Origin of the sequence: Methylobacterium sp. Leaf469, assembly GCF_001424745.1 — a bacterium.
Classification (GTDB): Bacteria; Pseudomonadota; Alphaproteobacteria; order Rhizobiales; family Beijerinckiaceae; genus Methylobacterium.
In genome coordinates, this window is sequence record NZ_LMRE01000006.1 from 1 (window position 1) to 57,671 (window position 57,671).

At 65.4% G+C, this 57,671-nt stretch carries 40 protein-coding genes and 1 pseudogene (1 of these 41 running past the window's edge); 21 read left to right on the forward strand and 20 right to left on the reverse strand.

Annotated features, from left to right (window positions below; genetic code table 11):
* The first annotated feature begins 268 nt into the window (after positions 1-268).
* On the forward strand, positions 269-946 hold the full coding sequence (locus tag ASG60_RS22545) for a hypothetical protein (protein WP_156398815.1): 678 nt from the start codon (positions 269-271) through the stop codon (positions 944-946).
* Positions 947-1,245: 299 nt separating this feature from the next.
* On the opposite strand, the pseudogene ASG60_RS06190 reads toward ASG60_RS22545, so the two are convergent.
* The 3 genes and pseudogenes from ASG60_RS06190 to ASG60_RS06195 form a co-directional block, all read right to left on the reverse strand.
* A pseudogene (locus ASG60_RS06190) lies at positions 1,246-1,815 on the reverse strand (response regulator); the annotation flags it as partial.
* Positions 1,791-1,922, reverse strand: coding sequence for a hypothetical protein (locus ASG60_RS23720; protein WP_277996227.1), 132 nt, complete (start codon positions 1,920-1,922; stop codon positions 1,791-1,793). The gene ASG60_RS23720 and the pseudogene ASG60_RS06190, both read right to left, overlap by 25 nt.
* A 568-nt stretch (positions 1,923-2,490) precedes the next feature.
* Complete coding sequence (locus ASG60_RS06195) at positions 2,491-4,419, reverse strand: hypothetical protein (protein WP_082531632.1); 1,929 nt, start codon at positions 4,417-4,419, stop codon at positions 2,491-2,493.
* A gap of 262 nt (positions 4,420-4,681) precedes the next feature.
* On the opposite strand from ASG60_RS06195, the gene ASG60_RS06205 reads away from it, so the two are divergent.
* The 5 genes from ASG60_RS06205 to ASG60_RS06225 all read left to right on the forward strand — a co-directional run bounded on the left by ASG60_RS06205 (position 4,682) and on the right by ASG60_RS06225 (position 11,037).
* Positions 4,682-6,625, forward strand: a complete 1,944-nt coding sequence (locus tag ASG60_RS06205) for a hypothetical protein (RefSeq protein WP_156398816.1) — start codon at positions 4,682-4,684, stop codon at positions 6,623-6,625.
* A complete protein-coding gene (locus tag ASG60_RS06210) occupies positions 6,622-7,962 on the forward strand; it encodes a hypothetical protein (protein WP_056384517.1) in 1,341 nt (446 codons plus the stop codon). Before ASG60_RS06205 ends, ASG60_RS06210 begins: the two co-directional genes overlap by 4 nt.
* A gap of 296 nt (positions 7,963-8,258) precedes the next feature.
* Positions 8,259-9,542: a hypothetical protein gene (locus ASG60_RS21825; RefSeq protein ID WP_244476585.1), complete on the forward strand. Its 1,284-nt coding sequence runs from the start codon at positions 8,259-8,261 to the stop codon at positions 9,540-9,542.
* 155 nt (positions 9,543-9,697) lie between these two features.
* Entirely contained in the window at positions 9,698-9,940 is a 243-nt protein-coding gene (locus ASG60_RS06220; protein ID WP_056384519.1) for a hypothetical protein, read from the forward strand.
* 599 nt (positions 9,941-10,539) lie between these two features.
* Entirely contained in the window at positions 10,540-11,037 is a 498-nt protein-coding gene (locus ASG60_RS06225) for a hypothetical protein (protein WP_210168487.1), read from the forward strand.
* A gap of 717 nt (positions 11,038-11,754) precedes the next feature.
* Here the strand turns inward: ASG60_RS06225 and ASG60_RS06230 are convergent.
* The 5 genes from ASG60_RS06230 to ASG60_RS06250 form a co-directional block, all read right to left on the reverse strand.
* A complete protein-coding gene (locus tag ASG60_RS06230; RefSeq protein ID WP_056384521.1) occupies positions 11,755-13,530 on the reverse strand; it encodes an AIPR family protein in 1,776 nt (591 codons plus the stop codon).
* A gap of 3 nt (positions 13,531-13,533) precedes the next feature.
* Positions 13,534-14,544, reverse strand: a complete 1,011-nt coding sequence (locus tag ASG60_RS06235; RefSeq protein ID WP_056384522.1) for a PD-(D/E)XK motif protein — start codon at positions 14,542-14,544, stop codon at positions 13,534-13,536.
* A complete protein-coding gene (locus ASG60_RS06240) occupies positions 14,528-17,374 on the reverse strand; it encodes a Z1 domain-containing protein (protein ID WP_056384523.1) in 2,847 nt (948 codons plus the stop codon). The genes ASG60_RS06235 and ASG60_RS06240 overlap by 17 nt, the downstream gene beginning before the upstream one ends.
* Before the next feature lie 12 nt (positions 17,375-17,386).
* Complete coding sequence (locus tag ASG60_RS06245) at positions 17,387-18,829, reverse strand: ATP-binding protein (RefSeq protein ID WP_056384557.1); 1,443 nt, start codon at positions 18,827-18,829, stop codon at positions 17,387-17,389.
* 62 nt (positions 18,830-18,891) lie between these two features.
* Positions 18,892-21,060, reverse strand: a complete 2,169-nt coding sequence (locus ASG60_RS06250; RefSeq protein WP_056384524.1) for a sigma-70 family RNA polymerase sigma factor — start codon at positions 21,058-21,060, stop codon at positions 18,892-18,894.
* An 817-nt stretch (positions 21,061-21,877) separates the two neighbouring features.
* Between ASG60_RS06250 and ASG60_RS06255 the strand changes: the two genes are divergently transcribed.
* Positions 21,878-22,327, forward strand: coding sequence for a very short patch repair endonuclease (locus ASG60_RS06255; RefSeq protein WP_082531638.1), 450 nt, complete (start codon positions 21,878-21,880; stop codon positions 22,325-22,327).
* Between the two features lie 61 nt (positions 22,328-22,388).
* On the forward strand, positions 22,389-24,797 hold the full coding sequence (locus tag ASG60_RS06260) for a DNA cytosine methyltransferase (RefSeq protein WP_162244775.1): 2,409 nt from the start codon (positions 22,389-22,391) through the stop codon (positions 24,795-24,797).
* A 63-nt stretch (positions 24,798-24,860) separates the two neighbouring features.
* Here ASG60_RS06260 and ASG60_RS06265 read toward each other — a convergent pair whose 3' ends face one another.
* Both ASG60_RS06265 and ASG60_RS06270 read right to left on the reverse strand, forming a co-directional pair.
* Entirely contained in the window at positions 24,861-26,015 is a 1,155-nt protein-coding gene (locus tag ASG60_RS06265; protein ID WP_162244776.1) for a hypothetical protein, read from the reverse strand.
* A 158-nt stretch (positions 26,016-26,173) separates the two neighbouring features.
* A complete protein-coding gene (locus ASG60_RS06270; protein WP_056384527.1) occupies positions 26,174-27,577 on the reverse strand; it encodes an AAA family ATPase in 1,404 nt (467 codons plus the stop codon).
* A 410-nt stretch (positions 27,578-27,987) separates the two neighbouring features.
* On the opposite strand from ASG60_RS06270, the gene ASG60_RS06275 reads away from it, so the two are divergent.
* From ASG60_RS06275 to ASG60_RS06290, 4 genes are all read left to right on the forward strand, one after another.
* The gene (locus ASG60_RS06275; protein WP_082531633.1) at positions 27,988-28,920 is read left to right on the forward strand and encodes a zincin-like metallopeptidase domain-containing protein; all 933 of its coding nucleotides are present in this window, start codon (positions 27,988-27,990) and stop codon (positions 28,918-28,920) included.
* A gap of 14 nt (positions 28,921-28,934) precedes the next feature.
* The gene (locus ASG60_RS06280; protein ID WP_056384528.1) at positions 28,935-29,351 is read left to right on the forward strand and encodes a hypothetical protein; all 417 of its coding nucleotides are present in this window, start codon (positions 28,935-28,937) and stop codon (positions 29,349-29,351) included.
* Between the two features lie 139 nt (positions 29,352-29,490).
* Entirely contained in the window at positions 29,491-33,282 is a 3,792-nt protein-coding gene (locus ASG60_RS06285; RefSeq protein WP_056384529.1) for an SIR2 family protein, read from the forward strand.
* Between the two features lie 144 nt (positions 33,283-33,426).
* A complete protein-coding gene (locus tag ASG60_RS06290) occupies positions 33,427-34,047 on the forward strand; it encodes a tyrosine-type recombinase/integrase (protein ID WP_056384530.1) in 621 nt (206 codons plus the stop codon).
* Positions 34,048-34,197: 150 nt separating this feature from the next.
* Here ASG60_RS06290 and ASG60_RS06295 read toward each other — a convergent pair whose 3' ends face one another.
* Together ASG60_RS06295 and ASG60_RS06300 are read right to left on the reverse strand one after the other, a co-directional pair.
* Positions 34,198-34,884 carry a zinc metallopeptidase gene (locus ASG60_RS06295; RefSeq protein ID WP_056384531.1) on the reverse strand — a complete coding sequence of 229 codons (687 nt, stop codon included), beginning with the start codon at positions 34,882-34,884 and terminating at the stop codon, positions 34,198-34,200.
* Positions 34,885-35,298: 414 nt separating this feature from the next.
* The gene (locus ASG60_RS06300; protein ID WP_056384532.1) at positions 35,299-36,357 is read right to left on the reverse strand and encodes a hypothetical protein; all 1,059 of its coding nucleotides are present in this window, start codon (positions 36,355-36,357) and stop codon (positions 35,299-35,301) included.
* A gap of 550 nt (positions 36,358-36,907) precedes the next feature.
* Here ASG60_RS06300 and ASG60_RS06305 point away from each other — a divergent pair.
* The gene (locus ASG60_RS06305; RefSeq protein WP_156398819.1) at positions 36,908-37,267 is read left to right on the forward strand and encodes a hypothetical protein; all 360 of its coding nucleotides are present in this window, start codon (positions 36,908-36,910) and stop codon (positions 37,265-37,267) included.
* 7 nt (positions 37,268-37,274) lie between these two features.
* Here the strand turns inward: ASG60_RS06305 and ASG60_RS21830 are convergent, their stop codons facing one another.
* The gene (locus ASG60_RS21830; protein ID WP_082531634.1) at positions 37,275-37,532 is read right to left on the reverse strand and encodes a helix-turn-helix transcriptional regulator; all 258 of its coding nucleotides are present in this window, start codon (positions 37,530-37,532) and stop codon (positions 37,275-37,277) included.
* Positions 37,533-37,583: 51 nt separating this feature from the next.
* Here ASG60_RS21830 and ASG60_RS06310 point away from each other — a divergent pair, with 51 nt between their 5' ends.
* From ASG60_RS06310 to ASG60_RS06330, 5 genes are all read left to right on the forward strand, one after another.
* The gene (locus ASG60_RS06310) at positions 37,584-38,210 is read left to right on the forward strand and encodes a hypothetical protein (protein ID WP_056384534.1); all 627 of its coding nucleotides are present in this window, start codon (positions 37,584-37,586) and stop codon (positions 38,208-38,210) included.
* Between the two features lie 171 nt (positions 38,211-38,381).
* Positions 38,382-39,671: an MBL fold metallo-hydrolase gene (locus ASG60_RS06315; protein WP_056384535.1), complete on the forward strand. Its 1,290-nt coding sequence runs from the start codon at positions 38,382-38,384 to the stop codon at positions 39,669-39,671.
* On the forward strand, positions 39,671-40,696 hold the full coding sequence (locus ASG60_RS06320; RefSeq protein WP_244476586.1) for a hypothetical protein: 1,026 nt from the start codon (positions 39,671-39,673) through the stop codon (positions 40,694-40,696). Before ASG60_RS06315 ends, ASG60_RS06320 begins: the two co-directional genes overlap by 1 nt.
* A gap of 91 nt (positions 40,697-40,787) precedes the next feature.
* A complete protein-coding gene (locus tag ASG60_RS06325; RefSeq protein WP_056384537.1) occupies positions 40,788-41,849 on the forward strand; it encodes a recombinase family protein in 1,062 nt (353 codons plus the stop codon).
* Positions 41,846-43,312: an ADP-ribosylglycohydrolase family protein gene (locus tag ASG60_RS06330; RefSeq protein ID WP_244476587.1), complete on the forward strand. Its 1,467-nt coding sequence runs from the start codon at positions 41,846-41,848 to the stop codon at positions 43,310-43,312. The genes ASG60_RS06325 and ASG60_RS06330 overlap by 4 nt, the downstream gene beginning before the upstream one ends.
* Positions 43,313-43,864: 552 nt before the next feature.
* Here ASG60_RS06330 and ASG60_RS06335 read toward each other — a convergent pair.
* The 7 genes from ASG60_RS06335 to ASG60_RS06365 all read right to left on the reverse strand — a co-directional run bounded on the left by ASG60_RS06335 (position 43,865) and on the right by ASG60_RS06365 (position 55,523).
* Positions 43,865-45,103, reverse strand: coding sequence for a phospholipase D family protein (locus ASG60_RS06335; RefSeq protein ID WP_056384538.1), 1,239 nt, complete (start codon positions 45,101-45,103; stop codon positions 43,865-43,867).
* 107 nt (positions 45,104-45,210) lie between these two features.
* The gene (locus ASG60_RS06340) at positions 45,211-46,503 is read right to left on the reverse strand and encodes a restriction endonuclease (protein ID WP_056384539.1); all 1,293 of its coding nucleotides are present in this window, start codon (positions 46,501-46,503) and stop codon (positions 45,211-45,213) included.
* A complete protein-coding gene (locus tag ASG60_RS06345) occupies positions 46,500-48,353 on the reverse strand; it encodes an AAA family ATPase (RefSeq protein WP_244476588.1) in 1,854 nt (617 codons plus the stop codon). The genes ASG60_RS06340 and ASG60_RS06345 overlap by 4 nt, the downstream gene beginning before the upstream one ends.
* 216 nt (positions 48,354-48,569) lie before the next feature.
* Positions 48,570-49,715, reverse strand: a complete 1,146-nt coding sequence (locus ASG60_RS06350) for a hypothetical protein (protein WP_056384541.1) — start codon at positions 49,713-49,715, stop codon at positions 48,570-48,572.
* A complete protein-coding gene (locus ASG60_RS06355) occupies positions 49,712-50,335 on the reverse strand; it encodes a hypothetical protein (protein WP_056384542.1) in 624 nt (207 codons plus the stop codon). The genes ASG60_RS06350 and ASG60_RS06355 overlap by 4 nt, the downstream gene beginning before the upstream one ends.
* Positions 50,332-53,805, reverse strand: a complete 3,474-nt coding sequence (locus ASG60_RS06360; RefSeq protein ID WP_082531636.1) for a TM0106 family RecB-like putative nuclease — start codon at positions 53,803-53,805, stop codon at positions 50,332-50,334. Before ASG60_RS06360 ends, ASG60_RS06355 begins: the two co-directional genes overlap by 4 nt.
* A gap of 1,040 nt (positions 53,806-54,845) precedes the next feature.
* Positions 54,846-55,523, reverse strand: a complete 678-nt coding sequence (locus tag ASG60_RS06365; protein ID WP_056171206.1) for a hypothetical protein — start codon at positions 55,521-55,523, stop codon at positions 54,846-54,848.
* A 339-nt stretch (positions 55,524-55,862) separates the two neighbouring features.
* Here ASG60_RS06365 and ASG60_RS06370 point away from each other — a divergent pair, with 339 nt between their 5' ends.
* The 3 genes from ASG60_RS06370 to ASG60_RS06380 form a co-directional block, all read left to right on the forward strand.
* Positions 55,863-56,507, forward strand: a complete 645-nt coding sequence (locus ASG60_RS06370) for a 2,3-bisphosphoglycerate-dependent phosphoglycerate mutase (RefSeq protein WP_056384544.1) — start codon at positions 55,863-55,865, stop codon at positions 56,505-56,507.
* A gap of 71 nt (positions 56,508-56,578) precedes the next feature.
* Positions 56,579-56,992: a group III truncated hemoglobin gene (locus tag ASG60_RS06375; protein WP_056304793.1), complete on the forward strand. Its 414-nt coding sequence runs from the start codon at positions 56,579-56,581 to the stop codon at positions 56,990-56,992.
* A 148-nt stretch (positions 56,993-57,140) separates the two neighbouring features.
* Positions 57,141-57,671, forward strand: partial view of a methyltransferase domain-containing protein gene (locus tag ASG60_RS06380; protein ID WP_056384545.1) — the 5' portion only. The gene runs 102 nt beyond the window's last position; the window shows 531 of its 633 coding nt (coding positions 1-531); the start codon lies at positions 57,141-57,143; its stop codon lies off the right edge, out of view.

Below are 57,671 nucleotides of genomic sequence, written 5' to 3' on the forward strand. Positions count from 1 at the left end.
GATCAGCCCATTGCGCGTTGCTCAGCATCGTCCCTCCTCCATCAGAGAGACGAAAACGCAAGCCCAGCCAATCTGTTCAGGCGACGACAGGCCCTAGAAGCTCTTGTCCTGAAACACAAAGACGGTAAGTGCCTTCAGACGTTCCGCTCGAGGCCCAGCAGAAACGGTACCGTTCTTCATCAATCCCGCAACGATCAGCCCACGACTCGCTCGGAACAGCGAAAAAATTCCTATGAGTTTGAGAACATTCATTTCGGCGCCAGGGCGCATGACCGAGCGCGAGCGACTCTTGCACCTGAGTGCCGCTCAGGAACTGAAGCTGCATGCTGCCAAGCATGATGCGAGACTGATGATTACAGAGCCTGAGATCGATATCGAAGGATTCGACTTCACGATTTCGAGCGAATTCGAGTCTTTGTACGTGCAAAGTAAAGGTACGCTGAAAAAAGGCGGCAAAAAAAGTTGGAACATACGGGCGGCTCTTCTGAAGCCGTCTTTTTACAATCGAGATCTGATGCCAGACCTCGATGGACTTAAGGTTGGTGGCTATGCCATAGGCGCGACTGGTGGCGTTCTTCTTCACATTATCGACGAAGCAGCTGCAGAGGCAGGTTGCTTACAAATTAGCTATCGATACTTAGACATATATTGGTTAGTCGGCGTAGCCTCTGGTGTCGCTGGTCTGCCTCTTATTGCTCGGCAACGAGCCCTTGAACTCCTCCGCATTATTCGCGAGGCAGATGACGAAGAAAGTGTAAAATTAAATATCACTGATTTTGCAAAACTAAGATCCCTCTCAGCCCTCGCGAATTTTCGCCTGCATATTGGTGGGCTGTCAAATTGGGCAAGTGGGTGTCATACACACTGCGATTTAGCTGAACTACGAGATCCCGACGACCATTTCCTTTTTTGGCAGGGAGTGCGTGATCTTCTCCACCTTTCTTGAGCTGGCCGCTGTCAAGTGCAGTCTCCTGCACTGTCAAGGATGGACGGTCGTCGAGCATCGAGCAGGCCGGCATAGAATGTCGCTCGATCAAAGCTCGGGCGGCGAAGCTGCTTACCTGGGCCGCTCGGGTTAATTGATTGCTAGGAAGCCGACTTTTCGTGAGTCCGAGATGGGTCGAGAACGGGCGGAACCGCTATGTCCGCTTCGATACCTGCGTCGCATGGAAGCGGACCGGAAGAAATCCACCCGTCCCGGTCGTAGAGCGGAAGAACAAGTCCCGACCTATAGCGGACTTGGCGCTACGCACGGCGAGCCTGTTCCTTGCCGCCCTCGATCATCGAACGGATGCGCGCGGCCATGTTGTCCATCGCGAACGGTTTGGTCAGCACCGCCATTCCCGGCGGAAGCGTCCCGTTCCCGAGGATCGCGTTCTCCGCGTAGCCAGTGATGAAAAGCACCTTCAGGTCGGTGCGGTGCGACCGCGCCGCGTCCGCCATCTGCCGCCCATTCATGCCGCCGGGCAGCCCCACATCGGTCACCAAGAGGTCGATGCGCACGTCCGATTGCAGCACTTTGAGGCAGGTCGCGCTGTCCCCCGCCTCGATGGCCCTGTAGCCGAGGTTTTCTAGGATGTCTGTGATAAGCATGCGCACGGTCGGCTCGTTATCGACCACCAGCACCGTTTCGCCCTGCTCGGAGCGAGGCAGCTCGGAGACCGCCTCGTCCGACGTCTCATCCTCCACCGTGCTGTAGTGGCGCGGCAGGTAGATGCACACGGTCGTGCCCTGACCGATCTCCGAGTAGATCCGCACCTGCCCACCCGATTGCTGGGCGAATCCGTAAATCATCGACAGGCCCAAACCGTCCCCTCGCCGATGGGCTTCCAGGCCACGATGTAGCGTGAGAAGTCGTCCAGCACCGTCGACAGGTAGTACCAGCCCCACGCGGAGCGCCGACAGGCAAGAAGCGCAATCATCGGCTTAAGCCCCGAGACCGGCAGGCGTTAATCGGCCGCCCCAACCCAGCGGACCTGCCAACGCGAAAGCGCGCGGTGGCTAGACGGGGCGTCCGCCCATGGCCGCCCTCTGAAGAGCTCGAATCCGAGAATGCCGCACTTAGCCTATCGCAGGCCAGCGCAGCCCAACATGGGACCTCCGTACGTGATTTGGAAACCATAAATGCATTGATTGCGAAAGTTTTAGCCTCCCGAATCGACCGACCCCCGAGGTCTCTAGATAAAATTTATCTTTTTACAACAGCAACTTAATGGTCGTCTAGGTACTGCCCTTGCCTTTGAAGCAGTCTGTCATAGCTAATTTGGAAACTTAGGAACGACTAGGATCTCGCTGGTTTGAGGAGCAGCCCATCCCGGGCGGGCCTCGCACCGCAGCGGTGCCGACTGCTCCCATTCGGTCTCGAACCGGTCGAGTTCGGCGTGGCGGCGGGCCTGCGCCAGAGTATCGTCGCTCTGCGGCCACTCTTGATCGAGGCGCGTTCGATGCGCTTCGTACGTGGCGGCGACCTCGCGCCCGTAGGCGTGCTCGTTAAATTCCCAGCCGCTCGCAAGCGCGTCCCCGGACCCATCGTCGAAGACGGAAAGGGGGAGAAGGCCATGATGAGCCTCTCGGCGCGCCCGGACCGATGAGGCGCGACGCCCCGCAACGCTGGGTGCACGGACTTCGTCCGATCGGCCCGCGCATGCGTGGCGAGACACCTAGGTCCGCAACGAGTCGGCTCGGCCAGGCCCGCCCCGGCGAGGAGATCTCGGGGTCGCAGCTTCGGCACAGGAGCGCCATCAGGCGGAGATGGCGCCGGTACGGTTCAGACCCGCCGGTGGCCGGCCAGTGGCGTAAGCGGATGCCGGTCCGGGCGTCGGCGAAGCGTCGGGCCAGCCAGGGACGCAAAGCTCCTGTGCCGGGCGGGACATGCGCGGCGACGTGGGTGCGCCCCCCGAGCGAGCCGGTCTCGTGCACGTAAATGTAATGCAGTACGCTCGGGGATCCGGCGGCCTGCGTGCGATCGGCCACCCGCATGCCGAGCTCGTGCAGCAGGCTTGAGACGAACGGGCCGATCGCCTCGGGGGCGCAGGCGAGATCCGCGTGACGCAGGCTGATCCGGGCGTTTAGGCAGACGCCGTGGCGCTGGATCAGAAACGATCCCGCCTCCCAGATCGCCCGAACCTGCGTCGGACGGAGGCGGTCGATTCCCCCGGACCGCCTCGGTCCGCCCCCTACCGCCTCGTGCGCGCGGACCGCCGGCGCCCGACGGCGGTGCCGGACCGGCAGCTCGAGCCCCTTCTCGGTCCGCGCCCGCCCGCCGGGGCCGTTGAGATGCTCGTCGAACGCGCTGGTTCGCGCGAGCAGCTGGCCCGCGTCGGCCGAGGGCAGGGGGCGCCAGAACTCTAGGATCGCCGCGAAGAGGGCCCGGGGGGTCAGCCCCAGGGTGCGGGCGCGCTTGTCCAGCGCCGCACGTGTCGAGGCGCTTCCGTCGACCCCTTGCAGAAAAGCCGCTTGGGGGAAGACCGCTCCGCGCCCGTCCTGGGCGTCCACGCCGAGATAGGCGGCAAAGAGCGCGGCGAAGGCAGCCGCGACGCCGGCGATTTTCTCGGCTGGTTCAGCCTCCCATTTGTCGAGAGGTTCGAGCTGCTCGAGGAACGGACGTCGCTCGAGTATGCGGGCGACGTAGAGCGCGGCCGGTCCTACCACGGAGCGATCGTAGAACGCGTCGATCGCCTCCACCGTGATCCGATCGTCGGCGGTGAGTGTCTCCAGGTCGCGCAGCAGGCGGCGGGGCCGTCCGCCAGCGAGCGCCGCCAGACGATCGACGGCCGGCGTTTCGGCGGCGATCCCCTCGCGGGCGCAGACGCGGGCGATGAGTTCGGCGCGTTCGTCCCGGCCGAGCGGGCGCACGGGCAGCGGAAGAAGGAGGTCCTGCACCCGCTCGTGAAGCGCTTCGGGACGGGCGCTCGTCAGGATGAAGGTCACGCCCGCAGGATGCCGCTCCAGGCGATGGTGGAGCGCGTCGAGGGCGCGTGCCGAAAGGCGATCGGCGTCCTCGACCAGCACCACGAGCCACCCGCCCCAGACCTGGCTCGCGACGGCGTCGCTGACAGCACGTACCAGCGCCGCCTCGTCCTCCTGCGGGGAGCGCCAGATGCGCCAGTTTGGATGGTGGTGGGACGCGGTCTGCTCGCAATCCGGACAGGTGCCGCACGCCTCTCCTGATCCGGCCGCCCCGTGCTCATGGCAGAGGAGGGCGCGCGAGTAGAGTTCCGCCAGAGCCGTCTTCCCGCATCCTTCGGGGCCACGGACGAGCACGCTACGCCCGCGCCGCAGGCGCGCTTGCTCCCGCAGGCGGGTCACCACACCGGCCTGGCCGAGGACATCACCGTAGCGGACCGGTCGGACCCGTTCGGCGAGGCTGGCAGGAAGACACGCGGCAGGACTTGCTGAGAACAGGCCGGGGTCGTTCATTCGAGGTTTGCCCCCCGAGCGGGAACGTCCGCTCACTCGTTTTGACCTGTGGACGGGATGGTCCACCCGATACGCCGTCGATTGGCCGGCGGCTATATCACGGCTGGGCGCCGCGCGCGTGAGCCCGCTAGGACCCTAAGCCTCCTTTCCGCCGAAGCGGACGCTGCTTCGGCGCGAGAGAGCGGCAAAACATAGGTCTAGAGCTGTTCCCCGTTGCGACGCGATAGGGAACAGCTCTTCACGGTCTTGGGTGGAGGGTGAGGTGACGGGCGATCAAGCGGACACGCCACCCTTCGAACCGGTGGTGACTCCTGACATGCCCGTGCAGGCCGGCGCGGACGCGGGCGAGGCCTCGGGCATGTGTGAGACCGCTGCGACGGACGACGGCCCCGCCGCCGCTGCAGAGTTCAGCTTCGACGACCTTGTGGTCTCGCCGGCGGTTGACGGGGACGCTGATCTTGACGCGATCTGGGTGGCGAACGCTCTACCCGATGTTGGTCTGGCTGCGTTTGGCCCACTCGTCGTCGACGGGTCGTCGCTCGGCAGCCGGACGCTGCGCGCCGTTGTCGACGCCGATCTCCTAACGCGGCTGACCCAGCTCCTTGCACCGGCAGTCCGACGGGAGCGGCACCACGATCTGATCCGCCTCTGCCTTTCGACGGACCTTCTCGCGGCCTATGCCTACGACCCACCCTGCTGCGTTCAGACCTGCGTGCCGCTCGCCCAGACCTGCACGGACCTGGAGCGCGCGGAACCGGTCGCCGTCGTCGTCGGGTTCATTGCGCTCAAAGCCGCCCTGGACGACGCCGCGGGTCCGGTGGAACTCGTCTTCGACGGTCCCGGGAAGCGCCTTCGGGTGCATGCGGGTGGGCTTCGGGTTCCACTCGTCCTTTACACGAATCGCAGCCCGTTGCCGCTTACGCAGCGGCACCTCAGGGCGGTCATGGATGAGACACCGCTGCCCGTCGAGGCTCTGAGTCGGGCGCTCGCCTACGTCGGATCGGTCAGCGAGACCGACGACGTGCAGCCGGGCCACGAGACGATCACGGTGGGGGAGGGACGTGCCTATGCCGGCACGGCCCGCTGCATCGCCCAGGTGAGCGATCCGGCGCTCAAGACGATCGCGATCGCGGTCAACAACCGCGTCCTGCCCGCGCTGCGCGAGCTCGCGCGTCCTCATGTTTTGGGCACGGACGCAACGCTGACGCGGCGCACCGGTATGCTCGTGCTCGCCGACCGCTACACCGCGGTGGCGGTGGAGCGGGCCGCGCACGCCTTCCCAGGTCTCTCCCCGCCGGGTCCGATCCCCGCCGAGGCCGATCGTCTCATCTTCTCCCAAGAAGCGCTGGCGCGCACGCTCGCCCTTCTGCGACACGGACTGCACGCGGTTGGGACCGGAGCCGCGGAAGACGAGGGCACGCATGATCACGTGCGGCTGCTCCACCCGGTACCCGGGACGAAGGACGCTGCGCGCTTGCGCGCCGGCGGAAGGCACGGGCGGACGGTGACGACGTATCTCGCTGTCCAGCGCAGGGGTATCTCGGATCGGCTCATCGACCTGCGGCTGCCGCTGCGAGCCCTCGCCAACGCCGTCCGCAGCGATGGGTCCACAGGGGTATTCCTCGTTGTCGACGCGCAGAACCGCTGCGTCACGGTGGTGCACGACGACGAGCGAAGAATGGCCCGCACGATGATCGCCGCGCTGCAGCACAAGCCGCCCCCAAAAAAAGCGGGCAAGACCGCGGGTGGGGCGGTGTTGCCTCTCCTAGACGCGTGGTTTGCAAGTTTGGACGGGACCACGGGCGTGATCTTGGCGGGCGCTTTGGGTGCCGAAGAGACCGATGTCGGAACGATCTCCGCCAACGAAACCTTTGCCGACGGGAGCCACGCCGTTGACAGCCAAGCCGACGAGCCTGCGTCCCAGAGGGGCACCGACGGCATGAACCCCGAGGCGCCCGATCCGCAGCCGCCGGGGGCCGCCGGGGCGGTGTCGTCGGGCCCCGTGTCGGCCTCCACCACCAATTCGAGCGCAAACCTGGAGGAAGCGGCGGGCAATCAGCCGGTCCACGACCTCGACGCGCCGGTTGCGCCCTCGATCGAGAACGGGGCCGCGCTGCCGACGTACGAACCCTCCGTCGTTCACGGGCCCCTGCCGTTGGACCCAGATGAAATTCCCGACCCACAGGACGGGGAGAGTGGCACGTGAGCACCAGCCCTTCCATGCCGCCCACGGGGGTCGTCCAGACGGGCCCGGTTCGCTTCGGCCTCAATCGTACGACCCTGGCACCGGTGTTCGAGTGGACCCGGCTGCCCCGCGTTCAGGACGTCGTGCTGACCGTTGCATCCTCCGCGCTCGTCGTCACGATGCGAACCGCTCAGCTCCGGCTGCAGGCATCGTTGCCGTACGCGCGCGCGCCGGACCTCGGGACGGACGAGAGATTTGCGTACAGGCTCGACGTCGATCTCCTAGTTCTGCTCGCTCAGGCCCGACTGTTTCCCGAACCGGCGCCAACGGACACGGGCGTCGATTATGCCGTGAGCATGACGCGCGTGGATGACGCCGGTGCGTTGGCCTGCCTTGTCCGTGCTGGCCGAACCGAGATCGACTGGGCCATCGCACCGGCCGAGCCGCTTGAGCTCGAAGTCGCCCCTGATGCGATCGGGGATCCTATCGATCCGGTGGGCCTGCGCGACGTGTTGGGATGGCTTGCGGACGGGCGCGAAGCCGTGATGCCGACCGGCGGCGGCGTTCACATCAATCCGGGTGAGTCGTGCGCGCGCACCGGCTCTGTCTGGCGATTCGTGGACGGCGGAACCGCCCTTCCGGACCTCGGCAGGCTCAGCCACGCAGAGGCGCGCGATCTCTCCCGAGCCCTGCGCGCGTTCCCGGCCGACGCGACACGCGCGATCTCCACGCCGACCGAACGCGTGCTCGCGGCCGCCGGCCTAAGCTGCCGCCTCAATGCCGGACCGAAGGGGACGCCGATCCATCGACCCGCTCTAACGGGTCCACGCGTGGCCATCGACACTGCCTCCCTCACACCTCGGCTCACCCAGTTGCAGGGGCTGGCGCGCGACGCCGGGGGCTTGCTGCGCCTGGAGCTTGATGCGGCGGACGCGCCGACGCTTACCTGCTCGGTGGAGGGCGAGGGAGGACGTGTCGAGTGGTGCTGGCCCGTTGCCCGCGTTTCGGCTTCCGGTGCGGTCGAGGTTAAACCGGATGACCGGGCCCGCTCGGTGTTCCTGCAGCTCGGCCACATCTCACACTTGGGTGCCGTCGTTCGAGCCAAAACGCTCGAACTTGAATTTTTGGCACAGGGCCTCAAAGTCATCGAGGTCGCCGACACGCAGCGTATCGAGACGTATGTCGCCGCCGCTCACGGCCCGAAAACTTGGAACGGAACACCTGTGGTGCTGCTGTCCGCCGCACCTGATCAAACTCAGAACGGCTCGTCCGATCAAGCTTCGGCGTCGACGACCGAGTTGCCGCAGGCGGTGCCTCGGTTGGACGACGCCGCGAAACCTAACACGCCCTCGCCGTAGCGGTTCATCGGCTGCCGGGCAGCAGCCCCAATCCCTCCGGGTGTGAGCGCAAATTCACCTTTCCGCGGGCTGCGGTCAGCGCTTTATTTGGATAGACCCTTCCTCCCCGCGCAACTTCCAGTCCATGCCAATCAGCGCCCGAACCTTGGAAGGTGCACCCGATCCACTGCGCACGCCCGCTCAATCGAAACTCTTTCGGCGCAGTTTCCGGCACCAATTGCCGCCCGACCCCCGCAACTTCCTCGCCCCTTGCCTGAAGCTTTCGCTGCCACCCACTCCCGCGCGAGACACGCTTCATGGACCGGACGACCAATTCCCGACCCGGCGCAGCCGATGGCCCCACCCCTGCCGATCACCTCACGCGGGACCGCGTTCCCCTCATCCCCGAGACGCTGCTGCACCAGCACGCCTGCTTCGTCGCAGGCGACACGCGATTCCGGGCAGCCAGCCGTCTGCGCCAGTCGCTCCTGCGGCAGGATCTCAATCTCGAACCCGGCCTTCATCGTCCCGGCGGCACCTCCTCCCTACCGAACACGCCGCTGGGCTCGATGCTGACTCCAGTCGACGCCGCCAGGGGCTTCAATTTCCTCAGTCCAGCGGTTCATGCCTTCGTCCATCGCTCCCTCGCGCTCCGGGAGGAAGGCGCCTGCGTGAATATCGACCGACTGTTCCGGAACATGCTTTCTTCCGAACCCCTGGTCCGGAACGCCTTCGTCCCCCTGGCTCTCGATCTAGGTCTCGCCACCCGGGTCTTCGCTCGTCTGCTGCCCGACTTCGTCCATCAGGTTGAGGACATCCGCTTCGAGACGGCGCCGTCGCGCGACCGGACTGATCCGCGTTACCTCACCGACGGTACGGCCTTCGATGCCGCCCTATCCGTCATCACCCCCGACGGCGAGCCCGCAACCCTCTTCATCGAGATGAAATACACCGAGGTCCCGGGGCCTGCTGCCCGTCATCGGTCTCGTTACGACGAAGCCAGTCGTCAGGTTGCCCTCCATCGCGACCCCGACGCGCCGGCGCTGCGTTCCGTGATGCTGGAGCAGTTCTGGCGGCTTCATCTCCTTGCCGATCTCTCGGTCCGGCATGGGCAAACTCCCCGAGCCCACCTCCTTGTCCTCGCACCCCACCTCAACCGGCATGTTCGAACGGCCACCCGCCTCTACGCCGCGGAACTCCTTCCCCCGGAGGCAGGGCGCACCGGCTTCTCAGCGCTGACATTAGAAACTTTCGTCGCGGCGCTCCGTGAGGCGGGGGCTCAGTCTCAGGCTACCTACTTCCACCACCGTTACCTCGATCTTTCCACGGTTCTTGACCTCGTACTGGGGGGTACGGCGGCCGCTGAAGCCGCGACTGCACCCGTGAAGCCGTTTCCCGTGCTTCCAAGCTCTGTGACTGATCCGAATGCGCCCGCATCAAAATCAGCACCGAGCAACAGGGCCGCGCCCCTTCGTCGTCGGAAAGCGGCCAACCCGTCCGTTAGTCCATCTCTCCCCAAGCCGCGTCGGCGAAAAAGGACGGAAGCTGCCGCGCCGACGGTTGAGGCTTCTCCATCGAAAGCAAAACGGCGGGAGCGGTAAGGCGCTCCTTCATACTCGTCCTCGAGCGAGCGGAGCTGCCCGTGAGCAATTGGCCTTGGAGACCCCGCCTCCCGGTCAACAGCTCCTACGCTTCACTGGCGTCGGGGCGGCCTCTTTCAACGTCACCGTCACCTATCAATTGGAGGGATCCTGCCATGATCAGGACGGCGCCCCAGCCCTTCGTCATTCCCGACGACGAACCGCTTCCACACATCACTCACGACCTTGATACCGGACTGCCTTGGCCGGAGCCGGCGGTGCCCGAACCCGACTTCATCACGCTCGCCGGTTTCCTGTTCGAAGCTGTCGCAGCCGCCACTGACGGGTGCCCTGTTGAGCCGGACGGCATCTGTCGTCACGGCCATCCCTCCTGGCTCCTGCGCCTCGGGGTGGTCTGATCTTCAGGGCTCGCTCTGCTCCAAGATCGATCGCGGTCACCGGCTCATCTGGCAGGTGACCGCGATCGCTATGGGTCTAAGGCGACAATTCCGTCCGAAAGCGCAAAATGGCCTACGGGTTGGCTGCACAACGATCGATATTCGCGATACCCCCTCCAAGCCCGCCGATACCTACCGGGCCAGCCGGGCCAGCCAGCCGGGCCAGCCGGGCCAGCCAGCCGAGCCAGCCAGCCAGCCAGCCGGCCGGGCCAGCCGTCGCTGCCTCCGACTGATCCTACAACCTGTGCCCACGCGCCTTTCAGTCGTTCGATCGGCGATACTGCCGCCCAGCCAATGGATCAGGTCCAACACCGCTATCCGAGCCAGCGGTTTCATCGCAAGGCCGACCCGCCCATGCCGCCGCCCTCCGCAACGCTCCCCCCTCCGACCACGTCCCCCTGCGCGATGCCCTGGTGATCTCGCCATATGGCTGTGCCCCCGTCTCCCGGACCTTCGTCTCGCCGGCGACACCCAGCCCAGCCCCCAAGCCTTCAATGCCCAACCGCACTTCGTCGCCAGTCCAAGCCCTCGCCCCTGCAGGCTCCCGCTTCATCGCCACGTTGATCCTGCCGAGCTCCGACGGTCCCGGCGCGCTGGCCATCCTCGATTACGCGGGCGACCTTACCCTTCGCGCCCCTCTGCCGGCCGACCTTCATCGCGACGCCCATGACCCCGAGGGCTTGCTCGCCCATCTGACGCACTTCGTCCCCAGCCTCTTCGCGATTACGGACGTCTTCGTCAGCCGGCTGGCAACCGCCGCCGACCCCTGCACGCCTTTCCATCAGGCCTCTGCTCCAGCTTCCTGCCCTTCGTTAGCCCGCCTCCTGCGCTTCATCGCCTGGCTCGGACCCGTCCCCCACTTCGTCGCCCAGGCGACCTGGCTAAGCCATCACGGGGTGCCTCCCGGCTCAAACGAAACGCTTCGTCAGACCTGCGCCCGCTGCCTGCCTGGGCTCCTGTTGAACGATTTCGGCCCCTGCATCGCCGACGACGTCCGAGCCGCGGTGCTTCTCGCGCATTACGCTTTGCCCGTCTCAGCTCACCAACGGGATACATAGCCGATCCTGCCCGTCAGCCTGATCGACTAGACGGGCTGCATCCTGTGCTGGACAGCCGAGCCCACAGAACGGCGCTGGACAGCAGCTTCGTATAAGTCACTCTAAAACATAACCAATTTTATGTGTATGGGTCAGCCGTTTCCGGTTTGTCGGGCGTCGGTTTCCTGTCGACGGTGAGGATGATGCAGGGGCTGCGTAGCGTATGGCAGTGGCGTGGGGAAAGATTTCTCCGACGCCTTCGCGGACACGATCGCAGCCCGTCTCCTGGCACTCATCGAGCGAGCCTGTGACCTTCATCTCAAGCGAATGGTGCTGATCGCGGTATGCAAGCTGCATCCCGATAACACGCACGTTTTCCCGGGCCTATACCCACGCGCTACTGGAAGACTTGCGGAGCCGTCCGTTCAGCATCGGGAGGGGCGTCTTCGGTTGTGATTAACGCGATGCGAGTTTGTGATCCTTAGCGGGCCTCCAGAACGTTCGCTTGTAGGCGGGAACGTCAGGCAGGAGAGATTCCGCATGTCGGATCCGCAGCCCTGCGGACACCGAACTGGCCTGACCCCGCTGTAGTGCTCGCCTCACTCACCGGGTGCCTTGAAGGATATGACGATGCTCAGCGGATCCGGGGCCGGGGACAATAGCCGCGATCATCAGATGGGCCCGTGAATGCCAGCACCTTTCATCGGGGCTGGCTCTTGCGACGGCGCCGCTCCGAAATCAGCTTACCGCCTCCGGGGCTCCAGCCAGGGGACGGGAATATTGTACCTCCCGGACTGCATTCCAGCACTCCGGTCTCTTAGCCCATTCCGAAATCATGCGGCCGCCGGAGGTCTCGTTCAGCACCCTTGCCACCTCCCCGGACCAGATCGTGATCTGCCGCTCAAGGCTCGCCGGTATTGCCTGCTGCTGCCAGATGCGGTCGAGGTCAATGTGGGGCCCGAGGCGCCTGGCAACCAAGGAGACGGTGTAGGTGGTGATATTAGCCTGGAAGGCAGGGAAGAGGGGACGAATCAGCTTCTGCGCAGCTTTGTAGATGATCGCCTTCGCGATGATCCGTTTGAAGGCGGTTGCGTCTGGTGGAGTGCCATCATCGGCATTGCCCGTCGTCGCCTCCATGAAGCGCTCGAAGTTCTTCTGGGATCCGGCGCTCACATTAGCAGGCTGCTCGTTCCAGGCATTAAGGTACTTGGCTAGATCGGTCTTCGTGATCTTCCTCGAGTTCGGGATCGCCGCCTTTAGCGCCTTAAGCTTAGCGGGTGTGGTCCCCTCCCGTGCGAGCATGGTGTTGTAGCTGCCCGCGGCGCGCTCGTAGAACCAGCGACCGACCCCATCCGGGCAGTATGTGGTGTTCGAGAGGCGCTCCAGCTCGATGTGATAGGGCTTGTTCGCGTGAAGGTCCGACTGCTTCACAGCGTTCTGGCTGTTGGCGTACTTCGAGATGTCGGCGATCAGGGCCTCCTCCGTCGCCTCATCGACACCGTGCAGCACGATGATCTTAGCCGGTATCCGCACCTTCCGGAGATCAACCTCGGGATAGCGCTTCATCGTGAAGTAGATTGAGGCCGTGGTTTGCCCCCCGTTCACGATCTGCATGCCTTTGAGCCAAATTAGGCGCGTGCCGCCATCGGGGGTGCCCCTGATGTGGGCTTCGTCAGCCACAAGCACGATGCCGTTGTTGAACGCCATAAACTTTTCCGGATCCGCCCTGAGCGTATCCCGGATCCCGCGGTTCACCTTTCCCGTGGCGGTAAGGAAGGAGCGCACGTTCGCCTCCAAGAGCCGGGCGCCATACCGCTCGTAGATATGGCGGAGCACCTCGCCCGGGATCACGGTGAGGGCGTAATCGTAGTCGGCCGCCTCGCCTGGCACGTAGACGCAGGGCAGTGCCGCACCAGCGATGTCCTCGAAGTTGACGGCCAGCTCATCCCTCGGCTTCCCCTCCGACCAGTGCCGATGGAGCCGCTCGATGTCCATGACCTCGAGCTTGATTGTCTTACCGGCAACCTCACGAGGCTTGAAGTTCTTCGCCTTCGCCACACGATCCGTCAGGACGTAGATGCGGATTTCCTGAATGGTCGGGTAGCCCTCTTGGATCATGAAGGCCAGCATGTACGCGTCGTTGGACTCGTCCATCGTGGCCGCCAGCTTGCCCTCGGCGCACTTCCTGACGAACTGGAGGCAGACCTCCGCAGCCCGCTCCGTCTCTCCGTCCGGGACAGCCTGCAGCGTGTCCGCCCCGGAGTAGAGTGTGACGAAGAGGTCGAGCTCCTCGCCGTCATCCGAGGCGGCGTACCCACTGATCTTCACCTTCGCCCGTGAGACCACGGCCGTGTAGTGACAGACCGCCGGATCTGCCGTCATGCCGATGTCGGCCATGTGCTGCATGACGAGCTCGGTGAAGACGGATTCCTCGAAAGGTTGACTGCCGTTGGGATCCGCGAGGTCGGCGCGGACGCGCGCGTGATTGTCGGCGAGGAATTCCTCAAGGGTCATGGGTCAGGCGTTCCTGAGAAGTTCGAGCGCCGCGGCGGGGGTCGTCGCCTCGGGGGTGAGCTGATCGAGATCTATCGTGTAACGGGCTGCGATCACCGCCGCCGGCGTCGTGGCGGGCGTCAGGCGGGGGAAACCCTCCTTCACGGAGTGGACGCGGATCGAGTCGACCACGAACCGGCGCCTGTAGTGCTCGTGATCACTGGGCTGCAGCCCCGCCGCCAGCAGCCTATCCCCAAATAGGATCCCGGCGTCCGCGTCACGGATGATATCGAATCGGATCTCCTCGGCCAGATCACCCAGGGTGGCTCCGATTTCAGCCTGGACCAGCCTTACCGCGACGAGGAAGAGCGGGCTCGTCACGGCGGTGTCCAGTTGCCAGAGACCGGCGATCCGTGCGTGGGCATCCGTCCCGAGTACGGTTGTCTTGACCTCCATCGCACCGGATCCGAACCGGAAGTCGTGGAGCGCGCCGAGCGGGCCCGTCCAGCAGGCGCAGAGCCCGGCCGGGTCGGCCTCCCCGTCGAGCAGCGCGCGCAGCATCGCAAGCTCACCGAACAACCCGACTTCCTCCTCGGGCGAGAGGAGGTCGTCTCCGCCCCGCTCCATGAAACGCTGCCAGGACGCCACGCGTGCGATCACCCGCTGAAGGGTCTTACCGGTGGTGCCTGCCGATTCATAAAGTAGCGAGAGGACGTCTGAGGCCATGGACGCGAACAGGTCCAGGCTGCCGCCTTGGTTCCGCACCACCGCGAACCAGGCGCAACCGGATCCCCCAGATGCAAGGCGCATCGAGCGGAAGCCCCTGGCCTGAGGCAGGCTGTGCTCGCCGGGCACGGCGGCGCCTGAGCGGCCAACGAGGAAGGCCTCGTCACCGTCCGGGAAGACCCGGGCGGCCCTGATCTCCAGGCCGCCCTCCGCACCGAGCGGGATGGACTGCCAACCGCCCGAGGTTCCGTCGGCGGTCAGGCCGCGCCACGCGGCAAGCAACGCGTCGCGCTCACTCAGAGGAGCCATAGTCGGACTCCCATTCGCGAACCATCACGCTGTTGACCTTGTACTCCACCTTAACTCCGGCATCGCTGCCTGGGAAGCTGATGCCGAAGGCGACGACCGGATCATCCCTCGTCAACCCGATCTCCTTCGGAGGGTCGAGCGCGTAGATCAGGAGCAGACCCGTATCCCTCCGAGCGGGGACACCCGGTGCCCCGAAGCCCCTGATGCGTCGGATTGCGGGGCCGGATGGCACGTCCGGCTCCCGTCCATCCTGAAGCCTGGCGGGATCGGACCTCCACATCTCGCGTGTGAGAGCAAGCGCAGCGTCCCAGCCGGCCCCGTCTAGATCCATGGCCTCATCAGGGGGCGAAAGGAGGCGGCCGATGGAGTAGCGATTTCCGGATGAGGACCTCGGACTTCTCGTCAGCATCGACAAAGTTACGTCCGGGCGGAGCGTCAGCGAACCACCAGCCCCGCCGCCGATCAGGGCGATGGTCCATCGCGTCAGCTCCCCACGGCTTACCATGGACTGAATAAACTCGGCGATGTGCGGGCTGCTCACCTTGTACGCATCCGGGTGCGTCCGGTAGCGACCGAGGAAGTCCAAAATCGCGCCGTGCTCCACACCCCGCCACACGCAGCGCGACGAAGATTGGGCACCACCGTTCCCCTGCCGCTCGGGTTCGCCGAGGGAGACCACTAGATCTCGCGTCGCGTCGAGGTTCTTCCCAAGGATGGCGGGATCCCTAAACAGTGCTGTCGTCTCGAGAACCTGGCCGCTGAAGGACAGCATTAGGCTCCTGGCAGCACGCATCTTAATGCGAGATGTGACCATTAGGACGGGATGGGACTGGACCTTCAGCCCATACTGCTTCGGAGTGGCGCCACTCGCGACCATTAGGTCGAATTCCTCACGCAGCTCCTCGGCGGCGTCCGTGATGTGTCCGAACCAGTCCGTGAGTTCGCTCGTGGTGTACAAGCGGCACAGGTCGAGGTAGCCGGGCCGGTACCCGAACCAGCGCCCCATCTGCATCAGTGTGTCGTACATCCGGGCCGAGCGCAGGAAGTAGCTGATGCAGAGACCCTCGAGGGTCAGGCCGCGGGCGAGCTTGTCCCCACCGACGGCTATGACCTTCAGCCCGGTGTGCGAGTGCTCCACGTAGTCCAGGGCATCCTTCGCCGTCCCGTTGATCATCCGGATCTCGAGGTCCGACAGCACCTGCGGCAGCAAGGTCTCCACGTCCGCCCAGTCGGGTATGGTCCCGGCATCGGCCCGGCCGCCGGACGCAGCGATGCGGGACGACGTTGACGCGATCTCCTCCTCGAGGAGGCGCCGCAGCCGCGCCCTGATCACGCCGTCGTCGATGCCCCGCAGGAGCCTCTGCTTGATGTGCCGGACGTGCTCCTCAATCTGCGCGACGACCTGCTGCTGCACGTTCGTGAAGCGTGTCACGTGCACCAGCATGGACGAGTGCTCGCTGCCCTGGCCGCGACGGATCCTGACGGCGCACACGAGGATGAATGCCTCGATCGCCTCCTTCAGCGACGCTGGTAGGCCGGGAACCCCGTCCACGAGAGCGGTGTGGGTGCTTTTGTGCCTAAGGGGCATCCAACCTGCACTTCCGTCCGCACTCGCGTGGTCAGTCACATGGCGCACCAGGGGGAGGCCGCCCGAGCGCTGGGTCCCGTCGTTGATCCCGAAGATCCGCGCCGGACCCACGTAGGATGATGGCGCCGCAAGGTTGATGATGAATGCGGAGGGGAACAGGTCTGGTCCCTCGTCGGCGGTGCGCCCGCGGTCATGGATGAAGATATTGGCGAAAGGGGTTGCCGTGTAGCCGACGTAGGCGGATCGGGTGAACGTGTTTAGGATGCGCCGGATCAGCCTATTGATGGTCGTAGGTTCATGCTCGGGATCCGGCCTACCCCCCTCGTCGTACACCTGTTCACCGGTGTCGACCGAGGCATGGTCGGCCTCGTCATCGACGATCAGAAGCGGGAGGTGGGTCACGACCTTCCGGCCAGTCTCCGGATCATCGGCATCGGCAACGTGGTTCCGCACCCATCGCAGCAGACGGTCGAGGACCGTCTTGTTCTTCTTCACGACGAACAGCCAGGGACGCTGCTCGGGCGAAATGCCGAGGTTGCGGGAGCCCCTCGGGGTGAAGTCGCCGCTGTTGGACCTGTTCGTCGCGTAGTTTGGACGGATGGACGGGTCCCGATCGATCAGACCGACCCCGGCGAGCGAGAGGTCGTCCGGGTTGGGTGCGGTCTCGTATCCGAGGAAGCCCTCGTCCAGTCTGACCTGGGTCTGCGATCTCAGGTTGTTGTGAAGGCCTGCGAGGACGATGACGATCTTGTAGCCGGCATCGGCCGCCTTGCAGATCAGGCCGGTGTAGTTCCCGGTCTTGCCGGACTGCACGTGGCCCACCACGAGGCCGCGGCGGTCCCACCCGCCCTCCCGGGTCGGGTCCTCAAGGAGGCCAAGTATGTCATCGGTCGTGCGATCGAGCTCCTCGATCGCCGCGGACGGCAGCTTCACCTCAAGCCAGTCCCGGTATCGCTGCCAGTAGCGCCAGTCCTTCTTGCGGCTCGCGACGAGCCAGTCTTGATGGCCGCTGTCGTCCCTCAGGACCGCGCTTTCCCCGACCCAGACGCTAAATCGCCGAACGAGCTCGGCCACGGCGGCCTCGACATCAAGGTCCAACCGCCAGGACGGCTGCATCATGAGGATCAGTTCGATCTTTTCGGCGATCCTCGACGGGGTGACGGCCGAGCGATCCTCCTCCTCGAGGAGGGACTGCGCCATCTTTACGACCTTGAGGAGGGGGTTGTTGACCTGCGAGTCCATCGATTGTCAGCCTCATTCCGGCTTGAGTGCGTCGACCAGGCCCGGATGGAGCTGGAACGGCTCGGTTCGCCGGAGCTGCTCGCGCGCAAGCTCCGGTGAGAGGCCCTTGCGAAGCAGGTTGCGGAATAGCGTCTGCAGAACAAGGGACACCTCGGCCGGCGCCTCCCCGGCGAAGCCAGTGCGCGGCGTCTCCCTAGCCTCGGCCGTGTCGAGCCAAATCCTCTGCACGGGTATAGACTCCTCGATCACCCGTAGCATCGCCTCGACAGATGAGGCCAGGGGACCCGCCTCCTCGAGAACGGCGCGAACCGCGGGATGCCCCTTGTCGATCCGGTAGCGCATCCCGGCCCTAAAGTGCTCGGCGGTCCAGGCCGTCTGCAGGGGCTCGGCCTGGATACGTCCCGACGGCTGCCCCCGGAAGGCAAAGACCCTGCGCGCCCTCTCTCTCGAATACTCAGCGAGCTTCACCAGCTTCGGCTTGACCGTAGGCGGCGGCCGTGCCGTCGACTTGCGGATGTCGATCTTCCATTCGGTGTCCGCCGTGTTCGGGATGTCCAGGCGTATGCGCGCGAGGCGGTGCGCCTCCTCCTTGGTCCAGGCCCGTCCCTGCCCGAGCCCGAGCCAGCTGCCGGCGAGTAGGAGCCTTGCGTTCCGGTAGACATAGAAGCCCTGCTGAGCCGTCCAGCCGTCCGGTCCGGCGGCCATTTCGTACGTCCCGGGATCCAGCCGGTCGCGGTGCGGCAGCACGTGGCACTCGATCTCGACGAGACCAGAGGCTGTCCGAAGGCGCGAGACAGGTGATGACCACGTGGCGGGATGATCCCTAACGAAGGGATCCCAAGGCGCGATCCTGCGGCCGTTAAGGAGAAGGGTCAGGCGGGGCCGGCTGCCGTCGAGGTACCGGTGGTAGGTCATTGCGAGATGGCGCTCGACGGTGTCAATGAGGTCGAGGAAGTCCTGCTCCGTCGAGCCCGGAGACACGATTCGGTCGAGCTTCTCCCACAGCACGAGGGTTCCCGTCTCCCACTCCCCGAGCGATGCAATGACGGAGACGCCGTCCGCGCCAGCCCCCTCGAGAAGCCTCCACTCGTTGCCCCCTCCCGTCGCGAGCACATCGAGGTCCCATCGGAGGCATGAGGCCTGGCCGCCCTTCCGTGAGGCAACGGTCAGTGACCGGCATTGGCTAAAGGACGCGGTCTTTAGGCCGAGGCCGAACCGGCCCAGATCTGCCTGGGCTCGCACATCGTCCGGGCTCCTGTCCCCGAGGCGCATCGCCCGTTCCAGTTCGGGATCCGTCATGCCGGTTCCGTCATCAAGGATTGAGACCCAGGATGACTCGCGCGCCCACTTGAACCGGACCGCGACCGACCGCGCGCCCGCCGCGATGCTGTTGTCGATGATATCCGCGAGGGCGGTCGCTGTGGAGTAGCCCAGCCCGCGCAGTGACTCGATCATCGCACTCGCGCGGGGGGGGGCGAGACGTGACCGGGCCTGAATCCGCTCGGGGGGGAGACGGCTCATCGCAGGAACATCAACAGTCGGCGTTCACGTGCGCGGTAAGTGAGTTTTGCCAGCGCCTTCGCCTCAATCTGGCGGATCCGCTCGCGGGTGACCCCGTAGAGCTGGCCCACCTCCTCGAGTGTCTGATCGATGTCGTCGATCAGGCCGAATCGACGGTTCAGGATGTCCCTATGCCGGGGCTCCAGCTCGCCGAGGAGGAGCCCAACCTCCCTCCTGAGCTCCTTAGCCTCCAGATGTTGAAGCGGATCGCTGTCGCCGACAAGGGGAACGACCCCGGCCATCTCATCCATGCCGCCAGCGCACTCGGCGTCGAAGAAGACGTCGAGCATCCCCCTCGCGACCTGCGGCGAGATGGAGAGGTCCGCGGCGACACCCGCACCGGTGAGTGACCCGAAACTCTCGCCGCGGTTCAGCCGCCACTGGATCCTCCGGTGATGCTCGAGGGCGTGCACCGGCAGCCTGATCAGCCGATCCTTGTCCGCGATCGCACGCGTCATGGACTGGCGGATCCACCAAAGTGCGTACGTGGCAAACCGGAAGCCGCGGAACGGGTCGAATCTCGACACGGCCTTCATCAGCCCAACCGAGCCTTCCTGCACGAGGTCGGCTAGCGTCATAGAAGCCGGCTTGTATTTCTTCGCCTGCCAGATGACGAGCTTCATGTTGCTGAGGATCATGCACTCCCTTGCATGATCCATCCGCCCCAGCGCGGCGCGGTACTCCTCCATCAGCCGGGCATCGTGCCGGTCGGCCGGCTCCAGCTCTGAGAGCGTCCGAAGGAACGACGTCGAGAATCCGCATTCGTCCAACAACCTGGCGGTGCTGCGCGCGAGGATGGGATCACTCCCGGGTCCCCCGGTCCCCTGCATCTCAGCGAAGGCCAGCCGGAGGGCACGCATTCTCACGGAGAGCGTCCTAAGGTGCTCGGGCAGATCGGAGTCGTCCCCGCTTGCCTCGGCATCCGCCACATCCGCGTCGTCGTCGCGGTCCCAGGGGTCGTCCTCGTCTAGGTCCAGCAGGTCGCCGGCCGGCAGGTGCCCCTCAATGGCGTCCCCGCAGTCGAGCATGATCCGGGTAAGCAGTGTCGTCGTTCGTGCCGCGATGGACAGGGCGCCCTGGAGGCCCTCCCGGATCTGTCGTCCGTAAATCACCTCGTCCGCCCTCGACAGCAGGCTCCATCGCTCGAGCTCGTCACGAAGGCGCGCGATCTCATCCGGTCCCTCCGCGACCTGCAGCGCGATTGAAGCGAGCGCCTGATTTACGCGCTGACGCTCATGGGGCGTCAGGCTGCTGATCGGGGACCATAGGTCGGGGTAGTCACAATCGACTCCGACGCCCATGTCCGAGAGGGTCGTCGTCAGTGCCGCCGCGAGAATCGCGGGCGCCGGATGGGCGCCAACCGCAGCCGAGATTCGGGACGGGTGGACGACCCCACTCCGCATCCCCTGCAGCAGGATACCGCCGAGGCGCCGGCGCAGCAGCGGCTCGAGCTCCGCATCGTGCGCGTCCCGGGCGCGAGAAGGTGCCGGGGGGAGGCTCAGGGATATCCCCGACCAGTCCTGCCCCTCGGTCCGCGGGCGATGGAGTGAAATCCTGAGGCTGTCGGTCGTTGCAGATCGGAGCGCGCCTACATCCTGCTCGGGCCGAGCGGGCTCAGCGTCCGCCTCCCAGGGTGTGGGGGCCCATGGGATACGGTCATCCTCCGGTTCCGGATCCGCCTTGTAGGCAAGGGAGTGAGCCCCCTGCACCACGACCCTATTCGGAGCGGGACTCCCGGACGGATCATGGTTTTCCAGTAGCAGATAAGGGGTGCCGACGTCCGGTGGGGCCGGACTCTGCGAGAGCTGCCTTGCCTTTGCCTCGGCGATCATTAGGTACGCAGCCGTATGCTTGCCCAGGGTGGCGTGCTCGGCGGCATTTCGCCCGTCTCGGTCGCGAATGTCGGGGTCCGCCCCCGCCTCGAGCAGCAGGCGACAGATTGTGCTATGTCCCCTGGCGGCGGCTAGCATCAGCACCGTGACACCCCTTTGATCCCGGGCATCAAGATCGATGTTCTTACGGATGCTGGCCTCGACGACCGAACGTACGCCGTTAACCACCGCCATCTTGAACAGCGGATTCATCTGTCTGACGGCACCTTCGTCGAGAAGCAAAACGATCGACATGCTCGCTCAGTGCGCCCCGCTGACCGGCCTGAGGCGTTCCGGACCGGTACCGAACTTGTGCCTGCGACCCTAGATTGACGGACTTTATAAAGCGTGCCTGTTCCGAGCGGAATGGGCTACTGGAACCCTGGGAAGCATCTTTTCACTTCGTCAGTTCGCCCAGGGGTATACCTTCGCCTCTCACCGCCGCGATTTCGCTTGAATTGCAGCATCTTGGATGTGCTCATCGCCAGTGTTGCGCATTTGCACCGCCAGGGGACATCCTGCTGCACTCTCCCACAAGATCCAGGAGCAGTAATTTCAGGAAGTATTCTTGGAATTTCACCTTGAAATATCTCATTCGTGGAAGGATCACGTGCCAGAACGCGTCGGTGGGGAAGGCAGAGTACGAGATGGCAACGTGTTCGGCTTGGCCGTACCCTCCGTCAGTAACCCCGCCAGCCCGGACCCGAGTGCGCTGACACGGACGGACGTTTCAAAGGCGTATCGCTAAGCGTCTGTCGTTGCATCGGAAATTCTCCTCTGACGTGTACGTTCTGACTGCCTCTCTGCACTAGCGATCACTGCTGGCATCCCCGCGGGTTTTATCATGCCGTGTACCCAGCCCAACAGGCGCACGGTCCGGCTGGACCAGCTGCATGATGAGCTCGGCGCGACCGTCGACTGCCATCGTGAACAATGCGTCGAGACCGCAATAAGCCGCCACCATCCGTGAATCTGCCACACAGGAACGGGTAACAGTGCGGATCCGACGCCCCCGACGCACCATCCGCGACAATTGCTAGCCGTCGCCAGGCATCACCTTGGAGTCATCGAGATGAGCAGGTCACCCGTCCCGGATGTGCCCGACGCCCGGAGGCGCATGATGGCCTCAGTAAGGAGCGCAAACACGAAGCCGGAGCGGATCGTCCGCTCCGTGCTTCACGCGATGGGCTACCGTTACCGCCTTCATCGCCGGGATCTCCCCGGCCGACCCGACATCGTTTTTCCGTCGCGTCGGAAAGTCATCGACGTCCGTGGGTGCTTCTGGCACCGCCATCCGGATCCCGCCTGCCGGAACGCGGTGCTCCCACGCACCCGTACGGAGTTTTGGAGCCAAAAGCTCGGAGCCAATGTGGCGCGCGATGAGCGGAACGTCCGGCGCCTCGTGGAGCTGGGTTGGGACACGCTGGTGCTTTGGGAGTGCCAGCTGTCCGACCCGCCCGCACTGGAGGAGCGCCTAGTGGGCTTCCTCGGACCTCCGGGGACCCAGGCGGTGGATGGGTGACGCGCCGTCATCCGCGCTCAGGGACTCGTTACCACTCATGGGATAGACTGGACGGATGAGAATGACGCAGCCGAACGACCGGGACGGGACCCACGAGTTGATGCGCCTTGTCGCCGAGGCCATCGAGAAGAGGCGCCTCCCGCTACGGCAGGCGGCCGAGGCCATCGGTGTCGGGCTGCCGACCCTCCAGAGGCACCTGGCAGGCGAGCATGTCCGCAGCGACTCGGTCGCGAAGTACCGGAGCTGGCTTCAGGGACGCACGGGTCCCCGCAAGGTCTTCGCCCTCTTTCCGGACGAGCAGGTCGAGATGTCAGTCGTTCCCACGGCTGACCTCCCGTTGCCGCCGCCGCCCTCCTCCCCCCATCTGGTCGTCGATGTGTTCTCTGGATGCGGTGGCCTAAGTCTCGGGTTCGACCTTTTGGACGATGGACGCTGGTTCAGGACCGTTCTGGCCCTCGACAACCAGGCGGCGCCAGTCGCCGTGATGAACGAGAACCTGCGCAAGCTCGGTCACACGGGTGCCGAGGCCGCCAGGCAAGTCGATCTAACCGAGTTTCTGAATGAGGCCGAGGTCCTGGCATTCTACCTAGAGCACGTTTCTGGCGTGCAGGGAGCGCCATCGGTGATGCAGCGTCTCCACGCCATGTGCGATGGCGCCTTCTCTTGCTTCCGGTCCCGGATCACAACCATCGACCGGTCCTTCGTTGAGGCCCTGCGGAAGGCCCGCGGATCGGCCACATTTCTCAGGGGCTACAGCACACTCGACCGGCAGTGCCTGCAGCAGACATCGGTCCTCGGGTTTCACGAGGCCCTGAAGCTTCCCCCCACTGGCACGAGGGATCCTCGCCTGCCTTCCATCCTGTGGGCCAGTGAGCTGGGCAACGCTGGCGGGAGCCTGGCCATCGGATTGGTTACGCCTGCTGATCTCGTCCAGAAGGCCGAGGCGGAGTGGGACTTAGCGGTGACTAGACTTTCCGCGAGGACATCTTCGTCGGGGCGCGGTCAGCTGACATCGTCCGCCCGCCGCATTACGACGTTCGTAAGCTTCCTCCAGTCCGCTGCGATGCGCGAGGTGAGGAAGGCCTGGTGCGACTGGCGCGCCGCCCGTTCGGCACTTCGTGCCGACCTCTTCGGCGACGAGCGCTTCGCCGCGGAGGTGGAGGCTCTCTACCACTCGACCTTTCCGGTATCGGTGCTGCTCGGCGGCCCGCCCTGTCAGGGTTTCAGCCGGATCGGCCGGGGGAAGATCCGCAGCCTACGGGAAGCCAGCGTGCATGTTCATGGCGACGATGACGCCGTGGACGCCCGGAACCTTCTCTTCCAGCAATACCTACTCTTCGTCAGCGCCCTTCGCCCGGCGACGTTCCTCTTCGAGAACGTGCAGCACTTCCAGAGTGTCGTCAGGTCTGGAAGCCGCGAGTTCAGCGCAACTGAGGTGCTAGCGGAAGCCATCAGGGAGCTCTCATCCGGGCGGGTCGCGTACTCGGTGTCGTCCCGGACACTGGATGCTTCAAGGCACGGGATCCCACAGACGCGCCAGCGCTTTTTCATGTGTGGAACCCTGGACCAGAACTCCGGGGGAAGTGCAGGTGCCAAGCGAACTGAGTTCGCGGAGCGGTGTCTGCAACTGCCTTCGTCCGGGGAGGTTCCTCTCGCCGCTGCGCTAGCTGGTCTCCCCGATCCCAGGATGGCTGGCGGAGACGCGACGAAGCGCGGAGGCATGTCCGACGAGTGCCCGGTGGGCGAGGTCAACGGGTCCGGTAGTCAGGCGGCACTAACCTTTCTGCGGTGGGTTAGGCAGCCAAGGCCCGACGGAAGCGTACCAACGACCGTTGACAGTCATGTTGCTCGCGCCCCGAGGCTCGACGATGCAGAGTTCTTCTCACTCCTCGGCCCCGGCAAGCGGTGGATGGATTATCGCAGCGGCGAATCCGAAACTTTGTCCGATATCCGGCTGGCCCTTACAGCGCTTGGGAGCACGGATGACAAGTCCCTCGCTAACCTCGGGTACGCCGGAGGACGACCCGCTCTGAAAGAGCTGCTCAGCCGGATCGATGGATCGCTACCCCTTCGCATGTTGCTAGAGCAGATCGGCGCGAGGATGGACTCACACCATCATCTGCTGTCCGAGACCTATCTCGCAAAGCGCGACGGGAATCATGGGGACTGGCTGGCCCGGCTGGATGCAACCAGGCCCTGCAAGACAATCGTCGCGCACATGGGCAAGGACAGCTACGGCTACGTGCACCCATTCTCCCCTCGGACGCTGTCCGCGCGCGAGGCGGCCCGGGTTCAGTCGTTCCCGGACTGGTTCTCGTTTGCCGGACAGGCTCTCACGGACACATTCCGCATGATTGGAAATGCGGTGCCGCCACTGCTTGGCAACATGCTCGCCACCCGTATCGCCGCGACCCTCGCGCTTCAGGAGCAGCCGGCCGCACGGCACCGAACCGGACGCGTCGCGCGTTGACGAAAGCGACACCGTCCCGACACCGTGCATGAGTTCGGCACGGAGCTGGGACGGTGGTAATCATCAGGCCACCTGCTGGTGGGTTCCGCGCGCCCAGGTCAGGGCGTCGCGCAACTGCACCATGGCTCGATCACGCTGCACACGCTCCGGCGAAACAAGCGCATGAGCATCAATCGCCAGGGCCTTGATGATCGCAGTTGATCCCTCGACTGCGAGATCACGGTTCCAAGCTGCCCCCACAACCCTGCGCGTCCGAGTATCGGCTGGGAAAAGCAACACCCCATCCCGCAAGCCGTAGCGATTCATATATGCCGTTATTTGGAAGACATCCTCGCGCGATAGGGAGAGACCGTTCCTGTCGAGTGTCAGGTGTTTCCACTTGGCATCGGCGACGAGCACCGGGTCATCGCAGTCCAATATGAGGAAGTCGGGTCGAAGCCTGAGGCGGTACATCCCAGTCTCGGTGTCCCGCAACATGTATCGTTTCGGAGTACTAGCTGCAAGTCCAAGGCCAGTGCCCAATAGGGCGTACGGGATCGCCCGTCGCATAATCTTCTCGAAGATATCATCGAGCGCGAAGATCAGCACGTTGGTGGCTGTCGACCCCGCTCTCGTGGGATTGGGGTTGACGCCTCGCGCAAGGCCCGAAGCCAGATCGTAGAGCGGGCGCCAGTGGTCTTCCACGTCGATGACCGGCTCCGACAGCTCTACAAGCCGCGGACTCAACTGGCATCTCTGAGCGGCAGAGAGCTGATCCGCCGCGTTTGCAAGGAGGGCGGCGCTGCGGCGTGATTTGGTGCATCGTTGCAGGTGCTCCGCAAGGCTCAGCATAAGACGCGCGAGCGGGTTATCGGCCTGCAATGGGGCATGCCGGATGGGCACTCGGTTCCTCTCAGGGGGCAGCTGACGCATCGCGCGGACCATGTCGATGGAACCCAGGATGGTGGTCATCTCTTCCTCAACTTCGTGGAAGCGCCGTGGTGGACCGTGTTCGTGCAATACTCCTTGAAGCTCCACGGCAGCAGCGCGGATCACCGTTTCGAACAGTGGTACCGATCCCAGGGCGACCCGCCCTAAATGCCACATTCGCCGGGGAACGAGACGCGCAGCTGTGAGCAGGTTCAGCATGAATGCCGCGTCGGCATCCTCATCATTTCGACCCGCCATCGACCTTGGCAACATCTCAATCGTGACGCCTGCGGCCTCGACGATGCCCACGAACCCAGTCGACCAGAGGTGTCCCTTCCGGTCGATCCTGAACACGGCTTCCCTAAGACCGGCAGTCGCAGCCAGAAGGGCATCCCGCACTCTGGCCGGACGTGGGACGTCGGTTAGGGGTACCTCCTCATACTCCCGAACCTGGATCCGACGCATGGTCATGCCGCGATCGCTCCAGCCGGACCGGCACCGACGTGCAGGGTTGCCTTCACGCGCTCGGCGTCCCAATCCGTGGTGAGCGGATCCCACCACGCCCCCGTATCGTCGAGGAGCTCCGCTTCGTCGGCCCAAAGGCTGTCGGCTTCTTCCTCGAGATCGTCCTCAATGACCTCGACCAGCCCACCCCATTTGCCGAGGGCGGATCTGACCTTATGCAGATCGCCACCGAAGACATCCCGCAGCAGCGGAAGAAGCCAGGCACGCAGCGTATAGGCCACAGCGCGCAACTCGCCATCCGGCTGAATCGTCCAGGCGTGCTCCTCGCGACGGGCGGCGAGCTTATGTGCCATGAGTTCGGAGTGCCCGATCTGCCGGTTCTTGCCGAGCTGCCTCCGGATGTACTGATTCACTCGCCGCAGCAGGGCCTGCAAGTCCACGCCGCCCAACATCTCGATGCGGCTCTCCTCAGGACCGACCCAAATAAAGTCAAATCGACGTCTATAGGCGACGTCGAACTGCGCGATCGATCTATCCGCGCTGTTCATCGTGCCGATGATGTGCAGGTTCGCCGGAAGTGATAGCCTTTCCCTGGAGTATTGCAGCTGCACCTCCTGCCACTCGGGCTGGCCAGCCCTTTTGCTGGGTTCAAGGATAGTGATGAGCTCTCCCCAGAGCCGCCCCGGATCCGCGCGGTTGATTTCGTCGACGACAAGCACAATGGGACCGGGCTCGCCACTTCCCGAGGTCTGTTTTGCCAGGACGGATTCCAAGACGGCACGTAGCCCGCCGGTACTCGTCATCTTAGGTGTTGACCATCCAAGTCGGGCGGCAACGTTCGCTCTTTTCTCTCGCGTTTCCTCGGTCGCACCGGAATAGGAGAGCTCTTGCGGGCCGACGCTCTGCTCGATGCAGTTCTGCACATCGGAGAAGGCGACCTCGTCACGATCGCTGCGCTGATTCTTTCGCTGATCGTGCCGCTTCAGGATCACACGGGAACCCTCGACCTGATCAACCGTGAAACTGGCGCCAGTGCTGCTGACGATGACCTCGCCACGCTTGAAGTGCCGCGCCAGTCCGGGGGTTAAGGTCCCGCAGGCGCGAACCGCCTCCAAGAAGATCCCAGGCTTGATCTTCCATATCAAATTCCCGCCCGAGTCGGTCCCGGGCCGGAAACCCTCAATCCAGTCAGCATACGCGTAGGTGGGATGGAGGGTCGGCGCGATGATCCGGCCCTCCTGCACGAGGTGCCGGTAGCGCTCGCTGATCCCCGCTAAATCGGTCGGCGCCGCGTCCCCTTCTATTATGCGAACGGCGACCTCCTTCGCTTTGGTCGTCTTGCCTGTTCCGGCAGGCCCCTCGAAGATGACGTTGCTGACCTGCGGAGCGCTCCGGTCGCTTGCCATGATCACGTCCTTCCTTAGGCTTCCAAATCGTTCCAACTTGGTACCATGGTAACCATGAATGGCAAGTGGTTCTGATCCGCACCTGGCAGTCAGGAGGTCGGCGGGCCCGGCTCGGCCTCCCGCCTCGACCCGCTCGTCCGGGCGGCGGAAGATTCGGCCCCGCCGGTCCTCCACACACAGAACGGGAACGGCGCTGGACAGCAGCTTCGTATAAGTCACTCTAAAACATAACCAATTTTATGTGTATGGGTCAGCCGTTTCCGGTTTGTCGGGCGTCGGTTTCTAGGATCAAAGATGTTTTAGGCCCGGCCGAGTGCGGTTGATTCTGTCTAGATCGCACCCCTCGCCGTGAAGCTGCTTCCGACCAGTCCGCACCCCGCCCAGCGGTCGCCGGGAGAACCTCAACTTTCATGCCCACCGATCCCTACGCCCGTCTCACCGCCATCATCCTCGCCCAGATCGAGACCGCCGACCCCGCTTCGTGGTCCCCACCCTGGCACGGGACCAACCCGCTTCCCGTCAACGCGCTCACCGGCCGGCGCTACCGCGGGCTCAACGTCCTCGTCCTCTGGGCAACGGCGCAGGCACAGGGCTACGCCGATCCGCGCTGGGCAACCTACCGGCAATGGGCGGCACTCGGCGCTCAGGTCCGAAAGGCCGAACGTGGCACCCCGGTCATCTTCTACAAGGATCTGCCCCCCGACGCGTACGGGGGCGTGGACGCAGATCAGCACGGTCCCCGCTTCGTCGCCCGTGCCTCCCACGTCTTCAACGCCGCCCAGGTCGATGACGCTCCTGATCAAGCGGGTGCGGATCATGCGTCCCCCTGCGTCGATCTGGACGCGGCCGCCGAGCAGATCCTTGCCGACTTCATCGCGGTGACCGGTGCTGTAATCATCCCGGGCGGCACGAGAGCCGCTTACACGCCGGCGACCGACAACATCCGCCTGCCGGATCGCTCCGCGTTTCACACCACAACCGGTTATGCCGCGACGGTTGCCCACGAATTGGTACACTGGACGGGTGCTCCCCATCGCCTGGCGCGTAATCTGAGCACTCGTTTTGGCGATCGTACCTACGCGGCCGAAGAACTTGTTGCCGAGATCGGCGCCGCTTTCATCTCGGCGGATCTCCGTCTCGCCCGCACGCCGCATCTCGATCACGCGGCCTACTGCGCCAACTGGCTGCCACTCCTACGGGCTGATCCCCGCGCCTTGGCAACAGCTGCGAGCCTTGCTGGGCGAGCAGCAGCCTATCTATCTACCTTCCGTGTCGATGCTGACGGGGACATACGATGCAGCATCAGCGGGCATGAGGCGGTCAAAATTGGCGCAGCGGCGTGAATAGGATACCGTCCATGTCCCACCGCGTCCTGCTCACCCTGGCGGCAGAGCTTCTACCCCGATCAGCCCGGCCTGCCGATGCTACGGCGGTGGGGCGCGCCTTCATCGCACTCCTCGCCGCTCGCGAGCGTCAAGCCAGGGCACTCGCCGCGTTCGACCAACTCGCGGATTCTATCGTCTCCTCGGCCGATCCAGAGCCTTCCTTCATCTCAGCGCAGGCATCCGCGGCCAGTCTGGCCGACGAGATTGCCGACTTGGCGTCCGCGGCTCTCATCTCGCCTGCGGAGCAGATCTCAGATCTGCGCCTCAAACTCGCGGTACTGATCGCCGCCAGCGAGCCGCACCCGGACGACGCGTATACGTTTCCCGGCCTTTACCTGCGCGTCCTAATGGCCGACCTGAATCATGGTTTCCCGCCGGGGCAACGGTAGAAATTGACCCTTCTCTGCCATCCGGAAGGTCTGCTTGCGGGCGACTCGGTTAGCCTCGAATGCCTGGGCCTGGCAGAAAGCGACGTGTTTGCTTCGACCAAGCTGCAAGATCATCGCCGCTGCGTTATGTGTCGAACCCATGCGATTTACGGCAAACGGCCCTTCCATCCCCGACGAGCTACTCATCGCGCGGGATGCCGGCGACGTCATCCTCTTCTGCGGCGCCGGGGTAAGCCAGCAAGAGGCGGGCTTGCCGAGCTTCGCCGGGCTCGGACGCGAGGTGATCCGCCTTCTCGGCGCCGCGAAGGACAGCAGAGCCCGCCTCCTGCTCGAAAAGGCGCTCGACCTGGCTCCCATGCCGGGCGTAGGAGGCCTCGTGGCGACCGACCGGGTATTCGGCCTTCTCGAGCGTGAGTTCGAAATTACCGACGTACGTGCGGCCGTGTCGGAAGCTATCCGACCGCGCCCCGATGCCGGCCTAGGCGCCCATCGCGCACTGCTTGACCTTGCGACTGCCCGCGGCACAACCCGTCTCGTGACGACGAATTTCGACCTCCTGTTCGAGTCGTGTGATCCGACCCTGCTCAGCTCCGGGCCACCGAACTTGCCGGATCCGCGTAGCGACCGCGATTTCCGGGGCGTCGTGCACCTGCATGGCCGCGTTGACGAGGGCTACCGGACGGCTCAGGACGACGAGTTCGTTGTCTCCAGCGCCGACTTTGGGCGAGCCTATCTCTCGCTTGGTTGGGCGACGCGGTTCATCCAAGCGCTGCTGTCGCGGTTTCAGATCCTATTCGTCGGCTACACCGCCGATGACCCGCCGGTGCAGTACCTACTGGAAGGGCTCAACCTAAGGGCCGGCACCCGTAATCGGCTCTACGCGCTTCAGCATGGCGACGAGCGTTCCGCCGTGGCGCTCTGGGAGCACCGCGGCGTCCAGGCGATCCCTTTTGACGACTTCGGAGGCCTTTGGGAAACTCTGGGGGCCTGGGCAGCACGCGCCCGCGATGGGCGGGGATGGCACGAAGCGACGTTCGCCAGGGCGGCTTCCGGGCCTAAGGGGCTGCTGCCCCATGAGCGTGGGCAGGTCGCTCACGTTCTTTCGACCGCCGAAGGCGTTCGCCGCATCGTTTTAGCGGCAAAGCCATTGAATGCGGAATGGCTTCTCGTCGCCGATCCTTCGCAGCGCTACGCGCGCCCGGGGGTGAGCATCTCGGCCGACAACGGCGAGCCACCCTTCGACCCCTTCGATGCGCTCGGCCTCGATGACGATCCGCCTCCGCCGCCACCGGACCCGGAAAACTTCCGGCGCGAACGGCCGGTACCTGCGAACGCCATTGACCTCTTTCGATCGAACACCCTCGACCGCGAGCAAGGTGTGCGAAGCTCCGTCGTTTCGCTCCCAAAGCGAACTGGCGAGTTCAATGCCGACTTGCCGCCCCGGCTGCAGGGGATCGGGGTGTGGCTCCGACAAGTGGCGCACCAGCCCATTGCCCTATGGTGGGCAGCGCACCAGCCGGGGCTGCATCCGGCGGTGCTGGAAGGTATCGAGAACGCCCTGCTGCACGACGGAGAGCGCTTTCCCCCGCCCATCCTGCGCGGTTGGCGAATGCTGATCGCTGCTCGGGCCGATCGAAGGCCCGACCCGATGATGCTGAAGTACGACATCGAACGCCGGGCGAAACAGGAGGGGTGGAACGCCTCGCTGGTACGGGAGCTTGCCGCCCTCTATCGCCCGCGGCTTACGGCGCGGGCGGCCTACGGCCTCCCGCACCCAATGGCGTGGAATCCTGAGGATCAAACCGAAAACGTCATCCACGTCGACGTCGATTATCCGCACCCTCACGAGGGCATCGATATTCCCGATACATGGCTTGCGTACGCGGTCTCGTGCTTTCGGGGCAATCTCGATCTATCGATTGCTCTCGAGGGGGAGATCTCCGGGACGGACCGCCTGCATATGCAGACCAGCCGCGGATCGGATGGCGGCCCAGATCCCTCGGACGACAGCTACGGCATCACGGGGCCTATCGTGCGCTTTCAGAGACTGATGGCCCGTCTGGCAACCGTCGATCCTGAGGCGGCGAGGGAGCAGCTCCGTTCCTGGCCGACCCGCGACGAATACGTCTTCGCGCGGCTCCGCATCTGGGCAGCGGGCGCGGGCCTGCTGGACGGAAGGACGGCGGGCGCCGTCTTTAGATCGCTGCCGGATCGAGCGTTCTGGGGTTCCACTCACGAGCGCGACTTCCTGTATGCCCTGCGCGACCGCTGGCGGGACCTTTCGGACGCCGACCGAAGCATCATCGAAGAGCGTCTCCTACGGGGCTCCTACTCATGGGACACCACCGTGCCAGGCAGAGAAGTCGAGCTGGCGGCGTACGACCGGCTGAATCGGTTGCATTGGCTGTCCACTCAGGGGGTGACGTTCAACTTCGACGTGGGCGGGGCAATGGACGCGCAACGGCTCGCGGCGCCACAGTGGACGACGCAGGCGGGAGACAGGGCGGCCGACTCGAATGAGCCGCAGGTGTTCTCCATCGAACGCGACATAGGGCCGGATCCTCTTGACGGAGTCCCCATTGGCGACATTCTGCGCCGGTCGGCGGAGCTTCGGGAAACAAACTTCGCGGAGCGGACCGAGCGCGATCCGTTCCGAGGCCTTGCCGCTTCGAAGCCCGTCCGAGCTCTCGCCGCCCTTGCCCATGCCGCCCGCTCCGGCGAGGCACCCAGATGGGCCTGGTCCGCCTTCCTAGGGACAGAGAACCGGCCCTCGGACCCGCCTCGCCTGGTCCGCTCGATCGCGGCACGTTTGTGTACCCTGCCGCCATCGAGGCTCCACGAGATCGCCTACCCAGTTTCCGTATGGATGGAGGCGGTAGGGGAGCGCTTCTTCGAGGATGTGGCGAATGCTCTACCCGGTCTGTGGCGGGCCTTGATGGCCGCCCTCCGCCTGGAAGATGGGGATGGTCGGCGCAGGGTGCATCGGTCCTGGGCGATGGAGGCGCTGAATGCCCCAGTCGGCAAGCTGTACGGCTTGGCGATAAAGGATCCCGCGACGAAAGAGCTGAAACACGGCGCGGGCTTCCCGTCCTATTGGAAAACTCGGCTCGACGACCTCCTGGCACTACCCGGTGACTTACGCCGGCACGCGCTGGTCATGCTTGGATATCAGGTCACCTGGCTCTTCACCATTGATCGGGATTGGACCGAGGGGTGGATGCTTCGGCTCGTGGACGACGACGGCCCGGATAGCGACGCACTCTGGGAGGGTCTGCTCTGGGCCGCTCATGTACCGCCGCGTCCGCTCTACGGACTGGTCAAGAAAGCTTTGCTGAAGCGCGCAATCCTTGACGGCGGTAGCGATCAAATGGACAGGGCCACGATAGTTGCGGGTTTCCTGCTCGCCGGTTGGGGCAGCACCGACGATGACGGCACGCCTCTCGTCCTGGACGATGAGCTGCGCGAGACCCTAATCCATGCCAGCAACGAATTCCGCCGACGGCTGCTATGGCAACTTGAACGATGGTGTACGGAGCCCGAGGCGCCCTGGCGAGACAAGGTGGGGCCCTTCTTCGAGCGGGTTTGGCCGAAGCAACGGGCCCTGCATACGCCCGAGATGTCCAGCCAGTTGGCGAACTTCGCGCTCGTGAGTGGCGATCTCATGCCGAGGGTCGTCGCGTTGATCCTGCCGCGGCTGGTGCCGATGCGGGATGCGACACTGCGCTTGGATACCGGGAACGCCAACGGCGAGAGAACGCCGGCGCACGACCACCCAGGCCCCCTTCTCGACCTGCTCTGGGCAGTCCTCGGCGAGGATGCGTCGCTGTGGCCCTACCGAATCGAGCATTCGCTCGAAGGGCTTGCTCAAGCTCCCGAAACGGCAGCGGATACAAGGCTTTCCGAGCTTCGCCGGCGCCTGGAGCTGAGGTAGCGAACAACCTGTTTGGATTGAGCGCCGAACCGAAGGTCTGCTTCCGGGCCGAAGGACAAGGTCTGGTAGTAGCACAGAGCTATGACGCGTTCGGATTGCGGTTTGGGTGAGATGCTGATGGCTCCTCGAAAACGGAGTCCCATCATGCCTTCAACGACCGACACAACTCGCCGACCGTGGAACCTTGGCCGTCTCGTTGGTCCCAAACCCCCGTTCAAGCCCAGGCACATCTGGGCGATCCGCACCCGACTGCAGCACGAGGGCCGCACTCGCGACCTCGCCCTGTTCAACACCGCCATCGACAGCAAACTGCGTGGCTGCGATCTCGTCCGCTTGCGCGTGTCAGACGTCCACCTCGGCGACGGCGTCCGCCTGCGCACTACCATCGTCCAGCAGAAGACGGGCCGACCCGTCCCGTTCGAGCTAACCGAGACCACCCGTGAGACGCTCTCTGCCTGGCTTAAGCTGCGGGGACTTCGTGCGAGTGATTGGCTGTTCCCGAGTCGCAGCCGCCCGGGCGAGCACCTGACGACGCGCCAGTATGGTCGGCTCGTCGACGAATGGGTAGCGCTGATAGGCTTCGACCCGGCAGGGTACGGCACCCACAGCCTGCGTCGGACGAAGGTCCCACTCATCTACCGGCGGACAGGCAACCTACGTGCCTGTCAGCTGCTGCTCGGCCACACCAAGCTGGAGAGCACGGTGCGCTACCTCGGTATCGAGGCAGACGACGCGCTGGTCATGTCCGAGCAGACCGACATTTAGCGAACATCGCGGCGGCTTACCCGCAGGCCGCCGCACCCAGTTCCCCGCCGGCCCATAAGGGTCCCAAGCAGCGAATTAGGTCTAACCGGAAAGAGATGGTGCGCTTCCCAGTAAGCGCGACTGGAAAATCCGGCGCTCGCCCCGGAGGTTTTAAAACGGCAGAAGCCGCCGATAGCGGGCAATATTCACTAGCGCAACTAGTGACGAGGCCACGTAAGTAAGAGCGGCGGCGCGCAGAACGGTGCGGGCACCGGGCATGTCGCTGGCGTCGAGGTAGCGACCCGTCTCTAGGATGGGCAGGGCCCGGCGAAAGCTCGCATCAAGTTCAACGGGCAGCGTCAGAAAGTGAAACAGAACGCGAACGCCAAGGAGCGCGATGCCGATACCTACCTGCAGTGCGAGAAGGGCAGGCGAATGGACGAAGGCGAGCACCACGGGCGCGGTCATCATCACCACGGCCGCGGCGAACTCGAAGCCCTGCACGATCGGGGCGAACCTCACCCGCGCCGCGAGGAGCCGGTCTCCCGCCGCGTGCTGGAGCGCATGGGCGACCTCGTGCGCCGCGACCGCGACCGCCGTGATCGAGCGGCCATCATGATTCCCCGGCGACAGTCGCACCACGTTCGCGACCGGATCGTAGTGGTCGGCAGGCGCGACCTCGACGAGGACGTGCTCCAGCCGTGCCAGGTCGAGCAGATGGCGGGCGAGCTCGCCGCCGGTCCCGGGCAAGTCCGTCCGCTCGTTGGCGTGTTGCTGCATTGCCCGGCGCACCCACCACTGGGGGCCGAACACCAGACCGAACAGGAGGGCGGCGCCAAGCGCTAGGAGAACGGGCACGAGGGATATGTAGGCACGCGGCCGTAGCCGTGGAAGCGCGGCACCTTACCCGTGATGCTCACTGTCCGACAATCGCGCGGCCAGGGTCAAAGACCGGGTTGGGTGGAGACCGGACATTGGCCGACGGCGTGAAAGCTGACATTGGCGATTATTTCATCTGAAACCTGCGGTCCGTCACCTTCAAACATGCAGATACCGCAAATCATAAGGTAGCTTTGACTGTTACTGAAAACACCAGACATTCATTTCCGGCGGTTTGCAGCGCACCCAGCAACATCAGGAGATGCCCGGTGTCGGTCATCCGCTACAAGGATCGTCGGAGCTATGCCGAGTGAAGCCGGTAGATTGCGGCTTCCCGTCTGTCAGCTTTTCAGGGCGCAAAAAAGCGAAAAGGCTAGTACTGAACTGCGCTTTCTAAGTCTGGCCCGCCGCTGCAGCAGCATCTGCAACTTCTTGGAGCGTACGGCTTTCGAGTCGTCGTTTCCCGACCTCGCTATGCAGCGGGATCGCAAACACGCAGCCGCCCCGCGCCGCATCTTCGCCATTGAGAAATCTTGCCATCGTATCGATGCCAAGGTCGATCGTCGCAATGCCAAGCTCGCCGCCGAACAAAGCGATGATAGCCACCGTTTTGGTGCCTGCAGGCAGGACTGCCAGGACATGATGATCGGCCTTGACGTGCAGGATCGGGCCTAAGCTCTGCTCGATTTGCGCCGTTAGCGTGCCTTTGATCGCAGGTGGCTTAGCGCCTAGCGGGGTCCACAGTCCTTCCCGCAAGAGATCTCCGCTCCCGCTGAATGTCCACTCCGGACCCAGTACGCGGTGGCCGAGCGCGAGCGCGATCTTGGTCATCAGCTTCGCCACGGCAAACTGAATCGCCGCAACATCGATGGATAGAGAAGCCTTGAACCTTCCTTGATCGGCGCGGTCCGCAAGCATCAACGCGATCTCGATGTCTTCTTCATCTTTGACCTGCCCAAAGGGCGTGAAGATCTTGAGGTTCCGCGCACGAGCCTGCTCCAACCTCTTCTGTAAGAGGAAACGGGTTCGCTCCTCCGTTGTGTCGAAGGAGACGAGCTGCCCCCCTGTGGCGACCGTGCCGGCGACGGTCTGCTCCTTCTGGAATGTGAATGTCACGTCGGCGCCGGCGCTGATCTCCATCGTTGCGTGCGCAGTTGAGCCTTCCTCAAACTGCCCTTTCAGCACGACGCTGGGGATCGTTTGGCGGTTGCCCTTCAGCCCGTACCGGTGGCGGAGCGTCAGATAGGGGAGGAGGCTCGCAACCGCGTCATCGATCTCCTTCCCGGCCCGCGCATTGGCATCGGCCGAGACGTCATCGGTGGTGAGGCCATTCGAGCCGCCAAGCGCCAGGGGCACGATGTGCTCGTGCGATGGCTTCAGCTTCTCGTCCCCGGGCACGAGCGACTTGCCGGTGTAGATACAGCGGCCTGGATTTGGCGTAGACGACGTCATTCGGGCTCCTTCGTCGGGTCAATTCACATCGTCAGCTCCGCGCTCAGCCGACCGCGCATCCCATAGTAGGATCGTTTGAGATCAAGCTCGCCCTTCTCCGTGCGAACCGCCATGTTGGTGGAAGTAGCCCCTTGGGGCTGGCGATTGTCTGACGGTTCATCTGGTGTAGCAGAATCGCGAGCGCGAGCGCAGCGCCATGGTGCGCGTCCTGACACTGATCGACGAACACAGCCGAGCCTGCCTCGCGCTGAAGGTGGCGCGGCGCATCGGCAGACCTAGGCATTTGGGACCAATTGAACTGCCAGCAAGCAGATCTTCCGAACGCCCGAGAAGGGTCGACACCGGAAGGTAGTCTACCTGAAGTGAGTGTCCGGTTTCGGGCGGTGCACTGGGGTCCGCTCCTGGCGCACAGCGGTCGCTGCATTCGGCAACTCGTCCAAAAGCGATGTTCCGATCTCGACGTCCTTCGTGAAGCTCAGCTGTCCGATGCCTCGACAGAGCGAGCTTCTCCTTGAGCGATCACCCTTCCCCCATCCGAACCTTCCTCGTGGTGGCCACCGCCACCCTGATCGGCGCCGGCGCCTTGTGGCTTCACTTCACGAAACCCCGTCTTTCAGCCGGCCTCACGCCGGGCGTTTTGCCAGCCTGCGACAGCCCATTCACCCGCAAGCTTCTCAAGCAGACGATCGAGCAGGCCCCGGCAGCCCGTGCGATCGGCCTCGAGGTTCTGCGCCTGGGCTTCATGCAGCATCACCTCGACGGCGTGCGCGACACCACCCAGTTGCCCGCTCGGGTGTGCGAGGCCGAGGTCTTCGCCAATGCAGGGCGGCAGACACTCGGATTCTCGCTCGAATGGACGAGCGCCAAGAAGGACGAGGTCTGGCTTTCCGTGCCGCAGCTGCCGTGGTGAGGCTGGTTCAGCGACGGCGCCCGCCAGGTAGCGGCCGCGGTGGAGCCTCTCCGGGGGCCGGTGCCACGAACAGATCACCAAGGGGCACGTTCAGCACACCAGCGACCCGATCGAGCAAATCCGCGGTCGGGTTCTCCGCCTGACGTTCCAGCCCACCGAGATACGCGCGATCGATGCCAGCATCAGCTGCAAGCCGCTCCTGGCTCACCCCGCGCTCGACCCGCAAGCGCCGCAAGTTCCACGCTACCAATTCCCGCCCCTTCATGGGGCAGGATCAGCGCCGAGTACGGCCTAGCTAACCACTGGCTATAGCCACATGGATCAGGCATTCCTTCCCAAGGGCGTCACCCTGCAATCGAGCCACCGGATCTCCCGTATGCACGCTTGTCTCAAACCCGGACGTATCACCTCACAGCTTGCGCTCGGCGCCCTCATCCTCCTCGGGTTCATCAAGGGCGTGGCCCCCGTCCAAGCGGCCGAAGTCATCCCCGGCCGCTGTCACATGGACATGTGCTCGTGGTTTTCGATCGAGGAGAAGGACCCTTTTGGCACCGACCGCGACGGAGCCCTGTTCCGAGTGGTGACGAAGTCCTGGCAATCCCAGCACCCCGGCGGCTCCTACGACCGGCGCACGCCGCGACGTGGAGGTGGGACGGCAACGAGCTACGCGCTGTGTTCCAAGACGCATCCCGCCCTTCTCGACGCCGGTACCCCCGGTCGATGGGCGGTGAACGAACTCGACCTCGGTCCCGAGAGCGTGCCGCCCGGAGCAGCCGAGACCGCGACCGCCGTGTACTTCGCTGTCTGCCATGCAGTGGCGGTGACAAACACCGGTGAGGAACTCATCCGCCTGGCGCGTCGCTTCCGCTACCCGGCACCATCGGCTGATGCTGTGAGCCTCCCTGAGACGGTCGACCGACCGGAGGCGATCCTGCGGCGTTGACGCTGTCCGTATAGCCAACTCATTCCGTGAATGCGGTGGGCTGGACGCTGTGAGCGATCTGCCTGACAGCCGAGTTTCCGGGGACCAAGAAACCACTGGCTATAGCCATCATTGATCGCTTAAGCTCGGCCGTGCCCGTCCAACGAGACGGGCGTGGGGGCTTGGGCTGGTATGTTGGTGCGCATCCATCGCGGGACGCGTGAGATCGGCGGCACCTGCGTTGAGCTTGCCGCGAACGGCGCCCGCCTGCTCATCGATCTCGGCCTGCCCCTCGGGGCTGACGCTGGCGATACATCGCTCCATCCCGACATCACCGACAACGGCAACACGGGTGAACTCGTCGGCCTCGTCCTGTCCCATGGTCACCGCGACCATGTCGGACTCGCGCATCTGGCCGGACCAACACTGCCTGTCGTTATGGGTGAGGCGACGCGCGCGATCTGGCTTGCCGCCGCCCCCTTCGTGCTGGGGCCGGTCCCGGCTTTCCTGTCGGCGAGCGCCCCTTCGAACGCTGTGCCCGAACAGCCAGCTGCGCCCAGGCTGGAGCACGGCGTTCCGCTCCAGCTCGGCCCATTCACGATCACGCCGCACCTCGTCGATCACTCAGGGTTTGACGCCTACGCTCTCACAGTCGAGGCGGAGGGCCAGCGGCTGTTCTATTCCGGTGACCTTCGGGCTCACGGACGCAAGGGAGCCTTGTTCGAACGCCTCGTGCGCAACCCGCCGCGCTCCATCGACGCGATGCTGATGGAGGGGTCGAGCTTCGGACGGCTCGATCCGGATGGGGTCTTCCCGAGTGAGGCCGACATTGAGGCGGCCCTCGCAGACGCCCTGCGCGCGAATGACGGCTTGGCGCTGGTCGCAGCCTCCGCCCAGAACATCGATCGGATGGTCTCGCTTTACCGGGCGTGCAAGCGCAGCGGGCGGACGCTCATTATCGATCTCTATGCCGCAGAGGTGCTTGCTGCCACCGGCACCCCGAACATCCCGCGTTCGGACTGGCCGCAGGTGGCCGTGTACGTACCCCAGCATCAGCGCGTCCAGATCAAACGATCGGGCCGCTTCGATATCCTCGACCGGCATTCCGCGAATCGGATCTTTCCCGAACAGCTTGCCGCGCTCGCACCTCGCGCCGCCCTGCTGTTCCGGGCCAGCCTGCTCTCCGATCTCGACCGCGCCGGGTGCCTGGCCGGGGCAAATGCGATCTGGTCGCAATGGTCGGGCTACCTCGACGAGCCTCGCGGGCAGGATCTTCGTGCAGCCCTGGCTACGCGCGGCATCCCACTCACCCAGATCCATACCTCGGGTCACGCCAGCATCCGCGACCTGAAGCGGCTTGCCGCGGCCGTGAACCCACGCCGCCTGGTACCCATCCACACGTTCCACCCGGAGGCGTACGAGCAGCACTTTGCCAACGTGGCGCCGAAGAACGACGGCGAGTGGTGGGAGATGGCCGCCTGATGCCCGCTCCCGCACCGACCGCCACAGCCTCTATGATCCCGACCTCGCTCATCCCCAGCTACCGGGGTTTGAGCGACGGCTTTCTCGACAGCCTCGAAGCGTTGGCACTCGCCCCCGAGGGCGGTTGGTGGCGCGATGTTCTGGCTCACCGCGAACTCGTGCTGGCAGTGCGAGCCGAGTATCTCAACGTCTACCATCGCGGTGCCGCCCTGTTCCTCATCGGCCAGCGCCAGGGACGGGTGGTGGCCAGCACGCACGCCAAGTACCTTGTGCGTCAGCGCCAGGGCGCGGCGGAGCTTCGCGCCGATGCCACCTTCGGACTTGAAGCGGACACGGCGTTCTGGCGCCGGTACGAGGGACCACAGACCCTCGACGAGATGCTGCGGGCCGCTGTGACCCTGGCCGGACCGGAGAAGACCGGCGTGCACGATCTCGTGCTGGCAGATCCCAGGGTGATCGACGTCGAGATCTCGCTCAGCGGTGCGCCCATCGGCCTCCCCGGCGACATCGGACACGCAGCCGATGCGGTCGTGCCCGGACCGCCCCAGAACCGACAGGACCGTCTCGACGTGGCCGCGCTGACCGAGCGAGATGGTGCTGCCTTCGTCACCTTCCACGAGGCGAAGCACTTCACAAACAAGGAGCTTCGAGCAGCAAACGGCCGGACGCCCCCCGTGGCCGAACAGATCGCCCGCTACCGCGCAACGCTCAATCATCATGCCGACAAGCTGGCGGGCAGCTACCAGGCGGTGTGCCGGGCTCTCGTTCGTCTCGATCGCCTGCGTCAGACGCTCAGCGGGACCGGGGCCATCTCGCGTCTTGACCCGCTGGTCAGCCGGGTGGCCGATGCCCCCATAACGCCTGGAATCGACACCGAACCGCGCCTCGTGGTGTTCGGCTTCGACGAGGACCAGCGCCAGGGTGCCGTGTGGCAGAGCCATAAAGCCCGCCTCACGAACGAGTTCGGGCTGCGGGTCTACGCCGTGGGCAGCACCAAGGGGCGATCGGCTGCGGCCTTCCGCTGATCACGCTTGTGTGGAGCCCCGCTCCTCCTGTTCCGATCGCCGACCGTCGCATGAATCACCATGCATCCGTGCGAGACTTATTCCCCGCCCCATGCAGATCGTCGTCTATCTTCGCACCCGTCCGATCGAGCCGGACCTCTCGGCGGCAGCGCTGACCCGTCAGCGGGAGGCCGTGGCTGCCTGGCTCGACGAGAACGGTGCGACGCTCATCGGCACATTCACCGAAGCCGAGAACAGCACCAAAAGCCGCCCGCAGCTCGGCGCCGCCCTCAAGGCGTGCCGGGAACACAACGCAGCGCTACTTCTCGCCATGACCAATGCGATCGGCGCGAGCCCGGCCCTCACCGGGGTCTGTGGGTATCTCGCAGGGGTACGCTGCCACGCCATCACCCATCCTGAAGCCAACACCCCCGCCGTCACGCCAACAGCACCCGATGTCGTGGTGTACTACCGCAGCCGTCCCTCAGAGCCGGAGGAATCCGAGCGCGTGATGGTCGCCCAGCGCCAGGGTGTCTCGCGCTGGCTCTCAGTGCACGGCAGCCGGGTCATCGACAGCTTCATCGAGGCGGAAGGCACGAGCTTGGACAGGCCAGCCCTCGCGGCGAGCTTTCGGGCCTGCAAGGCGACGGGCGCGACCTTGCTGGTGGCAAGCCGCGATGCCATCGGGATGGGATCGTCGCCGACGATCAACTTCGTTTCCGTGCCGGTGGCGGTCGCGCCGACCGAGATCACGCCCCCCGCCACTCTGCCGATGCCAGCCAATACGCCGGCGCGCCTGAGCCTTTATCGGCGCTTCGGCAGCTCTGCCCTACTTTCGGTTTATCTGTGCAATCCCGGCCCCGGGCCCCTTACAGGGATCGTCCTGCGCAGCAGCGGGGTGACAACCAAACTTGGGCCCGGGGTCAGCGTCACGGCGGGCGCCGAACGCCAGCTCGATCTCATTGAGCCCGGGTGCTGCCGGCTTATCGACGCCTACGATCTTTATACCGATGGAGACCGCCTCACGCCCTACGCGCTGACCTTCGTGGACGCCGAGGGGGTTCAACGTTCGGCGGGCCTCATCCTCGGACCGGACGATCCGATCGGTGCCTTTCACGCTTTCAAGTTCGACCCCGAGCCAGCGGATCCCGCGAGGGGAGGGCGCACACGATGACCGAACCACCCCCTGCTGCCTCGCCCAGCGTCGGTCTGTTCTGGGGTGTCATGGATGCGGGCCAACTGTATCTGGTCACCGCGACCACACCGCTCTCGGCGGCCGAGACCTACGGCGACGCGCTCACCGATCCGCGAGGCCACAGCGATCTCTGGGAGGGCTGGCAACGCCTCGGGGCAAAGGGGCTGCGGGCACGGGGGCTGCCGTCGGCCATCGCCGCATTCGAGTACGAGGACTTTCCGCGTGGCCGCATCGTCTTCGACACTCACACGCGCGCGTTTACGCTCTATGCCGACCGCAAACTGCAACGGCCTGCGGTGCTCGCTCGTCTTCGCCACCTCTTCTGTCTCGAGGCCGAAGCGGTCATCGTCCGCTCGGATTTGCATTACCGCAGTCGAGAGAGAATCAGCATGACGCGACCCGACAAGGTCCCCGTGGCGGACAATCCCGTTCCCGAACGGGGCGCAGCCTCGCCCGCAGCCCCCGTTTCATTGCCCCCCACCGTCCTCGACCGGGCCCGTGGTGCACTCATCGGACTGGCGGTCGGCGATGCCCTGGGGACCACGCTCGAGTTCACGGCCCGCGATGCCGAGTCGCTGCACACCGAGATGACCGGTGAGGGGCCGTTCGATCTCGCTGCCGGCGGATGGACCGACGACACCGCCATGGCGCTGGCGCTGGCCGATAGCCTCACCCACTGCCGGGGCTTCGATCCGGCCGACGTCATGACCCGTTTCGTCGCCTGGTGGCGAAAGGGCCACTACAGCTGCACCGGCACCTGCTTCGACATCGGCATCACCACGGCGGCCGCACTGAGCCAGTTCGAGCGTGACGGCAATCCCTTCGCCGGTTCGACGGCAGCGGACACGGCGGGCAACGGGTCGCTCATGAGGCTTGCACCCGTCGCACTATTCGCACTCCGGGATCCCGAAGCGGCGGACCGGATCGCCCGCGATCAAAGTCGTACGACGCATGGCGCTCCGCAGGCCATAGAGGCCTGCGCCTACTTCGTTCAGATCCTGCGCGCCGCAATCCTCGGCGAGGCCGATGTTCTGCGCCCCCGCCGCTGGATCGGGTCGGACTGCGATGCAGCCTTTCCGCGGCTCTGGAACAGCGATGAGAACGATTACCTCACGCTCGTCCCCCAAGCTGAAGACACTGCGATCGAAGCCATTGCCCAAGGCGCTTGGCGGACGAAGACACGCGCTCAGATCCGTTCGACAGGCTACGTCATCGACACGCTGGAAGCCGCACTCTGGGCGGTCGGGACGACGGACAGCTTTGAGGCAGCCCTCATCCGCGCAGTCAACCTCGGTGGAGACGCTGATACTGTGGGCGCGGTTACCGGCCAACTCGCCGGGGCTCTGTATGGCCTGTCTACAATCCCGGAGCGCTGGCTTTCGCCGCTGGCATGGCGGGATCGCATTGCCCGGACGGCGGATCGTTTCCTCGCCCCGCGGTGACGCCCCCTGCTCCAGTGGGTGTGCGGACCTACGCGAAGCCGCAAATTGCGGCCTCAGGCTCGGCGTTTGACTTTCCGATCGCGTATAGCTGGCAAATTTGATTGCACACCGCGCTGAATCGAACTTATCAGTCCCGATATTTAGTCGATACCTTTAGTGCATACCATGCTTCCACATCATTTCCCTCCATGTATCTGCGTTGCATGTAAATCTTGAATGCCTTAATAGCAGCGGGACTGACCAACGCAAGCTTGTAAGCATTCCCCGGACTGGTGATCGCGAGCGAGTCACCATGCCTTACGGCTTTGTACGTCCCACGCTCCTCAGCTCCATCGACGAGGCAGTACAGTTCATAAGTCAGCTCAAAATTATCACTCGATAAGTCCTCCCCGTCGAGAAATTCTTGGAAGTCTGTTGTAGATTTGGGCATGGGCAATACGATGCTTGGCGACTGCGGGGGCTTCACGGCGCACAGGAGGGTGTGCCGCGCGCAAGCTGTAGTATCCTACAGTGTGCACGAACGGCACCAAAAATTGAGCTCAGGGGACTTGTCTACGCTTCGTCGCCACCGGTCGGGACGTAGACCAGACAGTCGAGGAGGGCAGCCCGGGCGTTGGCAAGCGTCTGCTCGTAACGGTTTACTGGCTTCGGCTGACGGTACCAGTCCTTCGTTGCGAGGAACGCGAGGAGATCGGCGTAGGATTTCGCCCGCGGGCCAGTGGGAACGTTGCTCAGAGCACTACGGGGCAACCCCGATAAGGCGGCGAGACCAGGGCGCGAGCCGTTGTTGACCGAGACGGCCCGGTCCGGACGAGCCAGGGCGAGCAGCCGCGTCGCGACCGCCGGACCGAACCGGTCGAGATCCGAGATCTGACGAAGGAATGCGACGGCAGCTTCTGTAAATTCAGCGTCGGAGGCGTGGATTGCCCCCTGCAGCAGCGACCGGACGCGCTCCCGCACCGTACGGTGCGCGGCGGTATCCTTTAGGAAAGTGGTTTTAACCTGCCCGGCCCCCTGCATCGAGCCGAGGAGACCGTAACCCATGATGTCGTCGGCGTCGTCCTTAATACCGAGCAGGACGTGGTAGTCGACGTCGCTCAGGTCATCCCAGCTCTCCCGACGCGTGATCTCCATCCCGAGCGCGATGGTATTGAGCCAGCTGCTCATCTCACCGTCTACGGTGCACCCGAACTTTCGCTGCCAAACCGGGTTCGCCAGCTTGATCGCGTGAACGAACGACGACCAGTCCGTCAAACCTTGCGCAAGTCCCCAGAGCGCATCCTCAGACAGGGTAGGCGTCGGGTCCGCTCCCTGCCCAGAGGGAGCCGGTTTCCAATTGGCCTCGTATTGGTCCAGTCGCGGGCTGCAATCTTTTTCCAATGCGTCCCAGGTATCGTCGAACCAGGCTCGCGCCGTGGCGCCCTCGTCGGGCAATTCCGCGACGATCTCTGTGTTCTGTTCGAAGCCGCAGCGCGTGAGGTTCGCGCTGCCGATCCAGACCACCGTTCCCTCGGGGCGGTGGAATATGATCAGCTTCGGGTGGAACAGCGGATGACTGTTGGGCAGGCGCAGCTGAGCCGACTGCTGAATGAGGCGCAGGGCTCTCGGGTGGGTCGTGGTCCCGGCGGTGCCCACGATGGCCCGCAGCGCATGCGGCCGAGCCTTCGCAAATGCGTGCAATAAGGAGAACGCCGCACCGAACGACATCCAGGCGGTGGCGATATCGACGCGCTCGGCTGTGCCGAGATGCTCTTTCAGCCGAAGAAGGAGTTGTTCTTGGGTGAGAAACATGCGGAGCCTTGTTGCCCTTGCCCCGCATCTCAGCGCGAGCCGATCAATTCCGTCAAATGCGCCACCGGGCGCTCGTAGGGGACACACGCTTCGCCCCCACCGCTTGTTCATCTCTCAGCTGGATGATCCTGCAATACCACTGCAGCGCGCAACTGCTCAGGGACCAACTCCGGGGTGGAGAGATCGAGCGTCAGGAGCTGGAGGCGGCTGCCGTCCAAATTTGTTATGGCGTGCGTGGCCAAGCAGCCCGCCGACAGGGGCAGGTGCGCGTGATGCGGGTACACAAGCATCAACTCACGGCAACCGTAGACCTGCGCGTAGGCCATCATCTGGTAGACGTCGGCCTGACCGACGCCGCGGCGGGGATCCGCGAGCACGCCCGCGAGGCGCTTCCACTTCGTGTCGAGGATCAGAACCGGCTGCCCGGCCCGGCTCACGACGATGTCCGGGCGCGTCGCGAACAAAGGGCGGTCCTGCCCGAGGTCCCGCAGGGCGTACCGGCGCGGTCCCTGCAGCGTGACGCCGACGTCCGAGCCAGCAAGGGCGCGGCGCAAGGCGCGCCCGACGAACTCCTCGAACAGCGTGTTCATCTCAAAGAGCAGCGCGAACCCGCGTCCGTCCCCAACCGAAGTCGTTTGGAAACGATCTTCGAGAAGTAGGCGCGCGAAGCCGAGCACCTCCCGCCATCCGGCGTTGGTACGGTCGAGGGCGACCGCTTGCCAGGGTAGGGCCGCGCGTGGCGGGAGGGTGACCGGCTCGTAGACGAAGAGGAGCTCGCTCAGGCGCCGCCGCGTCTCCGGCGCGCGGGCGAGACCCGCCAGGCGCACGAGTGCAGCCTTGAGGATGCGGTTCAGCGCGATGTCGGCGTCGAGGTCCTCGTACCGGCACGCGAGGCGCTGCGGGCTCGCGGCAAGCATCGTGCATTGACGGATGACGTCGAGGCGCCCGCGCAGGGCGGGCAGGTCGTCCTCCCGCCGAACGTAAGCGCGCGGTAGGCCACGCCGCAGCACGGCCGCAAGCTTGTCGCAGAACAGGCGGATCAGGATCTCAAGGAGATCGCGCGACTGCCAGCCGAGGTCGGTCGTCGGTCCGGTCGCGATCTTAAGGTCGTGGACGGCCGCAAGCATGTGCACCAGGCTCGCGCGGGCGCACGCCGCATCGCCGTCGATCTTAGGGAGGATCTCGAGGGTGACGTCGTTCGCGACGAGGACACCGACGACCTGCTGGGCCCGCAGCCGACGTCCGCCGTCGACCAGTACCCGTTCGCCGTCTGCGCCACCGAGCCCCGTGCGCCGCGCCACTGCCAGCAGCTGGTCGGCCTGCGCCCGGGTGATTCCGGTACTGTCCGCCTCGTTCGAGACGGACAGGTATTCCCACTCACGCAGCGCCCGGCGGATCACGCCAGCAACTGCGCGTAAGCGTCCTCGGCGAAGGACTGACGCACCGCGTAGCGCCAGCGATCAGGCCCGGGATCCTCCAGGCCCGGCGGTGGCGTGAGTGGCGTACGCGCCAAAAAGGCGCCGGCGTCCGTCATCTCGCCAAGCACGAGGCGGATGCGCTCCCAATCCTCGAAGAAGTACTCGGCCAGGAGCGGGATCACCCGGTCGCGCATCACCGCGTCGATGTCGCCGCGCGTGCGGCAGCGCATGAAGAACGCGTGCCCGATACGGTGCTCGCGGTCGACGAGATACTCGATCCGGGTGTTCAGCGCGGTGAGGACCGCGGCGAGATCAATGCCCTCAACGTCCCCGGACAAGAGTTCGGGGCGGGGCGCCAGCTCGCGGAAGGCGAAGCGGCGGCGCAGGGCGGTGTCGAGAAGCGCGATCGACCGGTCGGCGGTGTTCATCGTGCCGACGACATGCAGGTTGTCCGGCACGCCGAACGTTTCGCCGGAATAGGGCAGGGTGACGGTCAGAGCATTCGCCTGCCCGAGCCGCTTGTCGGCCTCTAGGAGCGTGATCAGCTCGCCGAACACTTTCGACACGTTGGCGCGGTTGATCTCGTCGATGATCAGCACGAATTGGTCAGTGCAAGTCGGGCTCAGACTCTGGTCCGGAGCCGGGCCGGCGATCAGGCGGCTTAAGGCTTCCGTGCGGATCCGCTTGGCCGGAATTTGGTAGAGGGTCCGCATCGTGAAGTTCCCTTCCACGATGGTGTCCAATGGCAGGGGTTCGTCGAGCACGAGAAGCCAGCGAACCTTGCGGCGCTGGTTGTAGGTTCCGTCCTCGCCGAGCTCGAAGTAGTAGTCGCTCGCGATCTCGGCGATTGCCCGGAAGGCGGTGTTACCGCTTGGTACGATGACGATGTCGCCGATCTGCATCGCATTGCGGAAGATCCAGGGCTGGACGGTCTGGCTCGGCGTCTTGTCGTCCGGGTAGCGCGCCGTCCACTCCCGATGCATCGCCTCGATCGCGGCGAACTGGGGGTCGGTGAAGTCGACGTCCCCGCCCCAGCCAAGCGCCACGTAGCCGCCCGCGATCGCCGCTTGGTAGACGTGCTCCTCACTGCCCTTGGCGCCCAGCGCCATCTTCCAGAACCGTCGTCCCTCGAGTTCGAGGGCGCCCCCCTGTCGTCCCACAGCGGCCGGCGTTCGGGCCTGCTCGGCCAGGGTGGCGATCTGTCGAAAGACGCCCGGATTTGGCTCCAATCGGAAGCCCGCGGTCGCGCGATCGTCCTCGGCCTCGCCCGTGTGCGGGCGCAGGCCTTCGACGAAATCCTCGTAAGCGTAGGACTGGTGAAACGTCACAAATTGGATCTGGCGGGTCGCGACCAGCGCGTCGTAGCGCTGGCGCACCCCCGCGTTGCCCCCGTCCGGCAGGACCCCGTCGCACAGCAGCACGGCCTCCGCCGCCGTCGCGAACGTCTTGCCCGTACCAGGTGGTCCGTACAGGATGAGGTTGGTTGGGTTCGCGGCTGGAAGAGCGTCCTGCGTCACGATCGGGTTCTCCGCTGAATTCGGTGCGGGCGACGCCGCACCGTACCAAGTGACGAGGGCGGCGAGGGCGTTCGCATCCTCAACGACGACGAGTTGCTGGCCGCCCTCCTCGAGCCGGGCTGCACTCAAGCGGTAGGCTGAACTCCTGTACTGCATCCCGGCCAGGCGCGTGACGCCAGGGAGTTGATCCACGTCGTCCCAGGCCGGTGCGCCGCCCGGCGGCGCCCTCTCGAACACCAGCGTCGCCCGATCCGCATACGTGATGGGAGACTCGGGCAACGCAACGCGAAAGCTGTCCGCGTCGATCACCTGCACCTGCGCGACCGCGTTGCCGAGTTCCAGTCCGAACGAACGGCCATTGGGGGTGCGATACAGGATCGCCTTCGTGCGACGATCCGGTCCGCTGAGGTGACGCGCTACGCCCGCCTCGACCAGGGTTTCTAGAGCCTCGAGGGCTTCTCTGGCGTTCACGATACCTCCGCGTTCGTTCGCCGCCGGGCGAGACCGGCTCCGGACCTGCGCATTAAGTGACTACCCCGCCGCGCGTACGCGCGTCAGGAGCGTGTCCCACACCGCGAAGAGGGTCTCGCGTCTCGTGGACTCCTTCAGCAGCGCCAGCGGCACGCTCGGCTCCCCGTCATGGGCGCGGTCGGAAAACGTCAGTCCCGTGGCCGCGGCGAGATCAGCCACGACCGCCCGGCGCGCGTCCTCCTGCCCGTACGGGGCCAGTTTCGTGGAAGCGTAGAGGCCGGTCGTCACTCGGCCGCTTGCTTTGATGAACACCGGGTAACCCTCATGGCCACCGTGCGCGATCTGCGCATACAGGGACGGCCGCTGAGAACGCGTCGTGCCGATCGTGGCGCCGCGCGCCTTCCACCAGTCGCGGATGGCGGCGGCGATCGCGAGCTCCTCCGAGCCCCGCTCGGCCTCGAACCGTGCGAACCACTCCGCGACGGTCGGTTGCGTGCTGGCCGATCGCGCGCCGCCGGCAATCCCTTTGCGCCGCTCGGCCTCGGCGGTCCGCCCCAGGATGCTCGGCACCAACGTGCGCAGGCCCTCCCCGACGTAGTGCCGCAGCTCCAGCGCGATCACCTCGGCCGGGCTCATCTGCGCGTTCAGGAACTCGACGATGCGCTTGAGCTCCGGGTGAATCACATCGGCCACGAACACCATGCGGATACGCCCGGCCCGCAGATTGACGTCGACGCCAGCCCAGAACGCGTCCGGGTCGGCCTCGGGGCTCGCCAGCAGCGCCCGCACGGCGTCGTCCGGATCACGTCCATCCGCGGCGTAGGCCCGCTCGAACTGGCTGCGCAGCATCTCGGCCGGCCAGTACACCACCCCGTTGGCGGCGTAGTCGAGCATCTGCGCCACGACCTCGCGCCGGCCCCGCGTGTCGCTGGCGCGCTTAACCTCAACGAGGGTCGGCACGCCGTCTTGGTCGACGAAGAGGTGGTCGAGGGACCAGCGGCCGGCACCACCCTCTTCGCCCGGCACGCCCTGCTCGCGCGCGACCAGCAGCCAGCGGCGGGGGTTGCCCGGGTCGACGGCTTCGGCAGCGAGCAGGCTCGGATGCGCGGCCAGCAGCGTCTGGAACACGGCCTCGCTCTCGAACGGGCTCGCGCGCATCGGCACGAGCGTGCCGTCGTCGCGCACGATGAACATGCCCTCGCTCACGCCCGAACCTCCCCTGGCGGCAGTTGCCAGGCCAGCTTGCGCACGTTCTCCGCCATCCAGAGCCCGCCCCGCACCGTACCGATCCCAGTGGCGTTCAGGCGCACGGCTTTCGTCTGCCGACGGCCCGCGCAGTCCAGTACGGCCGCGAACACCGCTCGCGGGCAGGCGTGGACGGACAGCCGCAGCCTCCCGCTCGCGCCAAGCCTGGACGTGCTCGATTGGATCGAGACACTTGCCGTCGACGGTGATTTGCCCAGGCGAGATCGGGATACGCTTGACGTCGAGCGCCGTAGCCCCTCGATCCGGTGGCGGTCGTCGCGCTGGGCGCGCTCCTTGAGGGCCCCCTGAGTCACCGCAGAGCACCGGCCATCCGTCAGGAGGGCGGCCCGGCCGAGGGCCTGGCGCACAGCCTGCGTCCGGGTGGATCGCGTATCTATGACGGCGATCTCGCCGGGAAGCCGGCCCTTGAGGTGGCCTTCGAGCCCGAGGACGTAGCGGCGCGCCAGCGCGGGCTGGTAGCAGATCGTGGCGCTCGCGACCGCTGCCCGGACGGCGTCGCGCGGCATGCAGCGGAAGCCGACCCGGAGGAACCAGCATTTAGCAGGGGCCGACGTCGTCACGCGTCTGCCCCCTCTCCACCACCGTTCGCGTACTCGTGCGCCCAACAGAATACGTTGGCGAGACGCATCTCCTCTGTCGAGGCCGCGACGAGGTCGAGGAGCCCCGGGGAGGCGACGAGGACGGCCAAGCACCGCGCCCGGCTGATCGCGACATTGAGGCGATTGCGCGAGAGAAGGAAGGCCGCGTCCCGCGGCATCTCCTCGGCGCCCGAGGTCGTCATCGACACGATCACGACCTCGGCTTCCTGGCCCTGGAACTTGTCGACGGTGCCGATGCGCGCGCCCTCCGGCAGGCGGGCCCGCAGCAGGTTCACCTGCATGTTGTAGGGGGCGACCACCAGCACGTCGGCGAGCGTCATGGCGCGCTCGCGGCCGTGCCGGTCGACGACGCGCTGCGCCACGAGGCTGAGGAGGAGCGCGCGGGTGGCCTCGGCTTCAGCCTCTGACCTCTGCCGGCAGCCCGCGTGCGCGACCGCATGGAAAGCGAGCCCGGCGGGTTTGAGGGCCGGGTGGGCGCCGGGACCGAGTATCAGGCGCTGGTGGGCGCAGCCGGCCTCAGCTTCGAGGCGGCCTTCGTAGACCGCCCGGCTGACGAACTGGCACAGGTCCGGGTGCATTCGCCAGGTGCGCGACAGGAACACCCCGTCGGTGTCCGGCACGACCGCGGCGCCCTGCAACAAGTGGTCGAGCGCCGAGACGCCGCTTGTGCGCGGGTGGGCGCCCTGGATCGGTTGGGCGAGCTGCATCTGATCGCCCACGAGCACGACAGACCGCGCGGCGGTAGAGAGCGCCACGAAGTTGCCGAGGGCGACCTGGCCCGCCTCGTCGATGAACAGCACGTCGCGGCTGCCGCGCAGCTCGGGTCGGGCGAACGCCCAGGCGGTACCGCCCAGGATCGGCGCCTCGGGGTCAAGGTCCTCGTTGCGCGCAGTGCCCGCGATGTAGCCCCGTCCGGTGTAGGGCTCGCCGCCTTCCTTCTTCCAGCCGAGCGGGCGCACGGGTTCGCCGATCTCCGCCAGGTGCGCCTCGACCGCAGCAAAAACATTGTCGATCGCCTTATGGCTGTTCGAGGCGACGCCAACCGTCTTGCCGGCGGCGATCAGGGACGCGATCAGGCGGGCGATCGTGTAGGTCTTGCCGGCGCCCGGTGGTCCTTGGATCACCAGCCAGGACCGGTCGAGGGCGTGAACCGCCCGGGTCGCCGCGGCCAGGAGGCGGGCTGGGTCGTTGCGGTCCTCGACCGGGATGACGGGGGCGCCGGCCGGGCGGTCCATGAATGCCGGCGGGTCGCGGGCGAGCAGCGCGCGCACGTGCGGAAAGGTTTCACCCCCCTCGGCGAGATCGGCGGCAACGCAGGCCACCGCGTCGCGCAGGGCGTCGCTGTTGACTGGCCCGCCCGGCATCAAGCTGACCGTCTCCGGCAACGGCCCCTTCGCCTTGCCCCGCTTGAGCGTGACGGTTTGCGCGCCCTCATCGAGGGTGAGGATAGTCCCCGCGGCCTCGCCGCCCGCCGTCAGATACACGGGATCGCCCGCGCGCAGCTTCGTCTCCTGCTCTGGATACCGGAATCGGAAGATCAGGCTCGCCTTCTCCTGGCCGATCCAGTCCGGCCCGTCGGCTGCGCAGCCGCCGAGGCACTCGTCATCCTCGGCGTGTTCGTCCGCCCTACGCTCCTGTCGATCGAAGAACGCCCACCACGCCGGCTTGGCCTCGCGCTGGTGGAAACCGACAAGGTCGGCTGCGAGCTGGCGCAGGGCCGCCTCCGGGTGGTCGGGGTCCGCTGTAAGCCGCGCAACGAGTTCGCCCCCCGTCGCGTCCCGGGCCTCCCGAGTCTCGCGGGCGGCTCGCGCTCGGTCGCCTTCCGGCGGGTCCGGCGACGGAGGCGCCAGCGCTGCGTGGATCCTGCCCGCGCGCGACACGCCCTCGAGCCAGTCTTGCAAGAGCAGCGTCGACAGGCAGTCGTCGCGGTTGTAGTCGCGGATCTCGTCGCGCAAGCGCGGCTCGCGGGTGTGCTGGTAGAGGTCCCAGACCACGGTGCTGGCGCCGCCCGAGGTCACCTCCGTCGTGCGCGCCGGCATATAGAAGCGCTCGAGTTTCTTGATCGAGTAGCCCCGCTCGCCGACCCGCAAGCCCTCTCGCACGACCCGATAGAGATCGACCATCCGTTCCCGCCGCAGCAGATCATCAACCTCGGCCTCGCACACCCCGTGCAGTCCGGCCAGCCGACGCAGCGCCGTCTTCTCGTAGGGCGCGTAGTGGTACAGGTGCGCCCCCGGCGCCGCCGCGAGCCGCCGGGTCAGGAAGGCCATTAGCGTCCCGAACGCGACCCGCTCCTCGGCGCGGTCGTGCGCCCAGAACGCGATAAAGCGCAAGCCCGGCTGCTCCGGCACTGGTTCGCCCTCGTCGTCCTCGGGCTCGGCCCGCCAGAGCACCCCGCACAGGTACTCAAGGCCGCCCGGGTGCATTGGGTCGCCCTCAAAATCGAAGAACAGATCGCCAGGGTCGGGGGCGGGCAGGCGGTCGAAGCCGAGGCCGGGAGGGGATGACAGGATCTCGTAGGCCCCCGTCCCCGAAGCCTCGCTCTCGGCCTGAAGGCGGGCCTGCTGCCGCAGACGAGCGAGCGTGTCCGAGCTGATGCCGGGCACGGGGGCGTCGAGGGCGGCCAGCATGGCTCGCGTCGAGATACCGGCTGCCTGCAGCCGCGTCGTCTGCCGCTGCGTCAGGTCAGCCACACGGCAGAGGTGGTCGGTCTCCTCCCAGCGCGCCTCGCAGGCCGCGAACCACGCGCAGAGATCGCAGTGCCGACACGGGTCGGGCGCCAGATCGCCCGGCAGGTCGGCCGCGAACGCTTCGAGGCGGCGCGCGGCGCGGCGGACGTAGAAGCGCACTTCGTCGAGGGCGAACTGCTCAACGCGGTGATCCGGACCATCCGCGCCGGTGGCAAGCATCAGGACGCCGCGCCGCGCCGGGCGCCCCTGCAGACCGGCCAGCAGGTCGCCGTGGATCGCGAGCTGAAATAGGTGCTCGGGCCGCGCGTGCCGGGCGAGCTTGGCGTCCCAGGGCTCGTAGGACCACGCCCAGCTCGAGCAGGGCTCCTCGACCCGGACTAGGAAACCCGGATGGCCAATCCAGAGATCGGAGGCGAGCGCGCCGCGGTGGATGAGAGGAGTCCCCCGGTTCATCGCGGCGCGGGTCGCCTCCACCCGGCCGCGGTGAGGGCCAGGGGTGATGGTTACGGGCGGCCCGTGTTGTGCCTTCAGAACCGCAGCGCAGGCCGCCTCGTGCATTCGGCCTTTACGGGCGATCAGATCGCCGTGCGGGTCCTCGCCGCCCTCAAGAAAGGGACGTTGTCCGCGCCGCGCCTCAAGGGTCCAAGCGGCTGATGCTTGGCACCCGAGAAAGGCGGCGGCTAGGGTCGGCGAGAAATTCACGGGGTTGGCGATCGCGTCCGCGGCGGATGATTGGGGCATGGATTGACCAGAGCGGACAAGCTGGGCGAAGCTGCCGCCTCTCGCTCGCCCCCGCAACCTAATGTTGAAGCCGTATCGTCTTTCCTGAAAACAGTGTTGCGAAACGGCCGCACTGGGTTACGCTGCGGTCATTCGTATCTACAGCTGGCTCTTTCGAAAAGAGATGGCTTAGACGGCCCCGACGCTGCGAGCGCAGGCCGATGGAATCCGGCGGGGCATCTACAACGCCTTCGCCGATAGGCGCCTCCAGACCGGGGCGCTGCCGATCGCGGTCGCCCGCCCGGCCAGGAGAGGCGCCCATCGCAACCGAACCCGAACGGTGCCAGTCACGGCGTCGCTTCGCGCTGATCCTGGACATGGGCGTTCCTCCATAAAGGCCTCTGGCACCCCCGGGCGCGTGCCAGGATCAGGCTTCGCTGGAGCTCGATTAAGCCCCGTCCGACGACGACCGATCCGCAGGCTTCTGCTTGACGCAGCCCCCCAAACAACTGCTACAAAGGGGGACTGGTGTGCAGCTCGAACGGTCTGATCTTACAGGGAAATTTGGACTTTCATTGTCTGGGTGGGTGTCCTCGTCCCCCAGCCATCTGGCTTGCTCAGTCGTCATAAATTTTAGGTTCGGGATCCTGCTGCGAAGCGGTTTTGGTTACGGCCATTACCGCCGATAGAAGCCGTGGTTCATTGTGGATTGGAGCGGGGCAGGCGCACCGATTTCGCCCTGTGCGAACGTGTTTTCCACCTGAAAGCGGCGGCATCATACGGCCAAGCGTGCGTCCCGGCCGCGTCCGAGTCACGTCGCATACTCCCGCCGTTCGGAAGCCGATGCCCTCCACCGTCGCAAGGCGGTCCGGCTTCGCCTCGCCAGTCTCGCGGGCACGCAGTCCCATCTGCGCCGGACGCAGGCCTTTCAACAGTCGGAAGCCGGTTACGGGGCCGTGAAAGGCGACGCGCTCGATCGTACCGGTCTTGCGGTCGATGAGAACTGAGATCATCGGGCCGAGCCCCCCCGCTCCGCGAACAGCGTGCCCGGAACCGCCCGATCAAGCGGCGCGGCGGCCGGGCTTCTTCGGTGGCCAGCCGAGCGCGACGAGGCGAGCCTTGGCGTAGTCGCGCACCTCGTCGCGCGTGCCCGGCGGCATCTGGCCGAGGGTTCGTTGCGTCTCCGTGTCGAGCATGAGGTCGGTGACCGCGTCGATGCTGGTCATCTCGTCGATCCGGCGCTTGAGATCGGCCTCGGCCTCGGTGACCTCGTCGAAAGGATCGGGATTGTCGAAATCCTCGTCGATCGCCTGGATCGCAGCGGGGTGACCCTGGCGAAACTCGTCGGCCTCCTCCTCTGAATAGACGAGGCCATGCAGTTCGAGGAGCTTGAGGATCACGCGATCCTTGGCTCGCTTCTCGGCCATGGCGTAAACGTAGCCCGCCTGTTTCCCCGAGACGCGATAATTCACGTTGACCAGGGCCTCGCCGATCGACCACTCGACCCGTTCGGTTCCGGGCTTGGCGCCCGGGAGCCGGCCGGTGACGAGGATCACGGCCTCGTCACGTTCGGCCCGCACCAGGGTGGGCGGGTCGAAGCGGATGCCGGCCTGGGCGGCGATGCGCTCCAGGGTCTTATGGTAGATGACCGCCGTGCCCTGCACGCGCCAGACATTCCCTCCGAAGGGCTCGCCGTAGCGGACGAGGATGTCGGCGATCTGCTTGTCGGCCGTTCTCATGGGACGCGCCTGCCTGCCGCGCACCTCGGAGCGCGCATTCGTTCTTCGTCTGTTTCCTATCTATTGAGCCCTAAGAAGACCGACAAGGTGATGCGTCGGCCGTCCGGGTTGTCTCGACGTCCGTGATTTGCCTGGGTCGGACTTGGTGGCCACGCTCCGAGCAGCCCCCAAGCCCTTCGCGGCACATGTGCGGTGATCGTATCGGAGCGGTCGGAGCGACATCGAGCCAGACTCCCGGGCCTCGGCCCCGATGCATCCGCGGTGACAGGCCCACCGGGGCAGGCGGAACGTTGCTCCGGCTCGATTGGCTGCGTAGATAGCCCTGCGCAAGGAGATGACATGCTGCCGGCTGACAGAACGCTCGTCCTCGTGCGGCATGGGCAAAGCACCGACAACGCGCAGAACCTGTTTTCAGGCTTCCGCAATCCAAGCTTGACGGAACGGGGTGTCGCCGAGGCGAAGGCTGCCGGCCGCAAGCTCAAAGAGCTCGGTTTTCACTTCGATATCGCGTTCACGAGCAAACTGGGGAGGGCGCAACACACCTTGGCTCTCATGTTGGAGCAGTTGGACCAGGGTGATCTCCCTGTTCGCACCGAGGGCGCCCTGAACGAGCGGGACTATGGCGAACTCTCGGGTCTGAACAAGGCGGAAGCTCGCAGCCAGTGGAGCCCGGAACAGGTTCACCTCTGGCGCAAATCCTACGATGCCGTTCCTCCGGGTGGTGAAAGCCTTGCCATGACCGCCGCCAGAACGATTCCGTTCTACGAGCAGGCGCTTGCGGTGCGCGTTCAGCAGGGGCAGCGTGTCCTGGTCGTCGCCCATGGCAACTCGCTTCGCTCCATCGTCATGCACCTGGAGAAGATGAGCCCCGAGGCGCTGATGGACTTCAACATCACCACCAGCGAAATCTTGATCTATACCTTTTCGGATATCGGCGGGGTGATCGGGAAGATCTCCGTCGTCGCTCCCTCCGCGCCCGTATAGCCGGGTCCCGGCAGGTGATCGGGGGAGCAGCCTGATCAGCCCCTCCTCGTGCTGCGATCGGTCGGTTCCGGATGCCTCAGGACACCCCCACGCATGATGCCCTTACGCATGACGCCCTCACTGAAGCGAGCCTCCACGTCTTCCTTGCGGCCTTCTACGCGAAGGTGCGGCGCGATCCCCTGATCGGGCCGGTTTTTGCCCGCGTCATTCCCGATGAGGATTGGCCACGCCACCTCACGGTCATCCAGGATTTCTGGTCTTCGGTGCTGCTGAAATCCGGCCGCTACAAGGGCAACCCGTTCGGCAAGCATGGGGCGCTCGGTGACCTGGCCCCCGCCCATTTTGCCCGTTGGCTGGCACTGTTCGAGCAGACGGCCGGGGAAACGTTTTCCGCCGACGTGGCGAGGCTCCTCTCCGAGCGGGCAAACCGGATCGGCGACAGCTTGAAAGCCGGCCTGTTCTTCAGGCCCGCCCCACCGCGGTGAGACCGCCGAGAGTCGTGCAGCCGGGCGCCATCGAGAGGGATCGATCCCCCGGCAGGGCCGTTGGCCTCGCACAGGCCACCATCGGCTGGATTGCACCCGATGATCGCTTGTCGGCCGGCGTTCGGGCAGCAGGCAGCGCGAGAGCCCGATGAGGCGATTTCCAGATTTTCCGCCGGCGGCGTTCGTCAAGGACGACCCGAGCCCCGATTCGCTGTTCTACCGGCAGCCGCGCTTCGTCACGCATATCGATGATGCGGCCATCGCGGCGGTGACGGATCTGTACAGGGATGTGGTTCCTGCAGGCGGCGTCCTCCTCGACCTGATGTCGAGTTGGGTCAGCCACCTGCCGAAGGACAGGACTTACGAGCGGATCATCGGCCATGGCTTGAACGCTGCGGAGCTCGCGGCCAACCCTCGCCTGACCGGGCACTTCGTTCAGGATCTCAACGCCGCACCGCACCTCCCTCTGGACACCGCATGCGCCGACGCGGCGTTGATGTGCGCCTCGATTCAGTACCTGCAGCGGCCCATCGATGTCCTGTCCGATGTCGCCCGCGTGTTGCGCCGGGGGGCACCGGTGGTGATCAGCTTCTCGAACCGATGCTTCCCCACAAAGGCCGTCGCGATCTGGGGCGCCCTGGATGCGGCGGGACGTGCAAACCTGGTCGAGCGCTACCTG

What these genes read in the sequence shown, in the direction of transcription:
- ASG60_RS22545 (WP_156398815.1), top strand. Translation starts at nt 269, where the DNA reads ATGACCGAGCGCGAGCGACTCTTGCACCTGAGTGCCGCTCAGGAACTG.
- ASG60_RS23720 (WP_277996227.1), bottom strand. Translation starts at nt 1,922, where the DNA reads ATGATTGCGCTTCTTGCCTGTCGGCGCTCCGCGTGGGGCTGGTACTAC.
- ASG60_RS06195 (WP_082531632.1), bottom strand. Translation starts at nt 4,419, where the DNA reads ATGAACGACCCCGGCCTGTTCTCAGCAAGTCCTGCCGCGTGTCTTCCT.
- ASG60_RS21825 (WP_244476585.1), top strand. Translation starts at nt 8,259, where the DNA reads ATGGACCGGACGACCAATTCCCGACCCGGCGCAGCCGATGGCCCCACC.
- ASG60_RS06220 (WP_056384519.1), top strand. Translation starts at nt 9,698, where the DNA reads ATGATCAGGACGGCGCCCCAGCCCTTCGTCATTCCCGACGACGAACCG.
- ASG60_RS06230 (WP_056384521.1), bottom strand. Translation starts at nt 13,530, where the DNA reads ATGACCCTTGAGGAATTCCTCGCCGACAATCACGCGCGCGTCCGCGCC.
- ASG60_RS06235 (WP_056384522.1), bottom strand. Translation starts at nt 14,544, where the DNA reads ATGGCTCCTCTGAGTGAGCGCGACGCGTTGCTTGCCGCGTGGCGCGGC.
- ASG60_RS06240 (WP_056384523.1), bottom strand. Translation starts at nt 17,374, where the DNA reads ATGGACTCGCAGGTCAACAACCCCCTCCTCAAGGTCGTAAAGATGGCG.
- ASG60_RS06245 (WP_056384557.1), bottom strand. Translation starts at nt 18,829, where the DNA reads ATGATCGAGTCACTGCGCGGGCTGGGCTACTCCACAGCGACCGCCCTC.
- ASG60_RS06250 (WP_056384524.1), bottom strand. Translation starts at nt 21,060, where the DNA reads ATGTCGATCGTTTTGCTTCTCGACGAAGGTGCCGTCAGACAGATGAAT.
- ASG60_RS06255 (WP_082531638.1), top strand. Translation starts at nt 21,878, where the DNA reads ATGAGCAGGTCACCCGTCCCGGATGTGCCCGACGCCCGGAGGCGCATG.
- ASG60_RS06260 (WP_162244775.1), top strand. Translation starts at nt 22,389, where the DNA reads ATGACGCAGCCGAACGACCGGGACGGGACCCACGAGTTGATGCGCCTT.
- ASG60_RS06270 (WP_056384527.1), bottom strand. Translation starts at nt 27,577, where the DNA reads ATGGCAAGCGACCGGAGCGCTCCGCAGGTCAGCAACGTCATCTTCGAG.
- ASG60_RS06275 (WP_082531633.1), top strand. Translation starts at nt 27,988, where the DNA reads ATGCCCACCGATCCCTACGCCCGTCTCACCGCCATCATCCTCGCCCAG.
- ASG60_RS06280 (WP_056384528.1), top strand. Translation starts at nt 28,935, where the DNA reads ATGTCCCACCGCGTCCTGCTCACCCTGGCGGCAGAGCTTCTACCCCGA.
- ASG60_RS06285 (WP_056384529.1), top strand. Translation starts at nt 29,491, where the DNA reads ATGCGATTTACGGCAAACGGCCCTTCCATCCCCGACGAGCTACTCATC.
- ASG60_RS06290 (WP_056384530.1), top strand. Translation starts at nt 33,427, where the DNA reads ATGCCTTCAACGACCGACACAACTCGCCGACCGTGGAACCTTGGCCGT.
- ASG60_RS06300 (WP_056384532.1), bottom strand. Translation starts at nt 36,357, where the DNA reads ATGACGTCGTCTACGCCAAATCCAGGCCGCTGTATCTACACCGGCAAG.
- ASG60_RS21830 (WP_082531634.1), bottom strand. Translation starts at nt 37,532, where the DNA reads ATGAAGGGGCGGGAATTGGTAGCGTGGAACTTGCGGCGCTTGCGGGTC.
- ASG60_RS06310 (WP_056384534.1), top strand. Translation starts at nt 37,584, where the DNA reads ATGGATCAGGCATTCCTTCCCAAGGGCGTCACCCTGCAATCGAGCCAC.
- ASG60_RS06315 (WP_056384535.1), top strand. Translation starts at nt 38,382, where the DNA reads ATGTTGGTGCGCATCCATCGCGGGACGCGTGAGATCGGCGGCACCTGC.
- ASG60_RS06320 (WP_244476586.1), top strand. Translation starts at nt 39,671, where the DNA reads ATGCCCGCTCCCGCACCGACCGCCACAGCCTCTATGATCCCGACCTCG.
- ASG60_RS06325 (WP_056384537.1), top strand. Translation starts at nt 40,788, where the DNA reads ATGCAGATCGTCGTCTATCTTCGCACCCGTCCGATCGAGCCGGACCTC.
- ASG60_RS06330 (WP_244476587.1), top strand. Translation starts at nt 41,846, where the DNA reads ATGACCGAACCACCCCCTGCTGCCTCGCCCAGCGTCGGTCTGTTCTGG.
- ASG60_RS06335 (WP_056384538.1), bottom strand. Translation starts at nt 45,103, where the DNA reads ATGTTTCTCACCCAAGAACAACTCCTTCTTCGGCTGAAAGAGCATCTC.
- ASG60_RS06360 (WP_082531636.1), bottom strand. Translation starts at nt 53,805, where the DNA reads ATGCCCCAATCATCCGCCGCGGACGCGATCGCCAACCCCGTGAATTTC.
- ASG60_RS06365 (WP_056171206.1), bottom strand. Translation starts at nt 55,523, where the DNA reads ATGAGAACGGCCGACAAGCAGATCGCCGACATCCTCGTCCGCTACGGC.
- ASG60_RS06370 (WP_056384544.1), top strand. Translation starts at nt 55,863, where the DNA reads ATGCTGCCGGCTGACAGAACGCTCGTCCTCGTGCGGCATGGGCAAAGC.
- ASG60_RS06375 (WP_056304793.1), top strand. Translation starts at nt 56,579, where the DNA reads ATGCCTCAGGACACCCCCACGCATGATGCCCTTACGCATGACGCCCTC.